General features: G+C 69.2%; 47 protein-coding genes and 1 pseudogene (1 of these 48 cut by a window edge). 25 read left to right on the top strand and 23 right to left on the bottom strand.

The features are described from left to right. On the top strand, positions 1–787 hold the 3' portion of the coding sequence (locus tag FL344_RS11935; RefSeq protein WP_141618601.1) for an amidohydrolase family protein. Its footprint begins 290 nt before the window's first position; only the last 787 of its 1,077 coding nucleotides appear in the window; its start codon lies off the left edge, out of view; the stop codon is at positions 785–787. Then, complete coding sequence (locus FL344_RS11930) at positions 780–1,148, top strand: metal-sulfur cluster assembly factor (RefSeq protein ID WP_090491072.1); 369 nt, start codon at positions 780–782, stop codon at positions 1,146–1,148. The genes FL344_RS11935 and FL344_RS11930 overlap by 8 nt, the downstream gene beginning before the upstream one ends. Positions 1,149–1,199: 51 nt before the next feature. Here FL344_RS11930 and FL344_RS11925 read toward each other — a convergent pair whose 3' ends face one another. From FL344_RS11925 to FL344_RS11905, 4 genes are all read right to left on the bottom strand, one after another. Next, the gene (locus tag FL344_RS11925) at positions 1,200–4,340 is read right to left on the bottom strand and encodes a multidrug efflux RND transporter permease subunit (protein WP_141618600.1); all 3,141 of its coding nucleotides are present in this window, start codon (positions 4,338–4,340) and stop codon (positions 1,200–1,202) included. A 14-nt stretch (positions 4,341–4,354) separates the two neighbouring features. Beyond that, entirely contained in the window at positions 4,355–5,491 is a 1,137-nt protein-coding gene (locus tag FL344_RS11920; protein WP_228564963.1) for an efflux RND transporter periplasmic adaptor subunit, read from the bottom strand. 400 nt (positions 5,492–5,891) lie between these two features. Continuing rightward, entirely contained in the window at positions 5,892–6,536 is a 645-nt protein-coding gene (locus FL344_RS11910) for a glutathione S-transferase family protein (protein ID WP_141618599.1), read from the bottom strand. Positions 6,537–6,623: 87 nt separating this feature from the next. Further along, positions 6,624–7,694 (bottom strand): isopenicillin N synthase family oxygenase, encoded by a 1,071-nt coding sequence (locus FL344_RS11905; protein WP_141618598.1) that lies wholly within the window; start codon positions 7,692–7,694, stop codon positions 6,624–6,626. Positions 7,695–7,756: 62 nt separating this feature from the next. Here FL344_RS11905 and FL344_RS11900 point away from each other — a divergent pair, with 62 nt between their 5' ends. Continuing rightward, the gene (locus tag FL344_RS11900; protein ID WP_141590555.1) at positions 7,757–8,968 is read left to right on the top strand and encodes an MFS transporter; all 1,212 of its coding nucleotides are present in this window, start codon (positions 7,757–7,759) and stop codon (positions 8,966–8,968) included. Positions 8,969–8,998: 30 nt separating this feature from the next. Here the strand turns inward: FL344_RS11900 and FL344_RS11895 are convergent, their stop codons facing one another. The 3 genes from FL344_RS11895 to FL344_RS11885 are packed head-to-tail and all read right to left on the bottom strand — an operon-like array spanning position 8,999 to position 14,338. After that, positions 8,999–10,993, bottom strand: a complete 1,995-nt coding sequence (locus tag FL344_RS11895) for an acetyl-CoA carboxylase biotin carboxylase subunit (protein ID WP_141618597.1) — start codon at positions 10,991–10,993, stop codon at positions 8,999–9,001. Between the two features lie 14 nt (positions 10,994–11,007). Then, entirely contained in the window at positions 11,008–12,624 is a 1,617-nt protein-coding gene (locus tag FL344_RS11890) for an acyl-CoA carboxylase subunit beta (protein ID WP_141618596.1), read from the bottom strand. A gap of 4 nt (positions 12,625–12,628) precedes the next feature. After that, entirely contained in the window at positions 12,629–14,338 is a 1,710-nt protein-coding gene (locus FL344_RS11885; protein ID WP_194863086.1) for an acyclic terpene utilization AtuA family protein, read from the bottom strand. Between the two features lie 65 nt (positions 14,339–14,403). Between FL344_RS11885 and FL344_RS11880 the strand changes: the two genes are divergently transcribed. Together FL344_RS11880 and FL344_RS11875 are read left to right on the top strand one after the other, a co-directional pair. Next, complete coding sequence (locus FL344_RS11880; RefSeq protein WP_141590546.1) at positions 14,404–15,072, top strand: TetR/AcrR family transcriptional regulator; 669 nt, start codon at positions 14,404–14,406, stop codon at positions 15,070–15,072. Positions 15,073–15,115: 43 nt separating this feature from the next. Continuing rightward, positions 15,116–15,994: an SDR family oxidoreductase gene (locus tag FL344_RS11875; RefSeq protein WP_141590544.1), complete on the top strand. Its 879-nt coding sequence runs from the start codon at positions 15,116–15,118 to the stop codon at positions 15,992–15,994. A 51-nt stretch (positions 15,995–16,045) separates the two neighbouring features. Here the strand turns inward: FL344_RS11875 and FL344_RS11870 are convergent, their stop codons facing one another. The 3 genes from FL344_RS11870 to FL344_RS11860 form a co-directional block, all read right to left on the bottom strand. Continuing rightward, entirely contained in the window at positions 16,046–17,200 is a 1,155-nt protein-coding gene (locus FL344_RS11870) for a hypothetical protein (RefSeq protein WP_228564962.1), read from the bottom strand. A 284-nt stretch (positions 17,201–17,484) separates the two neighbouring features. Beyond that, the gene (locus FL344_RS11865; RefSeq protein ID WP_141618594.1) at positions 17,485–17,961 is read right to left on the bottom strand and encodes a macro domain-containing protein; all 477 of its coding nucleotides are present in this window, start codon (positions 17,959–17,961) and stop codon (positions 17,485–17,487) included. A 48-nt stretch (positions 17,962–18,009) separates the two neighbouring features. Continuing rightward, positions 18,010–21,417, bottom strand: a complete 3,408-nt coding sequence (locus FL344_RS11860; protein ID WP_141618593.1) for an amidohydrolase family protein — start codon at positions 21,415–21,417, stop codon at positions 18,010–18,012. 160 nt (positions 21,418–21,577) lie between these two features. Between FL344_RS11860 and FL344_RS11855 the strand changes: the two genes are divergently transcribed. From FL344_RS11855 to FL344_RS11840, 4 genes are all read left to right on the top strand, one after another. Beyond that, a complete protein-coding gene (locus tag FL344_RS11855; RefSeq protein ID WP_141618592.1) occupies positions 21,578–22,579 on the top strand; it encodes a hypothetical protein in 1,002 nt (333 codons plus the stop codon). A 68-nt stretch (positions 22,580–22,647) separates the two neighbouring features. Continuing rightward, the gene (locus FL344_RS11850; protein ID WP_141255415.1) at positions 22,648–23,100 is read left to right on the top strand and encodes a PaaI family thioesterase; all 453 of its coding nucleotides are present in this window, start codon (positions 22,648–22,650) and stop codon (positions 23,098–23,100) included. Next, positions 23,097–23,561, top strand: a complete 465-nt coding sequence (locus FL344_RS11845) for a PaaI family thioesterase (RefSeq protein ID WP_090491085.1) — start codon at positions 23,097–23,099, stop codon at positions 23,559–23,561. The genes FL344_RS11850 and FL344_RS11845 overlap by 4 nt, the downstream gene beginning before the upstream one ends. Positions 23,562–23,718: 157 nt before the next feature. Further along, complete coding sequence (locus FL344_RS11840) at positions 23,719–24,450, top strand: DUF4142 domain-containing protein (RefSeq protein ID WP_228564961.1); 732 nt, start codon at positions 23,719–23,721, stop codon at positions 24,448–24,450. Between the two features lie 2 nt (positions 24,451–24,452). Here the strand turns inward: FL344_RS11840 and FL344_RS11835 are convergent, their stop codons facing one another. After that, complete coding sequence (locus FL344_RS11835) at positions 24,453–25,889, bottom strand: protein kinase (RefSeq protein WP_141618590.1); 1,437 nt, start codon at positions 25,887–25,889, stop codon at positions 24,453–24,455. A gap of 188 nt (positions 25,890–26,077) precedes the next feature. On the opposite strand from FL344_RS11835, the pseudogene FL344_RS39715 reads away from it, so the two are divergent. Continuing rightward, positions 26,078–26,188, top strand: a pseudogene (locus tag FL344_RS39715) (hypothetical protein); the annotation flags it as partial. A 681-nt stretch (positions 26,189–26,869) separates the two neighbouring features. Here FL344_RS39715 and FL344_RS11825 read toward each other — a convergent pair. From FL344_RS11825 to FL344_RS11815, 3 genes are all read right to left on the bottom strand, one after another. Further along, positions 26,870–27,181 (bottom strand): pilus assembly protein N-terminal domain-containing protein, encoded by a 312-nt coding sequence (locus tag FL344_RS11825; RefSeq protein ID WP_194858402.1) that lies wholly within the window; start codon positions 27,179–27,181, stop codon positions 26,870–26,872. Positions 27,182–27,291: 110 nt separating this feature from the next. After that, entirely contained in the window at positions 27,292–28,206 is a 915-nt protein-coding gene (locus FL344_RS11820) for a sigma-70 family RNA polymerase sigma factor (protein WP_228564960.1), read from the bottom strand. Between the two features lie 363 nt (positions 28,207–28,569). Next, entirely contained in the window at positions 28,570–28,902 is a 333-nt protein-coding gene (locus tag FL344_RS11815) for a hypothetical protein (RefSeq protein WP_141590527.1), read from the bottom strand. A gap of 277 nt (positions 28,903–29,179) precedes the next feature. Here FL344_RS11815 and FL344_RS11810 point away from each other — a divergent pair, with 277 nt between their 5' ends. From FL344_RS11810 to FL344_RS11795, 4 genes are all read left to right on the top strand, one after another. Then, on the top strand, positions 29,180–30,532 hold the full coding sequence (locus FL344_RS11810; protein WP_141590525.1) for an RtcB family protein: 1,353 nt from the start codon (positions 29,180–29,182) through the stop codon (positions 30,530–30,532). A 141-nt stretch (positions 30,533–30,673) separates the two neighbouring features. Further along, complete coding sequence (locus tag FL344_RS11805; RefSeq protein WP_141618588.1) at positions 30,674–31,603, top strand: TIGR02266 family protein; 930 nt, start codon at positions 30,674–30,676, stop codon at positions 31,601–31,603. A gap of 184 nt (positions 31,604–31,787) precedes the next feature. Then, entirely contained in the window at positions 31,788–32,291 is a 504-nt protein-coding gene (locus FL344_RS11800) for a cupin domain-containing protein (RefSeq protein WP_020477949.1), read from the top strand. Positions 32,292–32,431: 140 nt separating this feature from the next. Continuing rightward, positions 32,432–33,331, top strand: coding sequence for an MBL fold metallo-hydrolase (locus tag FL344_RS11795; protein WP_141618587.1), 900 nt, complete (start codon positions 32,432–32,434; stop codon positions 33,329–33,331). Between the two features lie 9 nt (positions 33,332–33,340). Here the strand turns inward: FL344_RS11795 and FL344_RS11790 are convergent, their stop codons facing one another. Next, complete coding sequence (locus FL344_RS11790; RefSeq protein ID WP_141618586.1) at positions 33,341–35,617, bottom strand: ATP-binding protein; 2,277 nt, start codon at positions 35,615–35,617, stop codon at positions 33,341–33,343. A gap of 244 nt (positions 35,618–35,861) precedes the next feature. Between FL344_RS11790 and FL344_RS11785 the strand changes: the two genes are divergently transcribed. Beyond that, a complete protein-coding gene (locus FL344_RS11785) occupies positions 35,862–38,051 on the top strand; it encodes a tryptophan synthase alpha chain (protein WP_141618585.1) in 2,190 nt (729 codons plus the stop codon). A gap of 71 nt (positions 38,052–38,122) precedes the next feature. Here FL344_RS11785 and FL344_RS11780 read toward each other — a convergent pair whose 3' ends face one another. Both FL344_RS11780 and FL344_RS11775 read right to left on the bottom strand, forming a co-directional pair. Further along, positions 38,123–38,677: a hypothetical protein gene (locus FL344_RS11780; protein WP_141618584.1), complete on the bottom strand. Its 555-nt coding sequence runs from the start codon at positions 38,675–38,677 to the stop codon at positions 38,123–38,125. A 99-nt stretch (positions 38,678–38,776) separates the two neighbouring features. Continuing rightward, entirely contained in the window at positions 38,777–39,274 is a 498-nt protein-coding gene (locus FL344_RS11775) for an outer membrane protein assembly factor BamE (RefSeq protein WP_228564959.1), read from the bottom strand. Between the two features lie 181 nt (positions 39,275–39,455). Between FL344_RS11775 and ppk1 the strand changes: the two genes are divergently transcribed. Beyond that, complete coding sequence (ppk1, locus tag FL344_RS11770; RefSeq protein WP_141618582.1) at positions 39,456–41,618, top strand: polyphosphate kinase 1; 2,163 nt, start codon at positions 39,456–39,458, stop codon at positions 41,616–41,618. Positions 41,619–41,650: 32 nt separating this feature from the next. Here the strand turns inward: ppk1 and FL344_RS11765 are convergent, their stop codons facing one another. After that, positions 41,651–42,772, bottom strand: a complete 1,122-nt coding sequence (locus FL344_RS11765) for an App1 family protein (protein WP_194858400.1) — start codon at positions 42,770–42,772, stop codon at positions 41,651–41,653. A 153-nt stretch (positions 42,773–42,925) separates the two neighbouring features. Here FL344_RS11765 and FL344_RS11760 point away from each other — a divergent pair, with 153 nt between their 5' ends. After that, positions 42,926–43,366, top strand: a complete 441-nt coding sequence (locus tag FL344_RS11760) for a DUF6209 family protein (RefSeq protein ID WP_141618581.1) — start codon at positions 42,926–42,928, stop codon at positions 43,364–43,366. Between the two features lie 46 nt (positions 43,367–43,412). Here FL344_RS11760 and FL344_RS11755 read toward each other — a convergent pair whose 3' ends face one another. Further along, complete coding sequence (locus FL344_RS11755) at positions 43,413–43,955, bottom strand: hypothetical protein (protein ID WP_228556398.1); 543 nt, start codon at positions 43,953–43,955, stop codon at positions 43,413–43,415. Between the two features lie 86 nt (positions 43,956–44,041). Here FL344_RS11755 and FL344_RS11750 point away from each other — a divergent pair, with 86 nt between their 5' ends. After that, positions 44,042–45,088, top strand: coding sequence for a DUF2169 domain-containing protein (locus tag FL344_RS11750; RefSeq protein ID WP_141618579.1), 1,047 nt, complete (start codon positions 44,042–44,044; stop codon positions 45,086–45,088). Between the two features lie 5 nt (positions 45,089–45,093). Here the strand turns inward: FL344_RS11750 and FL344_RS11745 are convergent, their stop codons facing one another. Continuing rightward, complete coding sequence (locus FL344_RS11745; protein WP_141618578.1) at positions 45,094–45,879, bottom strand: immunity 49 family protein; 786 nt, start codon at positions 45,877–45,879, stop codon at positions 45,094–45,096. A gap of 74 nt (positions 45,880–45,953) precedes the next feature. Here FL344_RS11745 and FL344_RS11740 point away from each other — a divergent pair, with 74 nt between their 5' ends. Genes FL344_RS11740 through FL344_RS11725 form a run of 4 tightly spaced genes read left to right on the top strand, consistent with a single transcriptional unit; the run spans position 45,954 to position 48,438 of the window. After that, positions 45,954–46,826, top strand: a complete 873-nt coding sequence (locus tag FL344_RS11740; RefSeq protein WP_194863084.1) for an AHH domain-containing protein — start codon at positions 45,954–45,956, stop codon at positions 46,824–46,826. A gap of 24 nt (positions 46,827–46,850) precedes the next feature. Further along, positions 46,851–47,435 carry a DUF1629 domain-containing protein gene (locus tag FL344_RS11735; RefSeq protein ID WP_141618576.1) on the top strand — a complete coding sequence of 195 codons (585 nt, stop codon included), beginning with the start codon at positions 46,851–46,853 and terminating at the stop codon, positions 47,433–47,435. A 6-nt stretch (positions 47,436–47,441) separates the two neighbouring features. Then, a complete protein-coding gene (locus FL344_RS11730; protein WP_141590491.1) occupies positions 47,442–47,801 on the top strand; it encodes a hypothetical protein in 360 nt (119 codons plus the stop codon). A 52-nt stretch (positions 47,802–47,853) separates the two neighbouring features. Next, positions 47,854–48,438 carry a DUF1629 domain-containing protein gene (locus FL344_RS11725; RefSeq protein WP_141618575.1) on the top strand — a complete coding sequence of 195 codons (585 nt, stop codon included), beginning with the start codon at positions 47,854–47,856 and terminating at the stop codon, positions 48,436–48,438. Here FL344_RS11725 and FL344_RS11720 read toward each other — a convergent pair. Next, positions 48,395–49,516 (bottom strand): hypothetical protein, encoded by a 1,122-nt coding sequence (locus FL344_RS11720; protein ID WP_194863083.1) that lies wholly within the window; start codon positions 49,514–49,516, stop codon positions 48,395–48,397. The two genes, FL344_RS11725 and FL344_RS11720, sit on opposite strands and share 44 nt — an antisense overlap. A gap of 120 nt (positions 49,517–49,636) precedes the next feature. Between FL344_RS11720 and FL344_RS11715 the strand changes: the two genes are divergently transcribed. Genes FL344_RS11715 through FL344_RS11705 form a run of 3 tightly spaced genes read left to right on the top strand, consistent with a single transcriptional unit; the run spans position 49,637 to position 54,157 of the window. Then, positions 49,637–50,101 carry a DUF4150 domain-containing protein gene (locus FL344_RS11715; RefSeq protein ID WP_090491111.1) on the top strand — a complete coding sequence of 155 codons (465 nt, stop codon included), beginning with the start codon at positions 49,637–49,639 and terminating at the stop codon, positions 50,099–50,101. After that, positions 50,098–51,441 carry a TIGR02270 family protein gene (locus FL344_RS11710; RefSeq protein WP_141618573.1) on the top strand — a complete coding sequence of 448 codons (1,344 nt, stop codon included), beginning with the start codon at positions 50,098–50,100 and terminating at the stop codon, positions 51,439–51,441. Before FL344_RS11715 ends, FL344_RS11710 begins: the two co-directional genes overlap by 4 nt. Positions 51,442–51,481: 40 nt before the next feature. Beyond that, positions 51,482–54,157 carry a hypothetical protein gene (locus FL344_RS11705; protein ID WP_141618572.1) on the top strand — a complete coding sequence of 892 codons (2,676 nt, stop codon included), beginning with the start codon at positions 51,482–51,484 and terminating at the stop codon, positions 54,155–54,157. A 16-nt stretch (positions 54,158–54,173) separates the two neighbouring features. On the opposite strand, the gene FL344_RS11700 is transcribed toward FL344_RS11705, so the two are convergent. Together FL344_RS11700 and FL344_RS11695 are read right to left on the bottom strand one after the other, a co-directional pair. Further along, a complete protein-coding gene (locus FL344_RS11700) occupies positions 54,174–56,039 on the bottom strand; it encodes a glycoside hydrolase family 15 protein (protein WP_141618571.1) in 1,866 nt (621 codons plus the stop codon). A 22-nt stretch (positions 56,040–56,061) separates the two neighbouring features. Next, complete coding sequence (locus FL344_RS11695) at positions 56,062–57,147, bottom strand: glucose 1-dehydrogenase (RefSeq protein WP_141590478.1); 1,086 nt, start codon at positions 57,145–57,147, stop codon at positions 56,062–56,064. Positions 57,148–57,325: the final 178 nt, after the last annotated feature.

Below are 57,325 nucleotides of genomic sequence, written 5' to 3'. Positions count from 1 at the left end.
GACGCTGGAGATTCACCGCAACTATCCCCACCGCTTCCTGGTGTACGCGGGCGTGGACCCGCTGCGCGGCACGGCGGCGCTGGATGATTTGGAGCAGCAGTACGAAACGCTCAAGCCCAGCGGCCTGAAGCTCTACCCAGCGGCGTGGCTGGGCGACAAGTTCCGCCACACGGGCTGGCGCATGGATGACCCGACCATCGCCTTCCCGCTCTTCGAGCGGGCGCAGAAGCTGGGCATCAAGAACATCGCCGTGCACAAGGGCCTGCCCATGGGCGCGGTGCCGCTGGAGCCCTACAAGGTGGATGACATCGGCGGGGCGGCGGACGCCTTCCCCGACCTGAACTTCGAAATCGTCCACGGCGGCATGGCCTTCCTGGACGAGACGGGCATGCAGCTGTCGCTGTTCCCCAACGTGTATGTGAACCTGGAAGTGACGGGCGCGCTCATCGTGAAGCGTGAACGCTGGTTCGCCGAGTCCCTGGCGGCGCTGCTGAAGTGGGCGGGCCCGGAGAAAATCATGTGGGGCTCCGGGACGGTGTTCAGCCACCCGCACCCCGCGCTGCACAAGTTCTGGCATGAGTTCCACCTGCCGGACGACCTGGTGCAGGTGGCGGGCATGCAGGTGACGCCGGACGTGAAGCGGATGATTCTGGGCGGCAACTACGCCCGCTACGCGGGCGTGGACGTGGAGTCGGTGAAGAAGAAGATCGCCAACGACAAGTTCGCCAGGCTGAGGGCGCGCGGCGACATCCAGCCGTACGGCTACCGGGAGAGCCTGTATGAGTGAGCAGGCCCTGCGCGAGCGCATCCAGGACATCCCCGACCCGTGCAGCTGCGCCACGGGCGTGCCGCTGGGCATCGGGGAGATGGGGCTGATTGAGTCGGTGAAGCGCACGGAGGGCCAGGTGACGGTGCGCCTGCACATCACCTCGCCCATGTGCATGATGGCCGCCTACTTCATGCGGGAAATCGAGCAGCGGTTGCTGACGGTGGAAGGCGTCACTGCGGTGAACGTGGAGTTCGACCACGACCTGAAGTGGACGCCGCAGGACATCGAGCCGGAGGCCCGCCAGCGGCTCGCGGCAAAGCGCATCACCATGCTGGGTGGCCGCCTGCTGCCCCAGGACTCGGCGCAGCGCCGCTCCTGAGGGGTGCTGCGGCGCTGGCGGGAAGCCTCCACCCGCCAGCGCCCGGCCGCGCTAGCCGTTCTCCGCGGGCGCGTGATTCACGAGGGGAGCCGGGCTCGGCGACTCGCGCCGTTTGAGCAGGCTGCGCACGGCGACGTAGAACGCGGGCACCAGGAAGATGGCCAGGACGGTGCCTGACACCATGCCGCCGAACACGCCCGTGCCGATGGCCCGCTGCGTCTCCGCGCTCGCGCCGCTGGCCACCACCAGCGGCACCACGCCCAAGGCGAAGGCGAGTGACGTCATCAGGATGGGACGGAAGCGCAGCCGCGCCGCCTCCACCGCGGCCTGGAGTGGTGAGCGTCCCTGCTCCTCGAGCTGCTTGGCGAACTCGACGATGAGAATCGCGTTCTTCGCGGACAGGCCGATGATGGTGATGAGGCCCACCTTGAAGAAGATGTCGTTCATCAGCCCGCGTGACATCACCGCGGCCAGCGCGCCGATGAGTCCCAGCGGCACGACGAGCATGACCGACAGCGGAATCGACCAGCTCTCGTAGAGCGCCGCCAGCACCAGGAAGACGACGAGCATCGACAGCGCCAGGAGGATGGGCGCCTCCGAGCCGGAGAGCCGCTCCTGGTAGGAAAGCCCCGTCCACTCCACCGCGAAGCCGGCTGGGAGCTCGCCCGCGATGCGCTCCATCTCCGCCATGGCGTCACCGCTGCTGAAGCCCGGTGCCGCCGCCCCGGCGATGCGCACGGCGGGGTAGCCGTTGTAGCGGACCAGTTGCATGGGCCCCCGCTCCCAGACGGGCTCGGCCACCGAGGACAGGGGCACCATCTGCCCGCGCGCGTTGCGCACGGGGAGCTTGAGCACGTCCTCCACCTGCATGCGGGACTCCGCGCGCGCCTGCAGGATGATTTGCTGCATGTAGCCCTTGTTGGGGAAGTCGTTGACGTACGTCGACCCCAGCGCGGTGGAGATGACCGAGTTGATTTCCGCGAACGACACACCGAGCGCCGCCGCGCGCTCGCGGTCCACCTGGATTCGCACTGTCGAGCCGTCCGGCAACCCCTCCTGATAGGGGAAGGCGATGACCGGACTGTCCGAGGCGCGCCGGAGGACGTGGTTCATGGCGTCGTTGAGCGCCTGCGGGCCGTGTCCGGCACGGTCCTCCAGCCGCATGGCGAAGCCCGCGCTGTTGCCGAGCCCGTCCACCGCGGGCGGCAGCACGTTGATGACCATGCCCTCCCGCGGAGAGGCGAAGCGCGCGTTGGCGGCGGCGACCTCACCCGCCGCCGTCTCCCCCTGGCGCTCGTCCCAGTCGCGCATCATCACGAACATGAGGCCGGCGTTCGCCCCCGAGCCGAAGAAGCCGAAGCCCTGGATGGTCAGCACGTCCTGGATGCCCTCGCGCTCGCTCAAGAAGGCCTCCAGCTCCCCGAGCACGCTGTTCGTCCGCTCGGCCGTGGCGTCCGACGGGAGCTGCACCGAGACGTTGAGGAACCCCTGGTCCTCCTCCGGGAAGAAGGCGCCCGGCAGCCGCCAGAACGCCAGGGCCACCATGGCGACCACCACGGCGTACGCGAAGAACGCCCGGCCCAGGCGTCCGACAATGGCCCGGGTCCAGTTCGCATAGCGCCCCGTCACCCGCTCCAGGAGCCGGTTGAACCCGCCGAAGAAGCCGCGGCGCTTCCCCGCGTGGCCGGGCTCCACGGGGCGCAGCAGCGTCGCGCAGAGCGCCGGGGTGAGCGTGAGCGCGAGGAACGCGGAGAAGAGAATCGACACGGCCATCGCCAGGCTGAACTGGCGGTAGATGGTGCCGACGGAGCCCGTGGCGAACGCCATGGGGATGAACACGGACGTCAGCACCAGGGTGATGCCGATGACGGCGCCCGTGATTTCCTTCATCGCCTTCTTCGTGGCCTCGAGGGGAGAAAGCCCCTCCTCCGCCATGAGGCGCTCGACGTTCTCGACCACGACGATGGCGTCATCGACGATGATGCCAATCGCCAGCACCATGCCGAACATCGTCAGGACGTTGATGGAGAACCCCGACGCCAGCATCACCGCGAAGGTCCCCAGCAGCGCGATGGGCGCGACGATGGCGGGAATCAGCGTGTAGCGCACGCTCTGCAGGAAGAGATACATCACCGCGAAGACGAGCAGCATCGCCTCGAAGAAAGTCTGAACGACCTTCTGGATGGAGACGCGCACGAACGGCGCCGCGTCGTACGGAATCGTGTACTCGACGCCCGCGGGGAAGGCCCGGGAGAGGTCCGCCATCCGCTCGCGGATGCGCTCGGAGGTATCGAGCGCGTTCGCCCCCGGGGCCAGCTGCACGCCGAACGTGGCGGCGTTCTTCCCATTCTGCCGGGTGGACGAGGCGTAGCTCTGGGGCCCCAGCTCCACCTTGGCGAGCTCCTTGAGCAGCACGTTCGAACCATCCGGATGGGCCCGGATGATGACGCGCTCGAAGTCCGCGACGTCCAGAAGCTGCCCCTGGAGCATCAGCGGGGTGGTGACGCGCTGGCCTGGAACCGCGGGCATGTCCCCCAGCCGTCCGGGAGAGGCCTCCGCGTTCTGTGCGCGAATCGCCGCCGCGACCTCATCCACGGAGATTCCGTGCGAGATGAGCCGCTCCGGGTCCAACCAGACGCGCAGCGCGCGGGCCGGCGTGAAGAGCTGGACGCGCCCCACGCCGGGCACGCGGCGCAGGTCCTCGACCACGTTGCGGCTCAGGAAGTCCCCCAGCTCGGCCTCGTCGTAGCGGCCGTCGCTCGACACGAGCGTGGAGAAGAGCAGGAAGTTGGTGGTGGTCGTCTCCACCTGGAGCCCGAGCTGCCGGACCATCTGCGGCAGCCGCGATTCGACAGTCTTCAAACGGTTCTGGATGTCGACCTGCGCCAGGTCCGGGTCCGTTCCGGGCGCGAACGTCACCACGATTTGCGCGAGGCCCGACGTGTCGCTCGACGACTCGAAGTACAGGATGTTCTTCACGCCGGACAGGCCGCGCTCAATCAACGACACGACGCTGTCGTTCATCGCGGCCGGCGTGGCGCCGGGATAGGTGGCGGTAATCGTCACGCTCGGCGGCGCGATGGACGGGTAGCGCTCGATGGGGAGCCGGGGAATGGAGATGGCTCCGGCGAGCACGATGAAGATGGCAATCACCCAGGCGAAGACCGGGCGTTCAATGAAGAATCTTGGCACGGCTCACTCCAGGTTCAGCGCGAGGCCGGGGCGTGCTGCCACTCGACGGGGGTGACCTGCTGGCCTGGCGCAAGACGGTCCTGCCCCTCGACCACGACACGCGCTCCGGCGGAGAGTCCCTCCTCCACCAGGTAGCGTCCGCTGACGATGCGTTCGGCGCGGACGTTGCGCGCCTCCGCGGTGTTGTCCTCTCGGACGATGAAGACCTGCGCCTGGCCCTGCGCGTCGTGAAGCACGGCCTGTTGGGGAACGAGGAGCGCACCGGCCACCTCTCCGAGCACGACGCGCGCCTTCACGAACATGCCCGGCAGGAGCTTGCGCTGCGCGTTGGGGACCAGGGCGCGCACCGTGAGCTCGCCGGACCCGGGGTCGACCGAGATGTCCGAGAACTGAACGCGGCCTCGCTCCGGATAGGGCGTCCCGGACGAGGAGAGCACGATGACCTCTGCCCCCGCTTCCCCGTCACCGCGCTGGAGTGACTGCAAGCCCGCCGCGCGCTCCACGGGTGACTTGATGTCGACGAAGACGCGGTCAATCTGCTGGATGACGCTCAACGGCGTGGCATCCGCGGGGCCGACGAGCGCGCCTTCATTGACCTGGGAGATGCCGATGTGCCCCGCGATGGGGGCGGTAATCGTGGCGTAGTCCAGGTCGACGCGGGCCCTGTCCAGCGCCGCGCGGGCACGCGCCACCTCCGCGTTCGCGATGGCGAGCGCGGCCCGGGCGTCATCGTGCGCCTGCTGGGTGCTCGCGCCTTTCTCGAAGAGGGACTGGATGCGCCCCGCATGTAGCTCCGCCTGGAGTCGCCCGGCCTCACTGGCCGCATGGGCCGCCGCCGCGCCTTCCACATTCGCGCGGAACACCGCCGCTTCCAGTTGGTAGAGCGGCTGCCCCTTCTGGACCGTGTCTCCTTCGGAGAAGCGCCGGCTGCGCACGAGCCCGCCCACCTGCGGGCGGACTTCCGCGACCCGGAACGCGGAGACACGCGCGGGGAATTCGTCGTGAAGGACAACGGCCTCCTCTTGCACCTTCAGCGTGGACACCTTCTGGACCGGCGGTGCGAAGGCTGCTTCTTCCTGCTTGCCGTCACAGGCGAGCAGCGGGAGCAGCGTCCATGCAAGGAGAAGGCGCTTCGACCGTTGGATAGGCATTGTCGTCTGGCGAGGAAAACGTCGAAGAACACGTAAAAACATACTTTTCACGCAGCACCGCGCCCTGGTCCGCCAGCAGCCAGGGAATGAAACGTCACCTGCGCCCGAGCAGATGACATGACGAATGGGGCATCTCGAGACACAAGCCGGTCACGGACGGCTCCCTCACGGGAGGCCCTGACAAATGAATTCTTGGCCGAGGTATTAGCCGGAGACAGACACACTGATGGTGAGGAGCGCCTACTCCCGGATGAGCTCCTCGAGCCTGCGGGCCTGATTCCCTGGTCCTCAAGCAGGTCCGCGAACCACGGGCCATCGGTCGCGAGCCTGCAGATGATGGATTCGAGGGCCTGAAAAGGCCCTCATTTCAGGCGCCTACACCCGGCGGCCCTCCAGACGCTCAAGCGCGAGGCTGCTGGAACGGCGCCATCTGGGCCGCCAGGGCGCGCTGGAACGCGGGCCGGGCCTCACAACGTTCCTTGTACGCCTTCAGCGTGGGAAAGCCGTCGAGCACGTCCGTGTGCCGGAGGATGCGGAGCACCGTCACCATCATCAGGTCGCCCGCCGTGAAGCAGTCCTCCAGGTACTCGCGCTCACCCAGATGCGCCGCGAGCTCTCCCAGGCGCTCCTTCAGCGACTCCACCACGCCCGGCCTGCGCAGCTTCGCCCACTCCTCCTGGGCGAAGAACAGGTCCACCTCGGCGAGCGGCTGAATCACGATTTCGATGGAGTTGAGCGCCGCGAAGAGCCACGTCACCGCGCGAGCCCTGCCCGCCGCGTCCGCCGGCAGCAGCGCCTCACACTTGTTGGCAATGTGGAGCACGATGGCGCCTGATTCAAAGAGGACGAGGCCGTCCTCCTCCAGCACCGGCACCTGGCCGAAGGGCTGGAGCTTGCGGTAGTCGGGCGAGGCCTGGACTTTGTTGTCGATGAGCTTCACCTGATACGGCAACCCCGCCTCCTCGAGCGCCCACCGCACCCGGAGGTCCCGCACCAGGCCCTGTGCGAACGGCGGAACCCACTTGAACGCACTGACGGTCATCATCGTGATGTCTCCTGGTCGGTGAGCGGTTTGGGCGCGCCGAAGCGCGTCATCCGGCGCAGCGCTCTCAATCATGCGCCCCGGGCTCCGTCAACGCGGTAAGGGTCCTCGGGGTGTCTCCTCCGGCGGTGCCGTGGGCGCGCGCTCCCACACCCGCCGCACCAGCTCCGGAAACACCTTGGACACCTTGCCCAGCAGGTAGTCGCCGTACGTCCCCTGGAAGGCGTGGACGCTGGCGCCGTCCCAGCGGCGGGCGCGGTCCTCATCTACGTCGGCGCCCGCGCCGCGTGGCAGGGAGTGGACCTCGGCGGCGAAGTCCGGGTCGAAGAAGAGGGGAAAGGACATCCTGTCCTTGCCGCTCACGTTCTTCACCCGGTGCGGCGTGGAGCGGTACCACCCGCCTGTCATCCGGTCGAGCATGTCGCCGATGTTGCACACCAGCGTCCCGGGCAGCGGCGGTGCCTCCACCCAGCCGCGCGGCGTCTTCACCTGCAACCCGCCGTGGTCGTCCTGGGCCAGCAGCGTGAGCAGCCCGTAGTCGGTGTGCTCGCCCACGCCCCAGCGCTCCTCCTCGTGCTGGGGCTCGGCGGGGTAATGGAAGATGCGGAAGAGCACCGTCGGGTCGGCCGTGTAGTGCCGCCGGAAGTAGTCCGCGTCCAGGCCCAGGCTCAGCGCCATGCCCTCCATCAGCGCATGCGCGGCGCGCGTGCAGGCCGCCACGTAGTCGAGCACCGCCGCGCGCAACTCCGGCACCTCCGCGGGCCACAGGTTGGCGCCGTGCAACGGCCAGCCGGCCTTGACGCGCGGGTGCTCGCTTCCGAGCTCCGTGCCCAGATACAACCCCTCCTTCCGGTCCGGACGCCCCGAGGTCAGCTCCCCCCCGAGTGGAAACCAGCCGCGCCACGCGACACCGCCCATCGACATGGCGATGGCCTCCTTCGCCGCCCGAGGCAGCGCGAAGAAGCGGTGGCTCTCCCGCTCCAGCCGCGCGAGCACCTCGCCCGACACGCTGTGGCCCGTCACGTAGAAGAAGCCGCTGTCGCGACAGGCCTGCTCGATTTCACGCGCGACGCGCGCACGCTCGGTGACGCGGGATGCATCGAACAGTGACGCCATGTCGATGACGGGCAAGCCGCCCCGTGCGGAATCCGGACCTGTCATTCCCAGGAGCCTACACAGGTCTGGACCCCGGCAGGGCGCGGCGCGAGAGTCCGCCCGCCTCCATGACGATGCATTCCCCTCCCGAAGCTCCCCACACCACGCTATCCACCGGGCTCGTGTGGCTGATGGCCGCCGCCTCGGGCGCCACCGTCGCGAACCTCTATTACAACCAGCCGCTGCTGGGAGACATCGGCGAGGCCCTGGGGGCCTCGGGGAGCGCGCTGGGGCTGGTGCCCATGCTGACGCAGGTGGGCTACGCGGTGGGGATGCTCTTCATCGTCCCGCTGGGCGACAGCCTGGAGCGGCGGCGGGTCATCGTCACCATGAACACGCTGGTGGCGCTGGCGCTCGTTGGCGTGGCCCTCGCGCCGACGCTGCACTGGATGGTGGCCGCGAGCTTCGTCGTGGGCGTCACCACCATCATTCCCCAGCTCCTCGTCCCCTTCGCGGCGCACCTGGCGCCCGCCGCGCAGCGAGGCCGGGTGGTGGGCACCGTCATGAGCGGTGTGCTGATGGGCATCCTCCTGTCCCGGACGGCGGCGGGCTTCATCGGGACGCACCTGGGATGGCGCACCATGTTCTGGATTGCGGCGGGGCTGATGCTCGCGCTGGCCGGCGTGCTGCGCTTCACGCTGCCGTCCCAGCCGCCCATGGCCTCCATGCCGTATCCGCAACTGCTGCGCTCGCTCATCCACCTGGCGCGCACCGAGCCCGTGCTGCGGCTGCATGCGGTGCTGGGCGCACTCAGCTTCGGCGCGTTCAGCGTGTTCTGGTCCACGCTGGCGCTGTACCTCCAGAGCCTGCCGCAGAAGTACGACGCGCAGGTGGCGGGGCTGTTCGGCGTCGTGGGCGTGGCGGGCGCCGCCGTGGCTCCGCTGGTGGGCCGCCATGCCGACAAGCGCGGGGACCGGCGCATCAACGGAGCGGCCATCGTCGTGTTGCTGCTGTCGTTCGTCGTGATGTGGCCCCTGGGACGCTGGCTGTGGGGCATCGCGCTGGGCGTGGTGCTGCTCGATTTGGGCGTCCAGGCGAACCAGATTTCCAATCAGACGCGGGTGTACTCGCTGCGTCCGGAGGCCCGCAGCCGGCTGAACACGCTCTACATGGTGACGTACTTCGCGGGCGGCGCCGCGGGCTCGTGGCTGGGGACCTTCGCCTGGACGCACTGGGGATGGAGCGGGGTGTGCGCCTCCGGCGCCGCGCTGTGTGTCGTGGCCCTGTTGGTGCTCAAGCGAGGGCCGAAGGGCGGCGCGCCTGAAGCGGCGGAGGCCTGACGCTCCGCCGCTCGAGCCAGGCCGAATCGCTCAGGAAGCCTTCTCCGCCGCCAGTGACACCAGGAGCTGCTTCGCCTTCACCTGGCTGCCCACGGACACGTTGAGCTCCGCGACGGTGCCCGTGACGTCCGCCACCACCTGGAACTCCATCTTCATGGCCTCCAGCACCACCAGGACGTCCCCGGGCTTCACCGCCGCGCCCACCTGCGTGTCCACGCGCAGGATGCGCCCGTCCATGGGCGCCGCCAGCCGTCCGCTGCCCACGCCGTCCGACTTCGACGGCGGACGGAACGTGACCTCCGTCACGGCGTGCGCGCCCGAGCCCAGGTCCAGCCACAGCGTGTCCCCGTCCCGCAGGTAGCGGGCGCGGCCCCGCGTCCCGGCGCTGGAGAAGTCGAGCACGCCCGCGGACAGCCCCAACACGGACACGTCGAACGATGCATCCCCCACGTCCACCTCGTACCCTTCCGCGGACACGGGCTGGACGGTGACGGACGCTTCCGCGCCACGGCTCACGAGCTTCATCCGCACGGGGTGGCGGTGGGACGTGTTCCAGTTCAGCAGGGACACATCCAGTCCCGCCGTGTCCGCCAGCTTCAGTCCTTCGTCGTGGAAGAGCAGCGCCGCCGCCAGCGCCCGCGTCTTCGCGCTTGCCTGATACAGCCCTTCCACCTCCGACGCCGCCGCGTGCTTCGCGATGAACGCCGTGTCGTACTCCCCTGAGCGGAACGCCGCGTGCTCCAGCACGTACAACAACAGGTTCTTGTTGGTGGTGACGCCGAACACCGCCAGCTCGCGCAGCGCCTCCACCAACCGCCGGCGCGCCGTCTCCCGGTCCGGGCCGTGCGCAATCACCTTCGCCTGCATGGAGTCATAGAAGGGCGGAATCTCCTGCCCCTCCCGCACGCCGTGGTCGATGCGCACACCCTCACGCACCGGCAGCCTCCACGCCAGCAGCCGCCCGGCCTGGGGCGCGTAGCCCTTCGCCGGGTCCTCCGCGCAGAGGCGGACCTCGATGGCATGCCCCGACGCGGAAATCGCCTCCTGCGTCCGGGGCAGCGTCTCCCCCGCCGCCACGCGGAGCTGCCACTCCACCAAATCCAACCCGGTAATTAGCTCCGTCACCGGGTGCTCTACCTGGAGGCGCGTGTTCATCTCCATGAAGTAGAAGTCACCGCTCGGCGCGAGGAGGAACTCGATGGTCCCCGCTCCCCGGTAGCCAATCGCGCGAGCCGCCGCCACCGCCACCTCGCCCATGCGCGCGCGCAGCGCCGGGCTCACCGCCGGTGACGGACTCTCCTCCACGATTTTCTGGTGTCGGCGCTGCACCGAGCAGTCCCGCTCGCCCAGGTGCACCACGTTGCCGTGCGTGTCCGCGAAGACCTGGACCTCCACGTGCCGCGCGTCGATGACGGCCTTCTCCAGGATGAGCTCCCCGCTCCCGAAGGCATTCGTCGCCTCCGAGCGCGCCGCGCGCAGGGCCGCGCGAAGCTGCGACGCCTCGTGCACCAGCCGCATGCCGCGCCCACCGCCACCCGCCGCCGCCTTGACCATCAGCGGGAAGCCGATGCGCTCGCCCTCCACCGCCAGCGCCTCATCATCCAGGTCGGACGCCTCGTAGCCAGGAATGCAGGGCACGCCCGCCGCAATCATGCGCAGCTTCGCCTGACGCTTGTTGCCCATCAGGGTGATGGCCTCGGCCTCCGGGCCGATGAACACCAGGCCCGCGTCGCGGCAAGCGCGCGCGAAGTCCGCGTTCTCCGACAAGAAACCGTAGCCCGGGTGGATGGCCTCCGCGCCGGACGCCTTCGCCGCTTCCAGAACCTTCCCGATGACGAGGTAGGACTCCTTCGCCGGAGACGGACCAATGGCCACCGCCTCGTCCGCCGCCAGCACGTGCGGCGCGCCGCGGTCCGCCTCGGAGAACACCGCCACGGTGCGGTAGCCCAGCCGCTGACAGGTGCGAATCACCCGGACGGCAATCTCGCCGCGGTTCGCGATGAGGACCTTCTTGAAGCGCTCCATCGTGTCCGCTCCTCTCACAGCCGCGCGACGCCGAACGTGTTGGGATGGACCTGCCGCCGCGTCGCCTCACGGCACACCGACAGCGCGAACCCGAGCACCCGCCGCGTGTCCCGCGGGTCGATGAGCCCGTCGTCGAACATCCGCGCGCTGCAGTTGAATGGGTGCGACTCCTTGTCGAACTGGTCGATGATGGGCTGGCAGAACGCCTTGAGCTGCTCCTCGTCCACCACCTGCCCCTGCCGGGCCAGCTTCTCCCCGAAGACAATGGACATCACCTTCGCCGCCTGCTCGCCGCCCATCACCGCGGTGCGCGAGTTGGGCCACCCGAAGATGAAGCGCGGATGGAACGGACGGCCGCACATGCCGTAGTTGCCCGCGCCGAACGCACCGCCAATCAGCACCGTGAGCTGCGGCACCGTCGCGTTGGCCACGGCCTGAATCATCTTCGCGCCGTGCTTCACGATGCCCCCCTGCTCCGGCTGCGTGCCCACGAGGTAGCCCGTGGTGTTCTGCAGGTAGAGGATGGGTGTGTCCTTCTGGCAGCACAGCTGGATGAACTGCGCCGCCTTCGTCGCGCCCTGGGGCGAAATCGGCCCGTTGTTTCCGATGATGCCCAGCGGGTGGCCGTACAGGTTCGCCCAGCCGCAAACGGTGTGCGCGTCGTACTCGTCCTTGAACCCGGTGAACTCCGAGCCATCCACGATGCGCGCGATGACCTCGCGGCAATCGTAGGGTTTGCGGTAGTCCACGGGCACGGCGCCGCAGAGCTCGTCGGGCGAGTACACGGGCTCGGCATAGGCGGGGCGCTCGGCGGGCGGAAGCTGCGCGTTCCACCCGAGCTTCGCCACGATTTCGCGGGCCATGCGGATGGCGTCCGCGTCGTCCTCCGCCAGGTAGTCCGCGGTGCCCGCCACCGTGGCATGCATCTGGGCGCCGCCCAGTTCCTCATCCGTGGCGACTTCCCCCGTGGCCGCCTTGAGCAGCGGTGGGCCCGCGAGGAACACCTTCGCCTTCTTCTTCACCATCACCACGTAGTCGGACAGGCCCGGCAGGTACGCGCCGCCCGCCGTGCTGGAGCCGTGCACCACCGTCACCTGGGGGATGCCCGCCGCCGACAGCCGCGCCTGGTTGTAGAAGGTCTCCCCACCCGGGATGAAGATTTCCTGCTGGTACATCAGGTTGGCGCCGCCGCTCTCCACCAGCGACACCATGGGCAGCTTGTTCTCCAGCGCCAATGCCTGCGCGCGCAGCGCCTTCTGCACGCCCCATGGCGACGCGGTGCCACCCTTGATGGCGGAGTTGTTCACGAAGACGATGCACCGCACCCCGGACACGTAGCCGATGCCGATGATGCTGTTGCCGCCCGCCAGCGAGCCGTCACTGTCGTCGTGGTAGCCATAGCCACACAGCGTGGACAGCTCCAGGAAGGGCGAGCCCCGGTCGAGCAGCAGCATCAGCCGCTCCCGAGGCAGGAGCTGCCCGCGCTTGTGGAACTTCTCCTTCGCCTGGTTCTCCGTGTTGCGGACCTTCGCCTCGATGGCGCGCAGCTCCGAAACGCGGGCCAGCATGTCCGCGCGGTTCGCCTTGAAGGATTCGGAGCCCGGGTCGATTCGCGAGGTGATGCGTGGCATCGGTCTACTCCTGTCCTTCGCGCAGCAGCGCCTCGGGAATGTCCATGTGCCGCGAGCGCAGCCACTCGCCCAGCGCCTTGCCCTGCGGGTCGAAGCGGGTGGACGAGGAGACGCCCTCCCCCAGTAAGCCATCCACGACGAAGTTCAGCCCCCGCAGGTTGGAGAAGACGTGCCGCTCGATGCGCAGCGGCGCGGCCTCCGGGAGCAGCTCACGCAGCTTCTCTTCCGTGAGCGCATGCGCCAGCCACCGCCAGGCCGCGTCCGTGCGCGCCCAGACGCCAATGTTGGCCGTGCCGCCCTTGTCACCACTGCGCGCGGCGACGATGCGCCCCAGCGGAACCCGGCGCGTGGGGCCGCCCGGCACTTGCAGTGGCAGCGGAGGTGGCGCCACGGGCTCCAGCGAGCGCGTCTCCCCGGGAGGCGTGATGGGGGTGCGCGTTCCATCCTCGAGGACGGCGACATGCTCCACACGCCCCGCTTCGACATAGGCGGGCGTGTAGACGCCATACGGCGCGCCGTCGGAGGGAGGCGCCGTCATCGTGAAGCCGGGATAGCTGCCCAGCGCCAGCTCCACCGCCGCGCCGCTGAAGGCTCGGCCCACCACCTTCGCGTCGGCGTCCTTCACCACCACGCGAAGGAAGGCGGCGGCCTGCTCCTCGGTGGCCGCGTCCTCGCGGTCCGTCCGCGTCAGCATCCACTGGAGTTCCTTTGGCTTGCGCGTCAGCGCCGCCTCCAGTTGCTCGCGCACCAGTCTCGCCTTCTCCTCGATGTCCAACCCCACCAGGATGAACGTCGCCTCGTTCCGGTACCCCCCCAGGTTGTTGAGGCACACCTTCATCGTGGGCGGTGGCGGCTCGCCGCGCACCCCGGAGACGCGGACGCGGTCCTTGCCGTGTGACGCCAGGGCAATGGTGTCGAAGCGCGCCGTGGCGTCCGGGCCCGCGTACCGCGCCCCGGTGATTTCATAGACGAGCTGCGCCAGCACCGTGTCCACCGTCACCGCGCCGCCCGTGCCCGCGTGCTTGGTGATGACGCTGCTGCCGTCCTCGTACAGCTCCGCCAGCGGGAAGCCGGGGCGCCGCGCGTCCAGCTCCGTGAAGAAGGAGAAGTTGCCGCCCGTGGCCTGCGTGCCGCACTCCAGGACGTGGCCTGCGACCATGGCCCCCGCCAACCGGTCCCAGTCATCCACCTTCCAGCCGAAGTGCGCCGCCGCCGGGCCCACCACCAGCGAGGCATCCGTCACCCGTCCCGTGACGACGATGTCCGCCCCCGCGCGCAGGCACGCGGCGATGCCCCACCCGCCCAGGTACGCGTTCGCGGTGAGCGGCGAGCCCAGGCCCAGCGCCTCCGCCTGCGCGGAGAGGTCATCTCCCTCCACGTGCGCCACGCGCACCTTCACGCCCAGCTTCGCGGCGACCTCGCGCAGGGCGGCGGCCAGCCCCGCGGGGTTCAACCCTCCCGCGTTGGTGACGACCTTGACCTTCTTCTCCACCACCAACGCCAGGCACTGCTCCATCTGCTTCAGGAACGTCTTGGCATAGCCGGTGGACGGGTCCTTCATCCGGTCCCGGCCCAATATCAGCATCGTCAGCTCGGCCAGGTAGTCGCCAGTCAGGACGTCGAGCTGGCCGCCTTCGAGCATCTCCCGGACCGCCGAGAAGCGGTCTCCATAGAAGCCCGAGGCATTGCCGACACGCAGGGGGGACGCAGGCATGAGCTCTCCACTCGGCAGCAACGAAAGACGCGTGAGTCTGGGCAGGTGGGCCTAAAAAAGCAAGCGTGCTTGCTTTTTTAACGCCTGACTCGCATCCTGGCCGGGTGAGTGAGGCATCCAGTACGCCCGGCAGGCAGGAGCAGGAGCGCAGCCGCGTCACGCGCCAGCGTCTGATGGAGGCGGCCATTGGCGCGCTCTCCGAGCTGGGGTGGGCGGGCGCGACCATGACTGTGATTGCCGAGCGAGCGGGTGTGTCCCGGGGCGCCTGTCAGCACCACTTCCCCACCCGCGCCGACCTGGTGGCCGCCGCCGTGGAGTATGTGGGGCACCAGCAGGTGGAGGCCGTGCTCCGCAAGGCCGCCCAGTTGCCGGCCGACGCTCGCCGCACGGAGGCCATCCTCCACATGCTGGCCGGCATCTACCTCAGCCCTGTCTTCACCGCCGCGGTGCAGCTCTGGGTGGCCGCCGTGGCGGACGCGGAGCTGCGCGCGCAGTTGGCCCCGCTGGAGGCCCGCGTGGGGCGGGAGTTCCACCGGCTGACGGTACAGCTGCTCGGCGTGGATGACAGCGTCGCGGAGGTGCGCGAGCTGATTCAGGGCACGCTCGACCTCATCCGGGGACTCGCGCTGGCCAATCTGCTGAGAGACGACAGCGCGCGCAGGAAGAAGGTCCTCCACCGCTGGGCGCTCACCCTGGACGAGGCCCTGAGCGCCCGGCGCACCCGCAGAGGCTGAGGACCACGGGTTTCATGAACGACCTCCACATCAGGAGCTGACCATGGGCTACCGCTCTCTCTTCGCACCGGGCTGTTTCAGCAACCGCACCATCGTCGTCACCGGCGGCGGCAGTGGCATTGGCCGCTGCACCGCGCACGAGCTGGCCTCACTGGGCGCCAACGTCATCCTGGTGGGCCGCAAGCCCGACAAGCTGGAGGCCGTCGCCCGGGAAATCCAGGAGGACGGCGGCAAGGTGTCCTTCGAGGTGCTCGACATCCGCGACGAGGAGGGCGTGAAGGCCACCGTGGCGCGCATCATCGCCGCGCATGGCCCCATCCACGGCCTGGTCAACAACGCGGGCGGGCAGTTCCCCTCGCCGCTGTCGGCCATCTCCAAGAAGGGCTTTGACGCGGTGGTGTCCACCAACCTCACCGGCGGCTTCCTGATGGCGCGGGAAGTCTATCTCCAATCCATGAGCAGCCACGGGGGCTCCATCGTCAACATGCTCGCGGACTCGTGGGGCGGCATGCCGGGCATGGGGCACTCCGGCGCGGCGCGCATGGGCATGCTCAACCTGACGCAGACGGCCGCCGTGGAGTGGGCCGCGTCTGGCGTGCGCGTGAATGCCGTGGCGCCCGGCTGGGTGGCCTCCAGCGGCATGGACAGCTACAAGGACGAGGGCGTGCGGGCGATGATTCCCCTCCTCAAGAAGGAGGTACCGCTCCAGCGGCTCGCCACCGAGTCCGAGGTGAGCGCCGCCATCGTCTTCCTGCTCACCGACGCCGCGGCCTTCATCACCGGCGACGTCATCAAGATTGATGGTGGCGCGTCGTGCAACACCAAGATTTTCCCGCTGGAGGAGACCACCGCCTCCAAGCCCTACGAGGGCTTCCACCGCGCGTCGGCGCCGCGCATCCTCGGGGGTGAGTCGAAGGAGTAGGAACGACACCCCGCTTCCGCCAACGTCGCGCGGAAGCGGGGCGCCGCCAGCTCAGAGGCCGTCCGGGTAGCAGAAGCCGTAGGTGCGGTCGTAGCCGCCACCCGCGAGCGGGTAGGACACGTAGCCCAGCTCCTCACCAGGGCCGCAGTCCGAGCGAGCACGGGCGTAGGGGAAGCAGGTGCCGCGGCCCGTGCCGTTCAGGTCGAGACACACGCCGCGCGCGCCCTCGGCGCCGCAGAACTCCGCGTAGCCCAGGGTGCACTCCTCGCCGATGAGGGCCGGGTCGAAGTCGAAGCCACTGGCCACCTGCACGGCCTGCTCCTGGCACAGCCCCTGGACGCCGCACACGGTGCCCGTGGGGCAACCCGGGTCGGCGGCCATGAAGTCACACGTGGCCATGCACGTGCTCGACGAACCCCAGGCCGTCGTACAGGCGTAGCCCTCCGCGCAGTCCGTGGCCGCCAGTTCGTACTCGCTGGTGGGCGCCGTGTACGTGCACGCCTCGCCGTGCGTCTTGGTGCCGAGCGACCGCTCCAGCGTGCCGTCATCCGCGGCGCGGTTGGTGGCCACGCAGGTGTGGCCGGGGAGGTTCGCCGTCAGCGAGCCCTCGCGAGGGTCACACCCGCCGTTGCGGGCGGTGTTCCACGTCGCGAAGCGAATCCACCGGCACTCGCCGCCCGCCACCGGCTCGGTGCCGGTGTAGGGCGCGTACAGCGGCGGCGCGGCCACGGACTGGCGCAGCGTCACGTTGGCCAGCGCGCCAATCGTCTGCTGCGGTGTCACCTTGAGCGCGAGCAGCAGCGTGCCCGACTCCGCCACGAAGGTCTTCGCCGTGGAGGTGCCGGCGTCCTGGACACCCCAGACACACTGTTCACACGTGAAGAGGTTGGCACCTCCAGTCGCCAGGTCATAGACGCCCGGCGCCGTCTTCACGTCCAACCGGATACGGGCGACATCCGCTACCGCCGGGTCGCCCTGGTCGGAGAACGAGCCGACGTAGGTCGGCTGCGGGCCATACTGCACCGGCGTCCGCTCGATGCCGTTCGTCAGCTCGCCCATCGTGATTTCGGTACACCCAGCGGGCGGCGACAGCAGCGCCGCCTGCTCCTCCGCGGCGCGCAGCGTCTCCTGCTCAGCGGCAGGAGGCGGGGGGGCCGCCGGCTTCTCCGACGCACCACAGCCCACCACCGCGGTCAGCAATGCCACACTCCAACGCCACCCACCTGCAAATGCAACTCCAGAACGTCGATTCGCCATGAGGTCCCGTCCAGTTGCCATCCCGGCCATTCGGCTTGCCTCGATTGATTCAAGGCAAAGCGAGAATTAGTCGCAGGGTCTGACATCGAACAACGGGCCGCTCCAGCCCCTGACGATTGCTTTCGCGGCGGTGCCTATTGGCTTTCGCCCCATGGAGGGTTGGCCCAGAACGACGCGGCACTTCTGGCACAAAGGAGACTCGGCGATGAATCCACTGTTCCTGGTCCCTGCATTCACCTGACGGGCGATGGCCGGAAGCGCACGACGCTCACGTCGAGGGCGCCAGCTTCCACATCCAGGACCTGGCGCATCAGTTCCAGCGCGCGCGCTTCATCAAAGCTGCCGGAGCCCGCGCCAATGACGGGGAAGGCGACGGAGCGAAAACCCTGCTCGCGGGCCTTCGCCAGGGCATTGCGGACCGAGCCCTGGATGGAGCGCTCGGAGGCGCGCCAGAGCATGTCGATGCCCGCCACGTGGATGATGGCTTTGAATGGCAACCGCCCGGCGGAGGTCACCACCGCCGAGCCCAGGGGCATGGGGCCTGCCTTCGCCACCTCGCGGAAGGGCCCGACCCCGCCCCTTCGCTTGATGGCGCCGGACACCCCCTGCGGCAGCAGCAGCCACCAGGGGATGATGTTCCGGTTCCAGGCATTGACGATGGCCTCCACCGACTGGTCCAGCAAATCCCCTTCGACGACAGAGACGGGCATGGCGCGGACTCTAGCGCCAGCCCGCCTCGGATGGGGGCGCCTGGGGGCTCAGTCGCACGCGTGCGTGTGCGTGTGCTCCGTGGCCTTGGGGCTCCAGCCTTCGTTCCCGTCCTTCTCGAAGAAGAACTTCGCGCGCGGGCGCTGGCGCGTCCCCACCTCGTTGAGCGTGGCCGCGTCGTACAGGCGCCCGTTCACCATGGTGTAGCGCACCGAGCGGCTGTGCTTGAGGTCCTGCAAGGGATTGCCATCCAGCACGATGAGGTCCGCCAGCTTGCCCGCTTCCAAAGAGCCAATCTCTCCGTCCAGGCCCAGATAGCGCGCCCCGCTCAGCGTCGCCGAGCGCAGCGCCTGGAGCGGCTTCATGCCGCCATGGCCGAACATCCAGAGCTCCCAGTGCGCCGCCAGGCCTTCACGCTGGCCGTGCGCGCCCAACTGCACGCTCACGCCCGCGTCACTCAGCTCGCGCGCCACGGTGGCGGCGGCGAAGTGGTTGAACTCGTCATCCGGCACGTGCATGGACGGCCGGCGGCTGCGCGAATCCACCACCCGGCGCGGGACGAAGGACAGCAGGCGCTCGTCCTCCCACACGTTTGTCTTCTGGTACCAGTAGTTCTCACCCCAGACGCCGCCGTAGGCCACGCCCAGCGTCGGCGTGTAGCCGGTGCCGCTCTTGCCCCACAGTTGCTTCACGTCCGCGTAGATGCGCGCCACCGGAATCGCGTGCTCCACGCCCGTGTGCCCGTCCACCACCATCGTCAGGTTGTGCTGGAGCAGCGAGCCGCCCTCCGGCACCACCAGCATGTCCAGCTCGCGCGCCGCCTGGAGCACCTTCTGCCGCTGGTCTCTGCGCGGCTGGTTGTAGCTCTTCACGCTGAAGGCTCCCATCGCCTTCATCCGCCGCAGGTGCGAGCGCGCGTCGTCCAACGTCTCAATGGGCGCGCGGTAGCCCGCGCCGGATGCGCCGTAGAGGATGGTGCCCGTGGAGAAGATGCGCGGCGCCACCACGCCGCCCGCCCGGGCCAGCTCACTGGCGGCGAAGACCTCTTCCGACGTGTTCGACGGGTCGTGCAGCGTCGTCACGCCGAAGGCCAGGGACGACGCATGCACCCAGCTCTGCTCGGGCATCAGCCCGTCCATGCCCATGGCCCCATGCCAGTGCACGTCGATGAGGCCGGGCATCAACGTCTTGCCCTTCACATCCACCACCTTGGCCCCGGACGGCACCTGCACCTTGCCCACCGGGCCCACGGCGACGATGCGGTTGTTCCGCACCACCACCACGCCCTGCTCGATGACCTCGTCACCCTTCATGGTGATGACGCGGCCTCCCACCAGCGCCAGCGTGCCCTCCGGCGCGTCCGCCTTCACCGGGAAGGAGAGGTCCACGCCCTTCTCCGGCGCCTCCGGCAGCTTCTCCGGCGCGCCGTCGATGAAGGCGAAGCTCTCCTTCAGCGCGCGCGTGAAGAGCTCGGGCCCCAACGCCCAGTGCAGGCGCTGGCTGTCGCCGGACCAGTGCAGGTACTCGCCCGCGTCCCGGCTCACCTTCGCCAGCGGCAGCGCCTTCGCGCCGGGCCCCACCGTGGCCGCCTTCGCACCCAGCGCGAAGGGAACGACGAAGGCGTTGAAGTTCTCCCGGAACGCCACCCACCGCTCGTCCGGGGAGACGCGCAGCTCGGTGGCCTCGGCGCTGGTCAGGTGCGTGCGCTCCTCGCTCCCGCTCAGCCCGATGCTCTTCAGGGAGCGGACGTCCTCCTTCTCCTTGTGCTCCACGTGCAGGAAGTACACGCGGTCCGAGCGCGCGCCGAAGTGCGGCTGCTCACCGTCACGCGCCAGGCGCTTCGGCGTGCCGCCACCCGCGGGCATGGCGAACAGGCCCGTGTTCCGGCTCCACAGCCCGGGCATCAGGTAGCCGTCCCCGGACGCGCGGTACACCAGCGTCTTGCCGTCCGGGCTGAGCGCGGGCTCCACGTAGTAGCCCGGCTGCTTCGTCAGCACCTTGCCCTCGCCGCCGGTGGCGGGCACCACGCGGATGGTGCCCAGCTTCTCGTCGTCCCACGTCGTGTAGACGATGGAACGCCCGTCCCGAGAGAACGACGGATAGAACTCCAGGTGGTCGTCCTGCTTCGTCAGGCGCCGGGGCGTACCCGCCGGCAGCTGCTTCACGTACAGCTTGCCCAGCGCCTGGTACACCACGCGGTCCCCCTTGGGGGACACCTGCACCCAGCGCAGCATCTTCGTGGAGAAGCGCTCGGGGGCCACCGCCTGCGGGCTGCGCACGGCCTCGAAAATCGTGCGCGTCCCCCGCACGCGGAAGGCAATGGGCGTCACCTTCTTCGTGGCCACGTCGATGCGGTGCAGCTTGCCGCCCGCCCAGAAGACAATCGCCTTGTTGTCCGGCGTCCACGCCATGCCCGGATACACGCCGTGGATGGCCCACGTCTCCTGCATGTCCCGGTCGAGCCCGTCGTACAGCGGGCGCTCCGCGCCGGACGCCACGTCGGTGACGTAGAGCACGCTCCTGGCGCGCACCCGGCGGACGAAGGCCAGCTGCTTGCCGTCACGTGACGGCGTGGGGCGGATGGCGCCGCCGGGGCCCGTGATGAAAGGCTCGATTTCCTTCGTCTCCAAATCCAGCCGCTGGATGGCGTAGATCTGCCCGTTGGGGTCCTTGTTGTATTCGAAGCTCTTCCCCGGCGAGACGTCCTGGCTGAAGTAGACGTGGCGCCCGTCGGGTGAGAAGGCGGGCTCGCCCAAATCCTTCTGGTCGTTGGTGCGCTCGGTGAGCTGCACGCCCTCGCCGCCGGCGCGGTGGTACATCCACACCTCGCCCGCGCCCAGCGAACGCCGCGCGGTGAAGTGCTTGCGCGCCACGATGAACTGCCCGTCCGGACTCCACGCGGGGCTGTTGAGCAGGCGGAACTTCTCCTCCGTCACCGCCCGCGCATTCGAGCCGTCCCGGTCCACCACCCAGATGTTGTCTCCGCCGCCCCGGTCACTGGTGAAGACGATGCGCTTGCCGTCCGGGCTGAAGCGCGGCTGCATGTCCCACGCGACGCCGGACGTCAGCGCCTTCGCTTCGCCGCCGCCCATGGGCAGCACGTAGATGTCCCCCAGCAGGTCGAAGACGATTTCGTCTCCGCGCGGGCTGACGTCCACGTTCATCCACGTGCCCTCGGTGACGTCGATGTTCACCTGGCGAGCGGGGAAGCCCGGCGCGTCCACCTTCCAGGTGTCTCCCCCTTCCTTCTCCGCCTTCTGCGCGGCCTCACCGGACGGCGGACGCGGGGCGTCTACCTCGGCGGCGCGGGCCGCGTCGCGCGCGGCGTCCTTCGTGTCGGGTGCCGGCCGTGGCGGGTCCTGCCGGACCGCGGGAGGCTTCGCCGGAGCCTGCTGCGCGGCCATGGGCGCGGCGGGCATCAGCAGGACGGCGAGGAGGGAGGAGGTCAGTCGTTTCACCAGAAGTCCTCTTGAGGAAGAAACCGTGTGTCGGGTGGCGGAGACTATCCGGCCCCCAGGGGCTGTTGGATGCCGGCTGAGAACAGGCGAACAGGCGAGCCTCTTCCGGGCCGTGTAGGCTCACACCCGCCGAGCAGCACTGATTCCGGGGGGAGTCTCCATGCAGACGCGTCAGAAGCTCGCCGTGCTCGTCATCCACGGCATTGAAGTGGATGACCCGGGTCTCTATGACACCGCCGTGCGTCTGCTGCGCCAGCACTTCGCGCAGCACGCGGGGGCCGCGCCGGACACACTCGCCGTCGAAACGGTGAACTGGGCCTCCGTGCTGGAAGGCGCGGAGAAGGACCTGCTCGCCCGCTACGCCCCTGCGGATGCGGACACGTACTGGAAATCCCTTTATGACAGCGTGCGCACGGTGAACCAGGGTCACGAGTCCGCGCTCGTGCCGATGATGCTCCGCTTGATGCGGCCGTCCCTGCGCGGCATGGACCTGCGCTACCCCGGCCTGCGGTGGATGCTGGTGCACTTCGTGGGCGACATCATCGCCTACCAGACGAACCCCGCCGACCCGGACGTCTACACGGGCATCCACCGCAAGGTCGCCGAGGCCCTGGGCCGCCTGCGCCAGCAGGCCGGTGACACCGCTCCGCTCTGCGTCATCGCGCACAGCCTGGGCAGCGTCATCGCCAGCAACTACTTCTACGACTTGCAGGCTCAGCGACTGGCCGGGCGGGACATCATCGAGGAGACGGTGCGCGCGGCCCAGGGCAGCTCGCCCCTGGAGCGCGGCGAGACGCTCAGCCACTTCTACACGCTGGGCAGTCCCATGGCCCTCTGGAGCCTGCGCTATCCCCACGCGGAGCTCGACCAGCCCGTGCAGGTCCCCGCGCCGGAGCTGGCACGCCACCATCCGGGGCTTGGCGGACGGTGGCTCAACTTCCACGACGAGGACGACGTGTTCGCCTGGCCGCTCCAGCCCCTCAGCGCCGCCTATCACGCCGCGGTGGAGGACCGCGCCGTGCGCGTGGCGGGCCCGCTCTTCTCGTGGACCCCCCTGGTCCACCCCTTCTACTGGTCGGATGACGCGGTGATGCGGGACATCGGCACGTCGCTTGCCGGCGCGTGGAAGCAGCTCTCCAGCGCCGCGGCCGTGGCCTCCTAGCGTGACGTTGCGGGCGCCCGTCAAAACACAGTGCGCCATGCGGCCCTGAATCTGGTATCGCGCCCCTCATGTCGGACGACTTCACGCTTCCTGAAGACAAGGCCGAGCGGATGGAGCGCTGCGCGATCTTCTACACCGACGTCGTGCCCCACAATCACGCGCTGGGGCTGAGGCTGGTGGACATCCGCGCCGCTGAGGCCACCGTCGAGCTGCCCTACGCGGAGAACCTCGTCGGAAACCCGGAAACCGGCGTCATCGCCGGCGGCGCGGTGACGACGCTCATCGACGCCACCTGTGGCACCGCCGTTTTCCTCAAGCTGGGCCGCTTCGCCCCACTCGTCACGCTGGACCTGCGCATCGACTACCTGCGCCCCGCGCGGCCTGGCATCGTTCTCACCTGCGTGGCCGAGTGCTACCGGCTCACCCGCCAGGTGGCCTTCGTCCGCGCGTTCGTCCACCAGGGCGACCCGGGCCACCCCGTGGCTTCCGCCCAGGGCACCTTCATGCGGACAGAGGAATGACGACCATGTCCGAGTCCACGAAGCCTCCCCTCGCCGAGCTGGTTCGCCAGGTACGCAAGACGCGCGAGTACAAGCGCCTCACCGACGCCATCCCCTACACGCGTTTCATGGGCATCGGCGTGGAGAACCTCGCCGGCGAGATGCTCTGCCGCATGGCCTTCAACCCGAGGAACATCGGCAACAGCCTGATTCCCGCCCTGCACGGCGGCACGCTCGGCGCGCTGCTGGAATCCGCCGCCGTCTTCGAGCTGCTGCTGCAGACGAACACCGAGCGCGTGCCGAAGGTCATCTCGCTCACGGTGGACTTCCTCCGCTCCGGCAAGCCGCAGGACACCTTCGCCAAGGCGTTCGTCACCCGCCAGGGCCGGCGCGTGGCCAACGTCCGGGTGGATGCGTGGCAGGACGACCGCACGCGGCCCATCGCCAGCGCGCACGCGTTGTTCCTGCTGTCGGAGCCGTAAGCCTTCCGGGAGTGGCGCCGCTGACGGCGGGATGCCCTCGAAACCCCGGAGGCACTGAGGCAGGAGCCCTCGCCCCGCTGCCCGCCCCACTTGCTCGGCGCCATCCTCCGCCTCCACCTTCGGTTTGATGTCTCGCTCGGGACATGGGAGGCAGACGATGAAGCGATGGATGGGTGGGGTGGTGGCGGGCACGCTCGCACTGGGCGGCGGCGCTCTGGCGCAGCAGAACGGCACGGACGACACGGAGAGCATGGTCCGCATGGGCCGTCCGGAGGCCATCGACCAGGGGCAGGCCCCGGAGCCGTTCGAGGAAGGCACGGGGGGCGCTGGTTCCCAGGGCACTCCGCCTGATGCGCGCGGCGTGGCGCTGCTGCGGCAAGGCCTGCTGCCCATCCCCACCGACGAGAAGGCGTTCCTCGACGAGCTCCACCAGGCCAACCAGCACGAGGTGAAGCTGGGCCAGCTCGCTCAACGGCAGGGCAGCGCCCAAGGCGTGAAGGACTACGGCGCGCGACTGGTGAAGGACCACGGGCAAGCAGACCAACGCCTCATGGCCTACGCCCGGAAGCAGAACCTGACGCTGGCCGAGCCCCAGGCGGACACCGAGTTCGCCAAGACGATGGAGCGCGCGGAAGAAGCGTCGATGGCGAAGCTCCAGTCCCTCCAGGGCCCCGCGTTCGACCGCGCCTTCCTGGCCGCCATGGTGGGCGACCATGACGCGGACATCGCCAAGGTGATGGCGGGGCAGCAGCAGTTCTCCGGCAACGCCGGGCTGCAAGCGCTGCTCGGGGACATGCTGCCCACGCTGCGCGAACACCGGCAGCAGGCGTACCGGCTGCTGGGACAGGAAACGCCCCGCCAGGCACGCAGGGCTCCCGGCGGACGCTGACGTCAGCGCGCGGTGACGTCCAGGACTCGGGACTTCATCTCTCCGGCGTGGCTCCACGTAATCAGGTCCGTGCTGCCCGCCTCCTTCCCCCTCAGACGCACCACGCCCTGACGCGGCACGGTGACTTCGACGAGGCTCGGTTCGCCCACCGCGATGCGCTGGAGTCCAGGAACGACCAGTTCGTGCACGTCGCCGACGCGCAGGACAACCGGCGATGCGGCCATGCGCCCGGGCCTCTCGGCTCGCGGCGTGGCGGCGTCGGTCTGGAACAGAAAAGACGGCTTCCACAGGAGCACGCCCAGAACTACCAGGGAACCCGCTCCCGCCAGGGCCAGGATGCCCCGGCGGCCCCATGCCGGCGAAGGCAGGGAGAGCACCGCCATCAGCGCCTCCATGCTGGGGAAGCGGTCCTCGGGCGCGTTCGCGAGCCCCCGCGCCAGCGCGGTGCGGAGATGCCTCGGCACGCTCGATGTTCGCGGTGCGGCGGAGGCAGCACGGTGGCCGGGACGCTCACCGTGGAGCGCTTCGTGGAGCGCGACGCAAAAGCTGTACTGGTCGCCGCGGGCGTCCACGGCCCTTCCCGCGCGCTGCTCGGGAGACATGTACGCCGGCGTTCCCGCGGCCTGCCCCCACTCCGTGAGCATGGAGGCCTTCGATGCACCCTCGCTCACACCGGCCGGCGCCTCGGGAGACACGCCCGTGCCGTGCCTCGCGAGCCCGAAGTCCGTGACGCGTACCCGGCCGTCGCGCCCCACCAGCACGTTGGACGGCTTGAAGTCGCGGTGCACCATCCCCGCGCGATGGGCGGCGGCCAGCCCCGCTCCCGCTGCCAGGAAGACATCCAACACGTCCCGCCATGGACGCTCGCGTTCCCGAAGCCAGTCCGCAAGCGTCGTGCCGTCCACCCACTCCATGGCCAGGAAGTCGTGCCCCTCCGCCGTCCCCAGCTCGAAGAGCGGCAGCACGTTGGGATGTGAGAGCCGCGCCATGGCCTGGGCCTCGCGAAGCAGCCGCTCACGCCCCTGGTCCTGTGCGCCCGCGAGCAGCGGCCTCAACAGCTTGAGCGCCACCCGCCGCCCCAGCCGCAGGTCATCCGCCGCGTACACCACGCCCATCCCTCCCATGCCCAACACGCCCTGCAGCAGATAGGCCCCCAGCCGCGTCCCTGGCGGCAGGACCGGCTCCTCCCGCGCGTCCGGCAACGTCGCCGCGCCCGTGTCCCACCGCGTGGGCACCTCCACCTCACGCTCAACTGCGACTGCGCCCGGCAGGGAGGAGCTGGCCGCCACCGCCGCCACCAACGCCCGGCAGTCCGCGCAACCGTCGAGGTGTGCTTCCACCACCACCACCTTCCCCACGGGAGCCGAGCCACTGACGAAGGCCGCGAGCAGGTTCTCATCCGGACATGCGGACATCGGAGGACGGTGCAACGGGTTCATGGCGCGCCTCGAATCATCGCAGCCCGGGTCCGCGCCGAACAGCCCACCCGAGTTTCCCACCCTCGAAGGCAGCTCCGCTGGCGCGCCGACCCGACCTCCCACCTCATGTCAGTCCCTCCCTGTAGACAGGTCATCGTGGAGGGAACGTTCCTTCCACGCGACGGCCGCGAAGGCAGGGGGACGGGCGAATGTACACGTTGGCGGAGATGCGCGCTTTCAGGCTGCGTGACGCGGCGGAGTTGCTGGCACAGCGGGGGTTCGACAACGTCCGGGCCGCGGAACTGGCCCGGGCCACGCGGCTCTCGGTGGGCTCGCTGTATCGTTACTATGGCAGCAAGCAGGGCATCGCGAGGGCGATACGGACCCTCACCGAGCGCGAGCTGTCCTACACGGGTTTCGTCGCCTACCAGATGGCGGATGGCGACCCGCTGCGGCAGGGCTTTCGCGACGTCTTCATCGCCTTCTGGCGCGAGTTCGCGACCTGGGCGCTGTTGCAGCCCCACCTCGTGGGCTTCACCTTCCTTCACAACCATCCGGACACGGACCCACCGGGCGAGCATGACGGACGGACGCGCGCGCAGGTGCTGGAGGTCCTCGAGCATGGCGAGCGCGAGCAGGTGTTTCCCAAAGGCCGCACCTGGCTCCATGAGTGCATGGTGTGGGGCATGCTGTCGGAGCTCGTGCGCCGGGCGGGCCGGGGCGAGGTGGTGGGTGAAGAAGACGTCGAGACTGCCGCGGAGGTCCTCTGGAAGGCGCTCTCTTCAGATGAGCCCTCCAAGCCTCGAGGTGGTGGCCATCCACCTCCGGGAGGTGACCACGCGCATCCAGCGCTCACGGCGGAGACGTCAACTCGGACAAGTGGTGCGGTCCAGACGGCGCGAAGCCCTGGTCCAGCGGCGCCCACGCCCCTCATCCCTGCGCGGAGGAGCGCGGCTCCCACTCATGTCACATGGCGGCGCCATGGCCACCGATGCCCTGCATCAATCGGTGACGACGATGCGGTAGCTGCTCCGCTTGTTCTCGGGCCCCGCCCACACGAGGAGCGCTGTCTCACCGGCCTGCTTACCGATGATGCGCAGCACCCCTTTGCCGAGTGCCTTGATGTCCGCAGTCTCCGGTTCGTCAATCGCGATGCGGACCATTCCCGGAATTTGAAGGTCGCGATGGCTGCCCTTCTTCACGACCACCGTTTCCTCGGTGGTGGCCGAGGCCCCAGAAGACGGGACCGGCTTCGACTCCTCCGCCAGCGCAGGTGCTCCCACCAACGCCAGCGCAACCAGGGCAAGGCCCATTCTGTGATGCATGGTGTGTGTCCTCCAAGAGGGGGGTGTTCCACCTTCACCCGGATGACACCGGCCATGTCGGAGCGTTGCACGCGGCCGCGAAAAAAGTCCGCGGACCCTCAGGAAGCCCCAGACGTGCTCAGCAGGGACGGCAGGCTCAGGTCCAGCTCTCCCTGTACCACCCGCATCAGGCTGTGCAGTTCGCCGGAGGTGAGCCGAAGCCGCTCCGCCAGCCGCTGACGTGTGCCCTCCAGCGCCGCTTCCCGGGCGCGGGCCACCCAGCGCGACACGGTGGACTTGTGCGTCTGGTACATGGTGCCGATGCGCTCCAGGCTCAGCCCCTCCACCACGTGCAAGCGCAGCACGGTGCGCTCCCGCGTGGGCAGGGCATTCAGTGCCTCGGAGAGCGCCGTCTGGAAATGCTCGCGGTGGTTCTTGCGCAGGTAGTCCAACTCGACGTCCGCCATGCCCGCATGGGTTGGCAGCGGGAGCGCCTCCGCCTCTTCTTCGGCGTGGGCCCTCCGGCGCTCCGAGCGCTGGAGGTTGAGGGCGGTACGCACCGCTGCCGCCCGCAACCAGGCCGCGAGCGGACCACTGCCCTGGTATTCCGCCATGCGTCCGGGCCGGTCACCTTCTGGGACGAGCAGCCGCTCGCGCAGGTGTTGAACCACCTCAGAGGGGTCCACACCCGTGTCCCGCATCCGAGCCAAGGACGCCGCCGCCTTGGGAAGAACGTGGCGCTCCAGCGCGGCATGCGCCGCAGCGTTCCCCCGCACACAGGCGCACGCCAGAAAGAGGTCCGCGGCATGCACGGTGGCCAGCACCCGTGAGGGGTCCTCGTCCCGTGGCAGGCACGAAGCAAGGTGGCGTAGGAAGTCTTCCTCCGCCAGCGTCACGCCCGGCCAGGCCTGCCGCGCCGCGGCGCAGAGCGCGACCAGCGTGTCCTCCAGTCCGGGCAGGGTCTCGTAGCCCTCACGTGCCCCGGAGCCGAGTTGCTGGAGGAAGACGAGCGAGCGGCTCTGCTGCGTTCGCATGCGCACCTCGGCACCGCGCGTGCCTGGAGCGGCACGGCTCACCCGCCTTGTTACCCCGTTCCCTCCCCCCGTTTCCACCCGGCCATGACGTGACGACAACTCGGCGAGCAACTGCGCCAGGAAATCGCCAAGGGCCTTGACCTTGGGCGGCGTGGGGCGCGCGGGCGGCCATACCCGCCACAAGGCTCCCCGCTGCACCCTGTGCTCGCACACGCAGGACCGGACGCGGCGCTCGCGCGGACGCTGAGCCCCGCCCGCCTGGGCATCCGCCCGGACAGGGCCACGTGGCCCACGTCACCGCGCCTGAATTGCTGGCGCGCGAGGTCTCCGCGTTCCTCCGCGAATCGCCCGCGCGCCTGGAGCCTACATGGACACGGACTTGCTCGGGTCGAGCTGCTTCTTTTCGGGCTCGCGCGTCCGGGCCTGCGTGTCCGCCTTCTTCGAGGTGTCCCGGCTCTTGCGCGGGGCCTCGACCTCCGCCTTCACCGGCGCCTCGCAGTGGTCACCCTTCCGATTCGGGTGGCAGTGCCGGATGCCATAGACATGGTGACACCCACAGGGGTCCACCCGCTTCTTCGCGCACGCGGAGGGATTGAACACCGGGGCTGCCACCTCCACCGGCGTCTGTGCCTGCTCCTTCTCCACGGGTCCCGCCTGCAACGCCACCGCCAGGAAAATCCCACCAAGGAAACCCATCGCCCACCCCCTACCTGGATGCTGCGGAATGGATGGGAATGGAATCCGGACGTGACAAGTCCCGGGGCGATCGGAACCTCGCCGTCCGCTCTCGGGCTGACTTTCGCCCGGCCGGGCACGTCCCGGCCGCGGCCTCGTGCGGCTCCGAATTCGCTCGCCTTCCCGCCTGTGCCCCCAGCATCCTCTGCTCCTGTTTTCGGGTTTCGGCTCCTGGCGTCAGCTTCCCTGGACGCTCCCGTCGCTGCCGCGTGTTCATCCCGTCTGGGGGATAAGAGTCATGAGTTGGAAGCAGCGGCTGGAGAAGGTCTCAGAGGGCCATTACGTCCTGGCGAAGACCAAGAGCATGAAGGTCGATGCGGACCTGTTCCTGTCCGACAAGTTGCTGTGGGGGGAGGGCCCCGAGCAACCTGGACTGGAGGACTCTGTCTTTGACCAGGTGGTGAATGCGGCATCCTTCCCCGGGGTCACCCGCGTGGCTGTCACACCCGACTGTCACCTGGGCTACGGCGTCCCCATTGGCACGGTGGTGGAGACGGACGGTATCCTCCTGCCCACCGCCGCCGGCTACGACATCGGCTGCGGCATGGTGCAGTTGCAGACGACGCTCACCGCCGAGGACGTCGCCGACGCCACGAAGCGCCGCCGCTGGATTGAAGAGGTGACGAAGCGCATCGCCGTGGGCGTGGGCGCCAGCCGCGTGCAGAAGCAGCGCAGGGTGACGGACCGCACCTTCTCGGACGTGGTGCGCCACGGCGCCAAGGCCCTGGGCCGGGGTTCGTCCGTCACCGAGCGCGACTACATCCCCGTCGAGGACGACCGGGTGGACATCCCCGAGCGCGCCTTCGGCAAGCGTGAGCAACTGGGCAGCCTGGGCGGCGGCAACCACTTCACCGAGATGCAGGTGGACCAGGACGGCCGCGTGTGGGTGATGCTGCACACCGGCAGCCGCGGCTTCGGGTGGAACATCGCCAAGCACTTCTTCGTGGAGGGCGCCGCGCAACTGGGCCTCAAGAGCCGCAGCGAGGACCATGTCTGGCTGGACGCGGAGAGCCCGCTGGGCCGCGACTACTGGAACCTCCACAACATGGCGGCCAACTTCGCGGTGGCCAACCGGCTCATCATCGGTGAGGCGGTGTGCGCGGCGCTGGAGGACGTCTTCGGCGGCACGGCCAGCGTGTATTACGAAATCTCCCACAACCTCATCCAGAAGGAGGCGGGGAAGTTCGTCGCCCGAAAGGGCGCCACGCGCGCGTTCCCCGGAGGACACCCCGCGCTGAAGGGCACGCCCTGGGAGAAGACGGGCCACCCCATCCTCATCCCGGGCTCCATGGAGACGGGCAGCGCCATCCTCTTTGCCGAGCCGGGCGCACAGAAGTCCATCTATTCGGTGAACCACGGCTCCGGCCGCCGCATGTCGCGTGGCGAGGCGAGGCGCGTGCTGAAGCAGGACGTCACCGACCAGCGCATGGCCGAGGCGGGCATCCTCCTCAACACCCGCCAGACGCCGCTGGACGAGTCCGGCCCCTGCTACAAGAACCTGGACGACGTCCTGGAGACGGTGGAGATGGCAGGGCTGGCCCGGGTGGCCTACCGGCTCAAGCCGGTGGCCTGCATCAAGGGCGCGGACTGAGGCGGCCCGGGCAGCGCATGGCCGCCTGCCTGCCGCCAATCCCTGGGAGGCGGGCGGCCCCGGGTCATTTCCGGCTCGGCGCATGGGGCTCGTGGGGCCGTCCGGGGGACGCTACAGTGGGCGCCCTGGAGTCCTTCGCCCATGAGCTCGCCGTCCCCTTCTGCCCGCATGCCTCCAGCTGCTTCCCGTGAAGCGGAGCTGGCTCGCGCCGAGAGCGAGCTGTCCACGCTGGAGGGCCGGCTCCATGAACAACTCGCCCAGGCCACGGCGGAGGCGTCCGCGCTGGCCACCCGGCTGGAGCAGACGCGGCAGGCGCTGACGCGGGCCCACCAGGTCCCCGGTGCCGACCCCATGTTGGGGGAACAGTCCTCCCGGTTGCAGTTGGCCGTGGCGCCCGCGCTGGACGTGGAGGCGCCGCGCGTCCGGGCACTGGAGGCCCGTCAAGCGGCGCTCCAGGCTCGGCGGCAAGCAGGTTCGGAGATGCAGTCACTGCTGCGAGCCCACCAGGAGCAGGCGGCGCAGGTGGCCCGCGCGGTGACCGAGGCGGAAGCGGTGCTCAAGCGTCAGGCCGAGGCGGCCAGGGCCCGCCAGGAAGCCGCGTCGCGGGCACAACACGAAGCCGCCAAGGCCCGCCAGGCCGAGCTGGCGCGGGCGGCCGCCGCGGCGAGGGCCCAGGGGCACGCACCTCTCCCAGCAGCCGCGGCCCGGCCCGCCACCCCGCCGGAGAACGACGCGCGGCGCAACGGACGGGTGCGGATGCACACGTCCATCGACATGCGCAGCGACTCCAACTTCTTCACGGGTTTCTCACTGGACCTCAGCGAGGGCGGCGTGTTCATCGCCACCGTGGACGCGGTGCCGCGCGGCACGCAGGTGGAGCTGGACTTCACGCTGCCGGGCGGCCGGCCCATGAAGGTGACGGGCGTGGTGCGCTGGGTGCGCGAGGCCAATTCCCGCACGCCGGAGCTGATGCCAGGCGTGGGTGTGCAATTCACCGGGCTGCCGGAGGAAGTGGCCAGCGCCATCTCCTCGTTCGTCACCACGCGCGACCCGATGTTCTTCCCGGACTGAGCTCGAGACAGACGCCTTCGTGACACGCGGGCGCGATGTTTCACGTCATCCGTCGGGTAGTCGACCTCGCGGCCACTCCCGCGCGCTGACAGGCGGGATTATCCTCCGCAGAAGACAGACACTCCGACGACGAACTCATGGCGCAAGCCAATGCAGCGGCGCCGCGGAAGGAGATGACACCCGCATGAGCGCGCCTCATCGCAGCCCCACGGTCCTCGCCGGACGTCGTCCGCGCTGGGACTCCCGCCGCCACGCCGACACTGCCCGTGCCTTGGAAGGCACGGGCACCCCGCCCGCGCGCGACGCCCTGGAGACGCCGGCCCCCGAGGTGGACAAGGTCAACCTCGCGCAGAAGCTGGCCCTCTTCTCCGAGCACTGGTCCCCGAAGGTGGTGGGCGAGCTGAACGGCCAACACGTCCGGCTGGCCCGGCTCCACGGCCCCTTCGTCTGGCACCAGCACGACGCCGAGGACGAGCTGTTCCTCGTGCTCCACGGCCAGCTGCGCATGGAGTTGCGCGAGCGCACGGTGGACGTGGGCCCAGGCGAGTTCATCATCATTCCTCGCGGCGTGGAGCACCGGCCCGTGGCGGAGGAGGAGGTCCACGTCCTGCTCTTCGAGCCCGCCACCACGCTCAACACCGGCAACGTCCGCGAGGAGCGGACGGCCGAGCACCTGCAGCAGCTCTGAAGCGGACATCCAGGCACCCCCGCCGGGCGGGCGAGCCTCCTGCCATCCCGCTTGCGCGGATTCCTCCGTGGCGTCGCGCGGCGCACCTTTAGCTCCGGACCCGGGCCGCCCGAGCGGCTCCCTGCCGAGGAGCGGAAGCGATGCGCATCCACCACCTGAACTGCACCACCATGTGCCCACCGGGCGGCCGGCTGGTGGACGGGCGAAAGGGCTTCACGGGGCCCGCGGCGCTGACGTGTCACTGCCTCCTGGTGGAAGGCCAGCAGGGACTCATCCTGGTGGACACCGGCTTCGGCCTGGAGGACGTGAAGCACCGGCGCCCCCGGCTGTCGCCCCTGTTCCTCGACCTGCTGACGCGGCCCCAGCTCAACGAGGGCTCCACGGCCATCCGGCAGATTGAGCGCATGGGCTTCCAGGCCAGGGACGTGCGCGACATCGTCCTCACCCACCTGGACTTCGACCATGCCGGCGGCCTGGACGACTTCCCGCACGCCCGGGTCCACCTGCTGTCGGACGAGTACCAGGGCGCCGTGGCCCAGGCGACGCCGTTGGACCGGCGCCGCTACCGGCCGTTGCAGTGGATGCACGAGACGCAGTGGGTGACGTACCCCTCCGGTGGAGACGGTGAGCGCTGGTTCGGCTTCGAGTGCGTGCGGGATTTGGCAGGACTGCCGCCGGAAATCCTGCTGGTGCCGCTGCCGGGCCACACCCTGGGCCACGCGGGCGTGGCCATCCAGAATGGCAGCGGCTGGCTGCTGCACGCCGGAGACGCGTACTTCTACCACGGCGAGATGGCCCCGGACCGGTACCGGTGCACGCCAGGGCTGCGCGCCTACCAGAAGCTGATGCAGAAGGACGGCTACCTGCGCTGGCACAACATGCGCCGGCTGCGCGAGCTGGTGCAGCGCCACGGACGGGACGTCACGGTGTTCTGCGCGCATGACTCGCTGGAGTTCGAGCTGCTGGAGGAGCAGGAGAAGGCGCCAGAGCGGTCGCCCCTGCGGACCTTCGTGGACACCCGGCCGCCGCTGCACGCGTGACGGGCGGGCTCACGAGTGCAGGGGAATATCGGGTGGCTCGCGCAGCTCCGAGCCCAGCAGCATCAGCGGCAACTCCACGATGAAGGTGGCGCCCTCGCTGGGGGCGCTCTCCACGCGGATGGTGCCGCCGTGCGCCTCCACCAGCTGCCGGACGATGTAGAGCCCCAGCCCGAAGCCCGCATGCTGGCCGCCGGAGGGCTCTCTTTCAAAGCGCTCGAAGATGCGCCGCTGCGCCTCCGGGGCAATGCCCACGCCGTAGTCTCTCACGCACAGCCGCGCCCGCGCCACGCCCGCGTGCTCCACCCGGACCTCCACCGGCCGTCCCCTGCCGAACTTCAGCGCGTTGGACAAGAGGTTCGTCACCACCCGGTCCAACCGCAGCCGGTCCCACCGGCCCACCAGCCCCAATTCCGCGCCGAACTCCAGCTTGCAGCCCGCCTCCGCAGCCTGTTCGGCGAAGCGCTCCACCACCTCGTGCACCAGGTCCGACAGGTCCACCGGCGCCACGTCCAGCATCAGCTTCCCCGATGACAGCCGCGACAGGTCCAGCAGATTGTGCAGCAGTTGCCCCAGCCGCTGCGTCTGCTTCAGCGCCGCCGCCAGCCCGTCGCGCGCCTTCTGCTCCTCCGCGAGCGCCATCCGCTGAAGCCTTCGCAGCAGCAACTGCAGCGTGTTCAACGGATTGCCCAAGTCGTGCGCGGCCACGCCGATGAGCTCCACCGCGTCCTGCGCCTCGCTCCAGAGCCGGGCGTTGTCCAGCGCGAGCGCGGCGCGTCCCGCCACCTCCTCCACGAAGACCTGGTCCGTCACCGTCAGCCGGCGCTCCGGCGCGGACGTCAGCAGCACGAACACCCCGCGCGTCTGCCGCCCCACCCGCAGCGGCACGCCGAGGTAGGAGCGCACGCCCACCTTCTCCATCAACGAGAGGTGCTCGGGGCCCACCAGCCCCCGGGCCAGGGTCTCCGGAGACACGTCGCTCTTGAGCTCGGAGCGCCCCGTGCGCATCACCTGCCAGATGCCCCACGGAGACTCTGGTGGCGGCGGAAAGCGCCGCGCCGCGTCCCACAGCCACGCCTCCTTCTCCGGCATCGCGTGCGCCACCGCGCGAGGCCAGAGGTCGCCACTGGCCGTCAGCAGGTAGAGCAGGCAGGCGTCCGCCACCTCCGGCACCATGATGCGCGTCAGCTCGGCCACCGTCTGGTCGGGGTCCTGGAACTGGTGGAAGAGGCCCCCCGCCTCCGCCAGCAGTTGCTGCGTGCGCTCGGCCCGGCGCCGCTCGGTGATGTCGCGCGTCACCTTGGCGAAGCCGCGCGGCTGCCCGCGCGCGTCCTGGAGCACGGTGACGTTGACGTCCGCCAGATAGCGCGAGCCGTCCTTCCGCACTCGCCACCCCTCCGTATGCAGCCGCCCATCCCTCCGGGCCCGCACCAGGTCCTTGTCCGGAATCCCCGCCGCCACCGCATCCGGCGGGTAGAAGACGCTGGAGGGCTGACCCAGGATTTCCGCCTCGCGGTAGCCCATGATGCGCTCCGCGCCCGGGTTCCAGCTCTCCACCCGGCCCCGCGCATCCAGCAGGAACAAGGCGTAGTCGCGCACCCCCTCCACGAGGAGCTGGAAGCGCTCGGCGCTGGCCTCGGCCTCCTGTTGGATGGGCCGCAGCTTGCGCGTCAGCGTCCACGCCAGCATCGTGGCGCCCGCGAGGCCCAGGCTCCCCGCGAGCAGCGACAGCCCGAGCGCGCTGCGGTCCGTGGCCAGGCTCTCATGGATGCCCTCGGACAGCCGGGCCTCCGTCTGATGGTGGAGCATCCGGAGGCTGTCCATGGCACGGCGGCGCGTGTCCGCCACGTGGCCGTCGAAAATCTGCTCCAGCCGCTGACGGGGCACGCCGTCCTCGCGCTCCATGATGAGCGCCTGCATGGCCTCCTCGTGCTCCAGCTCCGCGTGGGAGACGGCCTCCAGTTGCGTGGCCAGGGGCTCCTGGGTGAGCCGGCGCTTCAGGGCTTCGTAGGTGGCGATGAAGCGCTCGCGTGCGACGGACATGTCCTGGGCGAAGAAGGTATCTCCCGATAATGCGAAGCCCCGGCCACTGACGACCTTGTCGTTGAAGGTCCGCTCCAGTTGTTTGATGTCCAGCACGTCCCGGGACAGCTCCAGGATGCGCGCCTTGTGATTGGCCCGCACGGAGAGCAGCGCCACCACGGACGTTCCCGCCAGCACGAGCGCCACCACCAACGAGATGATGAAGCCGGCGCCCGCGCGCTGCGCGAACGTCCACGGACGTGCCACCTCCCCTCCTCCCCAGACGGTCCACCGCCCATGCCCTCGGGCAGGGTGAAGCGCTCCGCATCCTGAATCCAGGGGGCTCGCCGGGTGACGCGAACGTTGGAAACCAGGCGCCCGGGCAGACGGCGCCCGGGCCCGCGCGTCGCGGTGTGTGCACCGTCCAACCCCGCCTTACACCCTGGCTGGGCACGCGCGCAGCCCGGACCCACGTTGGGCGCGGGTGGTGGCCTGGGCGGGACGGGAGCGCATGCGCGGAGCGGGGCGGCGGGGAGCGTGGTTCTGGACGTGTGGGCTGGTGCTGTGGGTGGCGTGCAGCCAGACACAACCGTACGAAGACGCGGACAGCCGCCGGCCGGTGTCCTCCTGCGAGCCCATGACGTGCGCCTCCCAGGGCATGGACTGCGGCATCGCCATTGACGGCTGCGGCGGCACGCTCGACTGCGGCGCCTGTGGCCCCGGTGAGGTGTGCGGAGGCGGTGGCCGGCACAACGTGTGCGGACCGGCGCCCTGCGAGCCCACCACCTGTGAGGCCCTGGGGAAGGCTTGCGGACCAGTCTCGGATGGCTGCGAAGACGTGCTCGACTGCGGCACCTGCACGGCGCCCGAGTCCTGCGGCGGAGGGGGCGCACCCAACGTATGCGGCGAGCCCACCTGCACGCCGGACACCTGTGAGTCGCTGGCGCGCGACTGCGGCGCCGTACCGGACGGCTGTGGCGGCATGCTCGACTGTGGCGTCTGCACGGACGGACTGACGTGCGGGGGCGGCGGCGCGCCCAACGTGTGTGGCCACGGCATCTGCAAGCGGGCCACCTGCGACGTGCTGGGGAAGGACTGCGGGCCGGTGTCCGACGGCTGCGGCGGCATGCTCGACTGCGGGGCCTGCGCGGGCGGACTGACGTGTGGCGGCGGCGGCGTGCCCAATGTCTGCGGCAACTCGCCGTGTACGCCGGGGACGTGTGAGACGCTGGGGAAGAACTGCGGGCCAGTGGCGGACGGGTGCGGCGGCATGCTCGACTGCGGCGTCTGCGCGGGCGGCCAGACGTGCGGCGGCGCCGAGCCCAACGTGTGCGGCGGCGGCGTGTGCACCCCGCTCACCTGCGAGTCCCAGGGAAAGAACTGCGGCACCGTGCCCGATGGCTGCGGCGGACTCCTGCACTGTGGCCTCTGCCCGGCGGGCGAGACATGCGGCGGGGGCGGCGTGGACCACGTCTGTGGCCGTCCCCTCTGCACACCGGCCACCTGCGAGTCGCTGGGCAAGGACTGCGGCACCGTGCCGGACGGGTGCGGCGGCGCGCTCCAGTGCGGGGCATGCACGAATGGCGAGACGTGTGGAGGTGGCGGCACACCCAACGTGTGCGCGGCGCCTTCCTGCCGCCCCTACACCTGCGGCCTGCTGGGCAAGGACTGCGGCACCGTGCCGGACGGGTGCGGCCGGTTCCTGGAGTGTGGCACCTGCACGGCGCCCGAGTCCTGTGGAGCGACGGGCGTTCCCAACGTCTGCGCGGCGAGCGCGTCCGTGTGCGTGGACCGGAACCTGGGCAGCGTGTTTCCGGTGATGGTGAAGGGCTCCACCGCGCACGCGGGGGATGACCATCAGTCCTCGTGCGGTGGGAGCGGCGCGCCGGACCGGGGCTTCCTGTGGACGGCGCCCAAGAGCGCGCTCTTCACCTTCGACACGGCGAAGTCGGCCACCCGCTCGCTCGTCTCCGTGCGCAGCGGCGGCTGCGGGGGCGCGGAGCTGGCGTGCGCGAAGGACGGCATCAGCTACGGCGGCGGCGCGCGTGTTTCGGTGCCGCTGGTGCAGGGACAGACGGTGCTGGTGGTCGTTGACTCGGCGAGCCTGGACCGGTTCAGCGCGGGGTACTTCGAGCTGCACATCGATGAGCTGCGGGCCAGCGAGGCGGGCTCCTGCTTCGACGGCATGGACAATGATGGGGACCGCTGGGTGGACTGCGCGGACACGGACTGCCACGACGCGCCGGGCTGCGGCGGCCGTGGCTGCGCGCAGCATGACTTGGGCAGCGCGCTGCCGGTGACGTTCCACGGCGAGACGGCGGGTTCCGGTGACGGCTTCCAGGGCACCTGCGGCGCGCTGCTCCAGCAGGACCGCGCACACCTGTGGACGGCGCCGCGGGCGGGCACCTACGTCTTCGACACGGCACCGAGCGAGTGGGGCAACGCGCTCTACGTGCTCACGGGTTGCCGGGGCACGGAGCTGGGTTGCGCCTCCAACCCGAACGGGAGTCCCCAAGACTCGCCCGCCGTGAAGGTGACACTGGCGCAGGGACAGACGGTGCTGGTGGTGGTGGACGGCATGGCGAATCCCGACCAGGACACGCCCATCCGGTACACGCTCCACATCAGCGAGGACGCCGCTACGGAGACGGGCCGGTGCGCGGATGGTGCGGACAACGATGCGGATTCCCACTGCCGGTAACGATAGGCCACCCTCGTGGCGGAGTGCCTCGATGGAGCACGCCCGCGCTCATGCGTTGGATTCCCAGCGTGTCAGCGATGCGCCTGCCGGAGCGCCTTCACCACGACGTCGCGGATGCCAACGGCGCGCGCGTAGGTGTCTCCCTCTTCCTCATCCGTGGAATACAAGTCGTAGGCGGGCGCCGTGAACGCCACCGTGCCGCGCTTCGTCCCCCTGACACCACCACAGGCCCACTCGACCGTGGTCACGTAACGGGTCGGCGCATCACCTGAGGCCGACTCGGACTCACGACGAAGCATCACACTCGTCAAATCCTGGAGGATGCGCTCACCTTCGGCCCGGGACAGCTTCCTCGGACTGAGCTTGACCGGGTCTTCCCAGTCGTCCCCTCGGCCAGAGACCTCCGCGCCGCTTTGCGTCACCTTCAGGTAGAAGGTGCTTTGGGTGAACACCCAACAACCCGTGAGGACATAGTCGACCTTCACCGTCACGGGCAGGTCCTCACTGAGGCAGCGCAAGGCCTCCTCGCTGGGCGCCTCGTACCCGATGACGTCGTCAGACGCCGCTGCGGACGAAAGCCCCGCTACCGCCAGGAGAACCGCGAGCCCCCGAGAGAACCGCCGCATGGTGCGACCTCCGTTGCATGGAACGGAGGGAGCCTGGCACCCGTGACTCGCGTGCAGCCACGCATGGTTCCATCATCGTTTCGGCATGAAAGGCCCTGCTCAGCCTTCCTGCGCGGGCGCGGGCGCCGCGTCCGCGGGCTCCCCGCCCGGCGCCGCGAACGTCCCCGTGGCGGGGTCCACGTTCCAGGCGGAGTACTGGTGCGTCTTCACGTCCCGCAGCTTCCCGTCCTCGTAGCAGACCGAATAGATGAGGAACTGCGGGTTGACGAAGTTGGGCTGCCCGTAGCGGTAGCACTCCGCCCCGCTGGTGTCCCGCTCCAGGGTGATGGGCCGTCCCAGCACGGCGCGCACCTGCTCCGTCGTCATCCCACCCCGCATGGACTTGAAGCCTTGGGGCGTGACGATGCGGAACGTCTTCTCCTCGCCCTTGGCGAGGGTCCAGAAGCCCACGCCCAGCACCACCGGTATCAGGGCCATCAGCAGGGCGCCCGCCCACCGTCCCCGAGGCACCTTCCTGTCCTTCTGGAAGGCCGTGAAGAGGCCGCTGGCCGCGTCCGCCTTGGGGGTCGTCTCCGTCGCGCTCACGTCGCCTGACATGCAGTCCTCATATCGCGGATGCAACAAAGTCCACGCCTCCCGCCCTTTCTCCCTGCCCGCCCACCTGGGAGGGCTTACATCGCCTGACGGCTCCCTCTCCCAAGTAACACGCGAGTTTACAATGAACAGGGGGGCGGCCTGCTACATCCCTCCAAGGGAGTCAACGAGGAGTCAAGTCACCATGCCGAAACGCGGCGGCGGCGGTCGCGGCGTCACCCAGAAACCCTCCAACCGGGACGTGCTCCCGGCCGGCGCGGAGTCGAAGGACACGGAGCTCTTCTTCAACCGAGAGCTCTCCTGGATGGCCTTCAATGACCGCGTCCTCCAGCTCGCCGAGTCTCCGGAGATTCCGCTGCTGGAGCGGCTGAAGTTCATCGCCATCTACGCGCGCAACCTGGACGAGTTCTTCATGATTCGCGTCGCCCGTCTGCACGAGCAGATTCGCGGCGGCGTGGCGCGCCTGGTTCCCGACGGAGCCTCTCCCAGCGACACCCTGGACAAGCTGCACGACGGCATCCTCAAGCAGACGCGCCGGCACGGCGACGCCTTCGAGAAGGTGCTCCGCCCCGCCCTGGCCGAAAAGGGCCTGCGCATCCTCTCCGCCAGGAATCTGGACGCCGAGCAGCGCGCCCAGGTGGACCAGCGCTTCAAGGAGCAGATTTTCCCCGTCCTCACCCCGCTGGCCATCGGCCTGGGGCGGCACTTTCCCTACATTTCCAACCTGTCGCTCAGCCTGGCGGTGCTGCTGAGAGACCCGGACGCGGACGAGGAGAGCGTGGCCCGGGTGAAGGTGCCCAAGGAGCTGCTGCCGCGCTTCCTGCCCCTCAAGGGCAACGTCTTCGTCCCCTTGGAGGAAATCATCGCCCAGCACCTGGGGGACTTGTTCCCCGGCATGGAGGTGCTGAGCTGGGGCACCTTCCGCGTCACCCGCGACGCGGACTTCACCGTGTCCGAGGACGCGGAGGACCTGCTCAAGGCGGTGGAGACGGAGCTGCGCGAGCGCCGCTTCGGCGACGTCATCCGCATGGAAGTCCAGGCCGGCATGAGCCCCAAGCTGCTCGAGCCGCTGGTGGAGGCCATGGGCCTGGAGGCACGCCAGGTCTACGAAGAGCACGGCCTGGTGGGCCTCAATGACTTGCAGTCCATCGCCTTCGCCCCGGGCTTCCCGGAGCTGAAGGACCCGCCGTGGGTCCCCGTCACCCAGGCCCGCCTGCGCACGGACGCGGACGCACCGGATGGCGGCACGGTGATGTCGTCCATGCGCCGGGGGGACCTGCTGGTCCACCACCCCTACGAGTCCTTCGCCACCTCCGTGGAGCGCTTCGTCACCGAGGCCGTGGCCGACCCGGACGTGCTGGCCATCAAGCAGACGGTGTACCGCACGTCGGACAGCTCGCCCCTGGTGCCCGCGCTGATTACCGCCACCGAGCGCGGCAAGCAGGCGGTGTGCATGGTGGAGCTGAAGGCCCGCTTCGACGAGCGCACCAACATCCGCTGGGCCAACGCGCTGGAAGAGGCGGGCGTGCACGTCGTCTACGGGATTCCGTCCCTGAAGACGCACGCGAAGGCCATCCTCATCGTCCGGCGCGAGGGCGACAAGGTGCGGCACTACGTGCACATCGGCACGGGCAACTACAACCCGAAGACGGCGCGCCTCTACACGGACATGGGCCTGTTCACCACGGACCCGGACATTGGCGCGGACGTGGCGGACGTCTTCAACTACCTCACCGGATTTGGCCGGCCGAAGAGCTTCCGCAAGCTGCTGGTGGCTCCGCTCACCATGCGCCAGGGCCTGCTGGAGGAAATCAAGCGCACCGTCGCCGCGCACACGGCCGAGCGCCCCGCGCGCATCCAGATGAAGATGAACGCGCTGGTGGACCCCGGCATCATCCACGCCCTCTACGGGGCGTCCCGCGCGGGCGTGAAGGTGGAGCTGAACGTGCGCGGCATCTGCTGCCTGCGCCCGGGCGTTCCCGGCGTGTCGGAGAACATCCGCGTGGTGTCCGTGCTGGGCCGCTTCCTGGAACACTCGCGCATCTACATCTTCGAGCGCGGCCCGGAGCTGCGTTGCTTCATCGGCTCGGCGGACTTGATGCCGCGCAACCTGGACCACCGCGTGGAAATCCTCGCGCCGGTGGAGGACGCCAGCCTGGCCGCCCAGGTGAAAGACTCGCTGGAGCGCTGCATGGCAGACACCACGTCCGCCTGGGAGCTGACGGCGGATGGCGGCTGGCGCCGCCGGCAGCCGCGCGCCGGTGACGAGAAGCGCTGGGCCCAGGGCGAGATGATGGAGCGCGCCCAGCGCATGGCCCAGTTCCAGGGCGGCCGTCCGCTGTCCTGACAGCACCTGCACCTCGGTGGGCGCCGGAAGCCTCAGCGCGCGGCGTCCTCGCGGCGGTGGGCCTCCACCTCGCGCACCTCGCGCCACTGAATCCACCCCTCGCGCGCGGCGTGACGGGCGGCCTCGGTGGTGTCATCCACCGCGAGCATCTGGCTGCCCGCGGCGCGGATGTCCTCGGCGATGAGCGCCAGCTCCTCGGCCCGGCGCTGATGCCCGGGCACGTTGCGGATGTAGACGCAGAGGATGCGCCCGGGAAACTCACGGACGATGGTGCGGTAGTGCTCCGCGTCCTCCTGGCCACTGTCGCCAATGAGGATGAAGGGCAGGTGCGACAGCGTGCCGAGCACCGCGCGAATCTTCTCCAGCTTGTGCCCATGGCCCCCGCCGGGCGCGAAACCCTGGCTGGACAGGCCCCAGTCGCGCAGCAGCAACGGACCGGTGGGGATTTTGTGCAGGGAGAGGAACTCGTCCAGGTGCTCGTAGAGGTTCCACGGGCTGCTGGACACGTAGAAGATGGGGTTGTCCGCGCTCGTGCCCCGGCCGTGCTGGAGCGCGGCATAGAAGGCGTCCACGCCCGGAAAGGGCAGCCGCACGCGGTGCTCGGTCAGGAAGAGCGCCCAGGCCCGCTTCAGCAGGTCGGTGACGCCGGTGACGATGACGGTGTCGTCGATGTCGCTGATGACGCCGAACTCCGCGCCGGGCCCGGCCATCCGCACCGGCGCGGCCACGCGGGACACGCCCTCCGCATCCGGCGACAGCAGCTCCAGCTCCACCATGTGCCAGCCCGAGCGCACCCCGTCCGGCGGAGGCACCCACAGCTCCAGGAAGCCCTCCTCGTCGGTGGTGCCCTCCCAGCGCTTGTCGCCCCAGCGCACCGCGACGTGCGCGCCTGGCACCTCGCGCGTCATGTAGCGCTTGTAGGAGGCCACCGCGCTGCCCACCAGCGTGTAGCGCTCCTGCGGCGGACGCACGTGCCGGTCCTCCAGCACGCGGGCCTTGATGACGGCGCGCTCGGGCGTGCCATAGCCCCGGTAGGGGAGGATGCGCAGCGGCGGCGCGATTCCCAGCTTCTGGCGAAGCTTGCGGCTCAGCGCGTCATAGTGCGCGTCCACGCGGACGGCGAGTCGATAGAAGCGAGGAAGAAAGTCGGCCATGGCGCGGAGCGTAAAGGTGAGGAGCCTGACTCTAGAGGAGTCCACGATTGAGCGGCACAAACCCGTGAGGGTCCACTGGCGGACCGTCACAGCCCTTGCCTGCCACGCTGTGCGTATCCGCAACGCAGCTTCCTCTCAACCTGGAGCTTTGCCTTGCCGCGTCAATCCCCCCACTGGTGTCTCGCCGCCGCCGTCGCCGTGCTGCTCGCCGGAACGGCCGCTTCCTCGCAGTCCCCTTCCAGCATCACCTTCCAGTCGCCGGCGCAGGGCTGGAACGTGTTCGCGTCCTCCAACCCGCTGCCCTTCGGCTCCACCGCGGCCATCCACTACAGCGCGAACCGGCTGATGCAATGTCGGGGCACCATCAACGGCACCACGCCGGGGTGGACGATCACGGGCTACTACCAGTTCAACAACGGGCCGGTGCAGCGCTTCTGGGTGACGGGCTTCTCCTCCACGCCCAACCCGCCCGCGCCGTCCATCCCACTCAACACGCGGGGCACGCTGGCCATCTGGTTCGAGAACACCAGCCGCTGGGGCTGCCAGGCCTGGGATTCGAACTTCGGCAACAACCACCTCTTCACCGTGCAGTGACGGCGGGCCCGTGCGCGCGGGTTGCACCCCCACGCCCACGGGGCATTCAGTGGGCCTGCGTGACGAGTTCCACCCGGCCCAGGGGGCTGTGGCCCTTCGCCAGCAGCCGCCGCGCCGCCAGCACCGACACGCAGTCGTCCGTGCTGTGGATGTCTCCGTAGAAGGTGAGCAGCGTGGCCGGGTCCACCACGCGAATCCCCCCGGCGTCCACGGACGGCACGCGCCGGACGAAGACGTCGAGCAGGACCTTGCCGCCCTCATCGTGCCGGGCGTAGCGGTAGAAGTGCGTGGAGGTGGCGTCGAAGCGCGTCCAGATGCGGTGGTAGCCGCGAGCGGTGAGCACGGCGATGAGCTCCGGGAAGCGCGCGGGCTCCACGAAGAGGTCCACGTCCTTGTGGTCGTGGAAGCGCTTCAGCTCCTCGTGGGGCGGGGCCATGAAGTGCCAGGCCCAGCCGCCGGACACCGTCACCCAGGGCGCCAGGGCGCGCACCTCCGCCTCGCAGGCGCGCAGGCGCTCCAGGTTCCAGCGCTCGTGCGCTCGCTTCGGATTGCGTGGGTCTCCCATGGCCGTGTCCTTGTGTGAGGGCACGGCGTGGACGGAAGGTGGAGTGCGGGCTGACAGCCGGGCTCCGGCCGCCCGTGTCCCAAACAGGTGAGGACTGGTAGACATGTTTCATGGGGCACCCCTCCACCGAGAACCTCACGCCCTTCACCTTTGAGCCGCTGTTCCTCACCGACGAGGCGCTGCGGCCCCTGTTCGTGCCCGTGTTGAAGGCCACGTTCGACCTGCGGCCTCGGGGCGCGCCGGCGCTGTCCGCGGAGCAGGCGCCGCTGCTGACCGGGGGTGAGCGCTGGGAAGGCGGCGGAGATGCGGCCAGCCTCCGCCTGGAGCCCGAGGGCGCCTTCTTCAAGGCCGCCACGGACGTGGTGCTGGTGGGACATGCCCATGCGCCCGCGGCGGGGACTCGCGAGCTCCTCGCGGAGTTGCATGTCGGGCCGGTGCACAAGCAGGTCCGTGTGCTGGGGGACCGCACGTGGTTCAAGAGCATGGGCGGCATCGGAGTGACGCAGCCCCTCCCCTTCGAGCGCATCCCCTTACGCTATGAGCGCGCTTTCGGCGGGAAGGACGGCAGCGCCTTCGAGCCGCGCAACCCGCTGGGCACGGGCTTTCGCGAGAAGGGCAGCCGCTTCGAGGAGAACCTGCGGCTGCCGAACCTGGAGTCCCCCGCCGAGCCGCTGAGGTCCTGGGGCCAGCGTCCTCCGCCCACGGGCTTCGGGTTCATCGAACCGCACTGGCAGCCTCGGGCCGGCTACGCGGGCACCTACGATGACGCGTGGAAGAAGTCGCGCAGCCCGTTGCTGCCGAAGGACTTCGACCGGCGCTTCCTCAACGGCGCGCCGCGGGACCAGCTCGTCCCGGGCTACCTGCGAGGGGGCGAGGCCGTGCTGCTGAAGCACGTGGCGCCGGGTGCGCCGCTGACGTTCAGGTTGCCCGCGCTGCCGTCTCCGGAGGTCCTCGCGCCCAGGGCCCGGGGGCTGGATGACCTGGAAGGCGCGCTGCGGTTGGACACCGTGGTCCTGGACACGGACGCGATGAAGCTGTTCCTCGTGTGGCGCGGCACCTTCGCGTTGCAGCGCGAGCCCACGGAGCTGCGCTCCATCCAGGTGACGTGCGAGGGCGCGGAGACGCTGGAGCCAGGGCAACCCGTCGGAACGGACTGACGGGGTTACCGGGTCGGCGCCGTGTCGACGGCCCAGTCGCCCGAGTACGTCGTCGTCATCGGGACGCGGGCCAGGGGCGGGCAGTAGCGGAAGCTGGTGTCCTCGGGTGCGATGCTGGCGCGCTCGGCGAGGCGCAGGAGGGCCAGCCCTTCGAGCCAGACGAACCGGTGCGGCGCGAAGGACGTCACGGGTGTGGCCAGCGAGCGGGCGCGCTTCTCCGTGACGATGCCGTGGTCCAGGCAGGCGGCGGCGAAGGCCTCGGCGAAGGCGGCGGCGTCCCTGGACACCAGGGCTCGGGCCATGGTCACCCGGCTGAGGTAGGGCTCCTGGCCCACCTTCTCCAGCGGGACGAGGATGGACTCCAGTGGAGCAGACGGCGTGCGGGTGAGGTGCTGGAGGGCGGCGGCCCAGAGGAACTCATCCTCGTATTCGGCGCCCTGCTGCCACTGGGTGGCGGAGCTCGCGGCCACGGCCTCCGCGAGGGAGAAGTGGCCGGCGGCGAGCGCGCCGAGCAGAGGCGTGTTGCGCCGCGCGGGCGGTGGCGGAAGGCCCCGGTCCGCGAGGAGGCGCTGCACCCGGCGGCCGTTCTCCGCCATCCGGCAGAGATTGAGGAAGAACCCCTGAGGATTCCCATCCACCAGCAGCGTGGCCACGGCGATGAGGTGCAAGTCGAGCGTGATGGCGTCCAACCGCGCGAGAATGCTGGAGCGGTCCGCGCCCGGGTCGAACTGGCTCAGCCTTTCTCCCAGGGAGTCAGCGGCATCTGCACGGAGGGAGATGAGACGAGCCATGATGGGAGGTGCGGGTGAGCGTAGCCTGGAACGGGGCGTTCGGGCACCATACAACGTGAGAGGTGGGTACGCGCATGAGCAACCTGAGTGCGAGCGAGATGAACACAGATCTGGCGCAGCGGCTCCTGTCCATCTTCGAGCGGAGCAGGGACCGGAAGTACACGGCGGCCAAGGCGGCGAAGAAGAAGAAGCCGAAGCCCGCGGCCAGCGCCGCGGACGACGCCGACCACGTGGATGACAGCGCCCCGCCCCGGGGGGTGCTCGGCAAGGACAGCGACTACGCGCAGAATGGCTCTGACTACATCGCGTCCCTGGACGGGCGTGATGTGTACCGCGTCTTCGACCACTCCTACCTGGATGAAATCCGGGACCTGGTGAAGCAGACCGCTGAGTTCCCGGGGGGACCGCCGGAGAACTTCAACCCGAGGGCCAAGGACAAGGACAAGAAGCCCGCGCTCCAGAAGTACCCGTACGCATGGGAGGCGCACCACATCCTCCCGGGCTCGGCGTTCTATTACGAGTTGGAGGACGGCCCGGTCTTCACATACCGGCAGCTCCGCCTCATCCTCCAGTCCGACTACAACCTGAACCACGGCCACAACATCATCATGCTGCCGGACCAGGCCTGGGCCGTGCCCGTCCACGCGCTGCTGCAGCACCCGGGCGACCATCCCAACTACACGCAGCAGGTGATGCGGGACATGAAAACCATCGCCCAAAAGCTTCAGAAGGCGATCGACTCTCAAAAAGAACACAAGGCGTTGATCGAGGATGTTTTTGACCAGTTGCACAAGCTGGAGAACAAGTACTGGAAGCTCCTCGTTGCACTGAGCCGAGCAGTTGTGGCCTCAGTCACCGCAGGAAAGGAGTACAAGCACGCCCTTGTGCGCTATGCCCCGAAGGACAAGAAGGCCAAGAGCCGTTATGAGTGGGGCTCTCTCTATTAATTGAACCAGTCATTCGAGATTTTCGTGAAATATTTTGTCTTCAAGGTCATGGCCGAAGAGGCGGGCTACATCGAGAAGCTTCCAAATGGCAGCCCTACTGATTGGAAGTTCCACGAAGGCATCAGCCTTGCCAAAGACTTTCCAGTAGGCGGGGAAGTTTCGTTTTCAAAAAACTATCCCGACAATCGGAATCTCTATGATTTTCAACCCAATATCATGAGCAACCTGCTCGTCTCGGGACGCGCACGCAAGCTCATCGAGTCGCTCGGTGTCACCAATGCCGAATGGCTTCCGGTCGCCATCAAGGACCATCAGGGCAAGGTCGTGGGTCCGGACTACGCTTTCCTCAATCTCCTGGGTGCCGAAGACGCCATCGACATGGAACGCTCGGAGTACGAGATGGACTCCCTTGAGAAAGACCAGATCGGGAATATTGATGAGTTGGCCCTGAACACCACCGCCATCAGTCCCGACGCAAAGATGTTCCGCTGCACGAAGGAACGCCGTCTCATTCTCATCCGTGAGGACGTCCACGCTGCTTTCGAGCAAGCGGGCCTGACCGGTTTCAAGGTCTACGAAGCTGAAGGCTGGGACGGACTGGAGCTCTGACCCATCATGTTCGAAGCCAATTGCATAGAAGAGCAGCCCGCCGACATCGTCGCTCGAGTTCTGACGGAACAGTCTCCGTGCTTCGTCACCGCACGCGAGGGCGTCCGGGGGGTACTGGTGCCCTTGGATGAGGTCTACACGGAGGTGCTGGAGGCGCATCCGCGCGTCATCAATGCCCGGATGAAGGACCTGGTCCGCCCAGGCAAGGACATGGCCATGTACTGCGTCCAGGTCAGCCTGTCTGATGAAAAGGACGCCATCCGCTTCACGGACGAAGAGGGAGAGCCAGTGCTCGCCTTGGTCGGCGCCATGCGTTTCCTACGCTGGCTTGAAGAGGAGGACGGCGAGGTGGACGAAGAATCATGAGGTACAGCCACCAGGGGATGGCCCGGCATCTCATGCAGGATTGGAGTCGTCCGTGAACTACTTCGTCTTCAAGGTCCAAGGCATCGATGCAGGCTTCATCGATGAATATCCCCGGGGAAGCCCGGCAGACTGGAAGTTCGACGAAGGCATCAGCCTCATCAAACAGTTTCCTGTGGGTGGTGAGGTCTCCTTCTCCAGGAACTATCCAGACGACCGGACTGTCTACGATTTTCAACCGAACCTGATGAGCGACCTGCTTGTCTCAGGCCGCGCGCGCAAGCTCATCGAATCCCTGGAAGTCACCAACGCGGAATGGCTTCCTGTCGTGGTCAAGGACCATCAAGGCGCTATCGTCGGTCCGGATTACGCCTTCCTCAATCTCCAGGGGGCCGAAGACGCCATCGACATGGAGCAGTCGGTCTACAGGATGAACGCCATCGCCAAGGACCAGATTGGCCGCGTGAAGAAGCTCGCCCTGAAGTACGACGCCATCTCCCCGCAGGCGAAGCTGTTCCGCTGCACCATGGAGCGCCGACTCATCCTCATCCGAGAAGACGTGCACGCTGCCTTCGTCCAGGCGGGCCTCACCGGCTTCAAGGTCTACGCAGCCGAGGGTTGGAACGGCCTGGAGCTGTGAGGTGAATCACGGCGCGCTCCCCTGCTTCCGCGGAGGAGAGCACCAGCACCGACGACGTGGGCGCGTAACCTCGCGCCAGCCCCCGGAAGACCAACGCCGTGGCCACCGCTCCCGAGGCCACCCCCGTGTGTCCGAAGCTCTTGGCCGGCATCCACACCGCGCCTTGCTCGAAGCGAGCATCTGTCTCCCTCAGCCGGACCTGGAGCATCCCCCACTCGAAGGCCCGCGCGTATTGCCCGTCGTGGTCCGACACCATCAACGGCGCGGACGCGTCCTGTCCCAAGGGCCCCAAGGCCGCGAGGACCTGCCGCGCCAGTTCCTGCCCGTCCGGTGGCTGCTCCCCATCCAGCGGCGCCGCGTCGCGTCCCTGCGCCACCCGCACCACGGCCATGGAGGACTCCGCGGTTTCCTCGCGCGCGAGCAGCAAGGCCACCGCGGCCTCTCCCGCCATCAACCCCGTGGGCCGGCCCGGTGTCTTCAGGCGCTGCTGCTGGTGCAGCAACGTCAACGTCTCCGGGGAGATGAAGCTGTCCACCGCGCAGACGAGCGCACGCTCCACCTTGGACGCCCGCAGGTCCTCGCCCGCCGCGGCCAGCGCCTGCGCGAAGGCCACGTTCCCCGTGGGGAACGCGCGCACCAGCCCCTTCCACGCAGGCCATCCCAGCGCCTGCCACGTCCCCTTCACCAGCCGGTCCACCAGCCGCGCGACGCGCTCGCGTGCGTCGTCCGGATCTTCCTCGTAGGGGTCCTTCCCCGTCGTGAAGCCCCGTGCCTCCGGGTCGGGCAGCACCAGGTAGAGCCCCACGCCGGGCCCCAGCGCCGCGACGTCCACCCACGTCCCCAGGTCCACCAGCGCTTCCGCCAACAATGCCACCAGCCGCCCCACGCCCGAGAACCCCAGCGTGGCTTCTCCCGCCGCGTGCACGGTGACGGGGCTCGGCGCCTCGTCGCCCTTCAGGAAGACCTCGAAGTCCGGCGCCGCCGAGGGCCAGGACATCCCCGCGCGGAACGCCGCCGAGGCAGGCACCAGCCCACCCAGCGACGACGCCATTCCCATCGCCTGGACCCATCCCAACATGCGCGACACAGCCTCCTACACCGGAGGGACAGCCTTCCACGGCACGATACAACGAGCCACCACCCTGGCTCGTGACACGAGGCCAGGAGCGATACACTCCCGGGACGAGGAGCCATCCGCATGAGCGCGACCGTTGGCGTCAACAAGCTGTCCGTCGTCCACAAGGACACCGGAGGGACCACCATCGCCTTCCCGGACGTCTGCAAGACGCCCAGCCCCGCCGGTCCCGTGCCCATTCCCTACCCCAACGTCGCCATGTCCTCGGACACGGCGAAGGGCACGACAAAAGTCTCAGTGGATGGCAAGCCGGTGTGCGTCGAGGACTCGAACTTCAGCACCAGCACCGGCGACGAGGCGGGCACCGCGGGCGGTGGCGTCGTCTCCGGCAAAACGAAGGGCAAGGCCGAGTTCGTCAACTACTCCTTCGACGTGAAGTTCGAGGGCAAGAGCGTGGCGCGGACCTTCGACCTCATGCTCCACAACGACAAGAACACCCCGCCCGCACCGCTGCTCCAGGGGCCGGTCATCGCGCTCGGCAAGAGCGACACGAAGGCCAGGTGCCTCGTCTGTGAAAAGGAGCTGTGAGGCCCTTGTCGCCACGCCGTCCAACGGTCCGCTGGGAGCTGCTGGAGCGCCACCTCGAGGAAGCCGAGTTCCTGTGGACGCAGTGGGAGCACGGCCTCTGGAGCCCGGAGCTCACCCTGTCCTCGCTGGCTGAGGGCGATGAAGGGCGCCTGCGGGCCCACCTGGATGCACTCGTGCTGGGAGGCAGCGCCGCCGCCACCCGCTTGCTGCTCCCCGCGCTGACCTCCGAGGACCCCGCGCGCGTGGCCAGCGCGGCGTGGGCCCTGCTCTCCGCCGAGGACGCCGACTGGCGCGAGCCTGTGTTCCAACAGTTGGAGCAGGGGTCCGAAGGGACGCATCCGGGCCTCCTCCGCGCGCTGGAGCTGCTCGACCGGCCGGACCTTCACGCCCTGCTCCTGAAGAAGCTGCCGACGTTGCAGCCAACGCTCCAGGCGGGAGCGCTCCGGGTCGCGCGAGTCCGTCACCTCGACACGAGCGCCGCGCTCGAGAAGCTCGACTGGGAGGCCGACCCGGCGCTGCATGCCGAGGCGCTTCGTGCCCTTCCCTTCGCTCCCAGGACGCAGGCAGGGGATGCCCGGCTGTCACGCGCCCTGAGCCATGCCCATCCCACCGTGAGCAACGCCGCTCTGGAGACCGGGTTGCTGCTGGGCTCGCGTGAGGCCTGGGAGCACGCCCGGGGTTCCTCGTCGCGCGGCGCGCTCCTCGCGCTCGCCGTGGCGGGTGAGTCGAAGGACCTCGCGGGCCTCCTCGCGCGCCTGAAAGACGGCTCCGCACCGGCGGAGGTCATCTGGGCGGTGGGCTTCAGTGGCAGGCTCCTGGCGGCCGAGGCGTTGCTGCCGCTGCTGCGCGATGAGACCCAGGGCTCGCTGGCCGCGGCCTCCTTCGCCGCCATCACCGGACTCCCCATGGTGCCTCCTTTCCTCGTGGAGGCACCCGCCGACGAGGCTGAGGACGCGGAGGAGGACGCCGAACCCGAGACAGAGGACCTCCAGGCGTGGCTCCCCAGCCCCCGGGTGCTTCCCGGCGAGGTGGACGCCCAGGCCGTGGAGACCTGGTGGACGCGGCAGCGCGGCGGCTTCACGGAAGGCGCGCGTTTCCTGAGGGGCATACCCCTCACCGTGGAGGTGCTGGTCAGGGCCCTGGAGACCGAGCCCATGAGGCGGCGCCCCTCGCTCGCCTGGGAGGCGGCCCTGCGCAGCGGGGGCACGCTCCAGATGGAGTCCCGGCAGTGGACGCGGGTGCAGCGCGAGCAGGTGCTTCCCCTGCGGGGGCAGCGCCCGGAATGGCTCGTCCGGGCAGGGAGCTGGCCGCAGGGCCGCCGAGGCGACACTCCCGCCTGATGGGGTAGAGGCATGCCACCTCGGTGGATAGGGTGCATCCATGGCAACCTGGAGCCCCACTGCCTTCGCCCGCGGACTCGCGTCGCTGCGCGCCTTCGCCAACGCCGAGCCGGAGCTGTCCGCGAGCGCTCGTGCCGACTTTCCAACGACGTGGGCCGACGAGCGGTTTCCCTGGATGAGCGCCACCCTGATGGCGTGGACCCTCCATGGACGGGAAGACGCCGAGGGCCGCACCGCGGCGGACCGTCAGCTCCTCAGGGACGGGCAACGCCTGTCGCGCGCCGAGCGCGGCTTGCTGTCAGCCCTGGCCGCGTCCTGGTGCTCGGTGTTCGAGGTGGAGGAGGTGCGGCTCGGCCAAGGACTGCGCTTGAGGGACCTCGTGCTCGACGAGGTGCTGGAGGTGAAGGAGCGCAGCCTCACCACGCAGGTAGCCCGCTACGACTTGATTGCGAGCTGGGTGATACCCACCGAGGACCACCTGGAGCTGGTGGGAGGCATCGTCGCGATTCCCCGCCCCCTGCGTGAGCACGTCGTCGTCGCCGCGCGTCACGCGTTCGCCACCCATCAGCCTCCAGCCGACGACGTGCCCGGCCGCCGCAGGCAGGCACGGCGGCTGGCGCCCTTTCTTTTCACGCGCGTGCTGGAGCTGCTCACCACTGAGCGGCCACTCCTCAACTTCGAGGACGAGCCGCTACGCCTCTGCACCGCGCGCTTCCGCATCCGCCACCCGGCGAAGGTCGAAGAGCACCTGCGCCGGCACGACGGCTTCACCCGCGAGGGCGAGGGTCACTACAACTGGGAAGGTCCTCGGGCGGCGGTGTGGGGCTCCCTCACGGTGGAGGGCAAGGTGCTGGTCCTCACCACCCACTCCGCGCAGCGTCTGGAGAAGGGCAAGGCCCTGCTGGAGGAGTTGCTGGGCGCGGAGGCCGAGCACGAAGAGGACACGGTGGGGCCGGTGCAGTCCGTCCGAGGAGAGCCCGCGCGCGCCCTGCCAGACGACGCGCCCCCTCAGTTGGCGGACGCATTCGCGTTGATGCTCGCACAACGGGCCCGGGAGGAGCTGTCCCGGGGAATCCCCGCCTGGGGTGGAAGGAGCGCCAGCGACCTGATGCGCTCCACCGAGGGCCGCGCCCAGGTGCTCGAATGGCTGAAGGACTGGGAGTCGCAGGTGTCTCACCTCTCCGACGCCGCGGACCTGCTCTGGGATGACCTCTACGCGGAGCTGGGTCTGTCGCGTGACGAACGCATCCCGCTGACCCAGGTGTACAGCTCGAAGGAGGTCCCACGCCTCGAGCCCGTCCGCGCGGAGCTCACCACCACCGAGCTTCCCGAGGACCTCTCTCTTGAACCTCTTCCTCGCCGCCGGGCCTTCCAGGATGCCGCCCGGCGGAAGCCTCGACGGAAGCCCCCAGCACCCGAGTTGGAGCCAGGGGCCCTCTATGCCTTCAAGCTGGGTCCCTTCGACGTCGGAGTGGACGGACGCACCTCCGTCTACGTCGCGGTGACGTCCGAAGGTGAGGCGCTGCCACCCGTGTTCGGGCGTCGCGACGCGGAGGGCCTGGAAGGCCTGGCGAGGGACAACGCCGGACTCAAGCGTTACTGCGAAAGCCGGCTGGCGCGTGCTGGAGCCGGCCACGGCTTCGCGTCGCGGCCCATGCCGGACTCCGTCACCCGGTTCCGGGCGGCGCTGGCCCTCCAGATGCACTGGGCCTCGGTGGAGCCGGGATTGATGGTGATGCCAGAGGTGACGGAGGCGCTCCTTGACGCCACGGCGGCGCTCGTCCGCGCGGAGCCTTGGGAGAGCTGGACGAACGAAGAGGTCTTCACCGTGCATCTGGAGGGCACCGTGCGGGGCACCCGGGAGCTGTCCGTCATGGGGAGTGGGAGCAGCGAGTTCGGCTTCGCCCTCTTCGACCGGGCCGGCTCCGTGGAGCGGATGAGCATGTCCGGTCTGCCGGGCGGCAACGTCGACGTGCTCATCCCGGACTCGCTGGGCGTGACGCTCGAGGACGCGCCGGACTGGGTGGTGAAGACGGTCAAGGACGTCACCGGCCTGCCCTTCGTCCCCGACGTGATGCGCGTCCAGCGCAACACACCGCGCCTGGGCAACGCCGAGGAGCTGGTGCTGGCGGCGGCGGTGGCCCAGGCGCTCGCCCTGGCACGTCCCGAGGAGCGCGAGGTGAACGTGGAGCTGAAGGTTGGAGACCTCCACGTTCGGGTGCAGCTGGAAATCCCCCTGCCGCTGCTGACGGGAAGCTACGTGGGAAAGCTCGACCTGCTGTCGCTGGCCACCCGGCGGCCCAAGGCGACCCACGCGCCCACGCGCTCGCTCCCCACGAAGAAGGTCTCCGAAACGCTGCTCGAGTTCGCCAAACCCATCCTGGAGGACGTGGAGGACTCGGAGGATCCGCAGGCCGAGCTCTTCACCTGCCTGGCGCTGGCCCTGAGCGCGTGGAACGCCGTGGTGCAGGACACCTGGGAGCCGGAGAAGGGCTGGGTGGAGCGGGCGCGCGCCACGCTGAAACGGATGCCCCGAGACGTCCGAGAGATGATGCTCCACGATTTCGAGCTGCTGGTGGAGCGCAAGCGGCGCCACTTCGCGGACGACCCCCGGCTGCTCGACGCCCTGGACATCGCCCGGCGGCCGGATGACCTCAGCGTCCGCCTGGCCGGCGTGGTGACGCCAGGCGCCTGGTCCGAATTCGTGGGCGTGTAGGGCGAATGACGAGGCCTCAGTCGCGCCGGCCCAGCGTGCGGTCCAGGTTGTAGGCGGAGCTGATGAGCGCCAGGTGCGTCAGCGCCTGCGGGAAGTTGCCCAGGGCCTCGCCGGACATGCCCGTCTGCTCCGCGTACAGGCCCACGTGGTTGGCGTAGCCCAGCATCCGCTCGAAGATGAGCCGCGCTTCCTCCAGCAAGTCGGGCCGGGCCACGCTGGCGCGCGTCATCGCCTCCACCAGCCAGAAGCTGCAGAGATTGAAGGTGCCCTCGCTGCCGGCAATCCCATCCAGCGTGGCCTCCACGTCGTAGCGGAACACCAGCCCGTCCGACGCCAGGCCGCCTTGGGATGGCGGCTTGCGCATGACGTCCAGCGTCTGGAGCATGCGCGGGTCCACCGGGGACAGGAAGAACACCAGCGGCATCAGCAGATTCGCCGCGTCCAGCGCGTGGCCGCCGTAGTACTGGACGAAGGCGCCCCGCTCCGGGTTCCAGCCCTTGTCCATGATGTCCTCGAAGATGGCGTCCCGCACCTTGTGCCAGCGGGCCCGATCCGCCGGGAAGCTGCGCTTGTCCGCCAGCCGGACGGCCCGGTCCACCGCCACCCAGCACATCAGCTTCGAGTACACGAACTGCCGCTGCCCGCCCCTCACCTCCCAGATGCCCTCATCTGGCAGCTCCCAGTTGTCACACACCCAGTCCACCAGCCGCCGCAGGTGCCGCCAGAAGTCATAGGAGATGGGGGCCGCGTACTTGTTGGACAGGTACACCGAGTCCATCAGCTCGCCGTAGATGTCGAGCTGCAACTGGTCCGCCGCCGCGTTGCCAATGCGCACCGGGCGCGCGCCGCCATAGCCCGACAGGTGCAGGAGTTCCTGCTCCTCGGGCACGCGCTTGCCGTCGATGCCGAACATCAGGGGCAGCGGCCCGTCGTCGTACTCCGCGCAGCGCGCCTCCACCCAGCGCATGAAGGCCGCCGCCTCCTGTTTGAAGCCGATGCGGAGGAACGCGTACACGGTGAAGGCCGCGTCGCGCAGCCAGCAGAAGCGATAGTCCCAGTTGCGCGTTCCGCCCGGTGACTCCGGCAGACTGCAAGTGGGCGCCGCGACGATGGCGCCCGTGGGCGCGAAGGTCATCAGCTTGAGCGCCAGCGCCGAGCGCTGCACCGTCTCCCGCCACCGGCCCGTGTACTGGCAGCCCGACAGCCAGTGGCGCCAGTACTCCACCGTCTCCCGGAAGAGCTCCTCGGAGGACTCATGGTTGTGCACCACCGCCTCGCAGGACGTGCGCGCGCCCGGGTGCAGGGAGAAGACGGCGGACTGGTTCTCATGCAGGGTGAAGGACGCGGTGACGCCCCGCTCCGTCTTCTTCAGCTTCACCGACGAGGACAGCGTGAGCCGGAGCGTGTCAGAGGAGAAGGTGGCCCCGCTGTGGATGAGCTTCGTCTCGTGCGTATCCCGCGCGTAGTTGAAGGCCGGGAAGCACTCCATGCGGAAGACCATCTGTCCACGCACCACCCGCACGCGCCGGAGGATTTCCCGCTCCTCCTTCATCCCCTTCCTGCCCGACATGGGCATGAAGTCGACCAGCTCGCCCACGCCGTCCGGCGTGTAGAAGCGCGTCACCAGGACGTTGGTCTCCGGCCAGTAGAACTGCCGCTTCATCACCCCGTCGGGCTCCGGCGCGATGCCCCAGTGGCCTCCCTTCTCACGGTCCAACAGCGCGGCGAAGACACTGGGACTGTCGAAGTGCGGAAAACAAAACCAGTCGATGGTGCCCTCGTTGCCCACCAGCGCCACCGTCCGCAGGTCGCCGATGATGCCGTGGTCCTCGATGGCCACCGGCTTTCCCGTCACCGAAGCGCCGCCGCTTCCCGTTGCCATGCGTCACTCCTTGTCGAAGGGGTCAGATGAAACGGATGACGTCCTTGATGCCGCCAGACTTCTTGCCAGTGACGACGTCGCAGAAGTCCTCGGGCGAATGACTGGCGCAGATGAGCCGCTCCAGGCCCCCGGGCCAGCGGGCCTGGAAGTGCTGCAAGTCCTCCAGCGCCATGTCGAAGTCGACATCCGCCGCGTTCACCGTGCCCACCAGCACCTGGTTGCCCAGCACCACGTCCTTGAGCACCGGTGCCACGTCGAAGGGCTCCTCCTTCGACGGCACCCCCGTGAGGATGCAGACGCCGTTGGGGCCCAGCGCCTTCAGCGTCTCCAGCGCCGCCTTCGCCACGCCCGCGGCCTCGTAGATGACGTCCGCGGCGCCGACCCTGCGGACCAGCTCCTCTGGCCGCACCTCCTTCGAGGAGATGTAGGGCACCCCCATCGCTTCCGATGCCTCGGCCTTCACGTTGGGCTTGGGACTGCGCGAATACACCGTGGTGGCATAACCCCGGCGTGCCAGCGCCATGGCGCCCAGCAACCCCACCGGCCCCGCGCCCAGCACCACCGCGCGGCCCGGACCCGCCCTCCAGGGCAGCCGGTCCTGGAAGCGCTCCAACTGGCGGAGGGCCTTCTCCGCGATGGTGAGCGGCTCGGTGAGCACCGCCACCTCGCGCAGCTCCGTGGGCACCCGGTGCAGGTAGGCCACGTCCTCCACGAAGGACTCGGCGCCGAAGCCGTGGGCGCCCTTGATTCCCCGCTCGGTGTAGTCGCCGGTGATGCAGAAGTCCGGATGGCCCCCGCGGCACGGCGGGCAGGTGGCATGCGGGCACGGCCGGCGCACGCGGGGCACCACCCAGTCCCCGCGGCTCAGGCCCCGGACGGCCTCGCCCACCTCCACCACCTCGCCCAGACACTCGTGGCCCAGGATGAGGTGGTCCGAGCCCGGCGGCGGGGAGCCGTAGACGAACTCGATGATTTCCTTGTCCGTGCCACACACCCCGATTTCCCGCGTCCGCACCTTCACCTGCGTGGGGGACTGGATGCGGGGCTCGGGGGCGTCGGTGATGACACGCACCTCGCGCTTCTGGGGGAAGACGGCCACGGCCTTCATACGGGCTCCTTGCGATGCACGTCCCGGCACGCGGCCAGACGCGGACCAGGACACGGTGATGCCTGCCTGGTACGGCTGCCCGCTCAGACACGGACCCGTGGCGGCACGGGCCCGCTGGTGAACAGCGCCCGCTCCCACGTTGCCCAGGGGTCAACGCTGTGCATGCACGAAACCGCTG

This window comes from Myxococcus sp. AB036A (assembly GCF_006547355.1).
Taxonomy (GTDB): domain Bacteria; phylum Myxococcota; class Myxococcia; order Myxococcales; family Myxococcaceae; genus Myxococcus; species Myxococcus virescens.
Note: the sequence above shows the minus strand (reverse complement) of the source record. Positions and strands in the feature narration are given on the sequence as shown.

Bases quoted from the DNA above. Each gene is read 5' to 3' on its own strand.
- FL344_RS11905 (WP_141618598.1), bottom strand. From the start codon at position 7,694: ATGACAGGTCCGGATTCCGCACGGGGCGGCTTGCCCGTCATCGACATG.
- FL344_RS11705 (WP_141618572.1), top strand. From the start codon at position 51,482: ATGGCAACCTGGAGCCCCACTGCCTTCGCCCGCGGACTCGCGTCGCTG.
- FL344_RS11885 (WP_194863086.1), bottom strand. From the start codon at position 14,338: ATGCCTGCGTCCCCCCTGCGTGTCGGCAATGCCTCGGGCTTCTATGGA.
- FL344_RS11805 (WP_141618588.1), top strand. From the start codon at position 30,674: ATGAGCTCGCCGTCCCCTTCTGCCCGCATGCCTCCAGCTGCTTCCCGT.
- FL344_RS11785 (WP_141618585.1), top strand. From the start codon at position 35,862: ATGCGCGGAGCGGGGCGGCGGGGAGCGTGGTTCTGGACGTGTGGGCTG.
- FL344_RS11865 (WP_141618594.1), bottom strand. From the start codon at position 17,961: ATGCCCGTCTCTGTCGTCGAAGGGGATTTGCTGGACCAGTCGGTGGAG.
- FL344_RS11855 (WP_141618592.1), top strand. From the start codon at position 21,578: ATGCAGACGCGTCAGAAGCTCGCCGTGCTCGTCATCCACGGCATTGAA.
- FL344_RS11800 (WP_020477949.1), top strand. From the start codon at position 31,788: ATGAGCGCGCCTCATCGCAGCCCCACGGTCCTCGCCGGACGTCGTCCG.
- FL344_RS11795 (WP_141618587.1), top strand. From the start codon at position 32,432: ATGCGCATCCACCACCTGAACTGCACCACCATGTGCCCACCGGGCGGC.
- FL344_RS11810 (WP_141590525.1), top strand. From the start codon at position 29,180: ATGAGTTGGAAGCAGCGGCTGGAGAAGGTCTCAGAGGGCCATTACGTC.
- FL344_RS11895 (WP_141618597.1), bottom strand. From the start codon at position 10,993: ATGGAGCGCTTCAAGAAGGTCCTCATCGCGAACCGCGGCGAGATTGCC.
- FL344_RS11745 (WP_141618578.1), bottom strand. From the start codon at position 45,879: ATGGCTCGTCTCATCTCCCTCCGTGCAGATGCCGCTGACTCCCTGGGA.
- FL344_RS11890 (WP_141618596.1), bottom strand. From the start codon at position 12,624: ATGCCACGCATCACCTCGCGAATCGACCCGGGCTCCGAATCCTTCAAG.
- FL344_RS11775 (WP_228564959.1), bottom strand. From the start codon at position 39,274: ATGTCAGGCGACGTGAGCGCGACGGAGACGACCCCCAAGGCGGACGCG.
- FL344_RS11715 (WP_090491111.1), top strand. From the start codon at position 49,637: ATGAGCGCGACCGTTGGCGTCAACAAGCTGTCCGTCGTCCACAAGGAC.
- FL344_RS11695 (WP_141590478.1), bottom strand. From the start codon at position 57,147: ATGAAGGCCGTGGCCGTCTTCCCCCAGAAGCGCGAGGTGCGTGTCATC.
- FL344_RS11840 (WP_228564961.1), top strand. From the start codon at position 23,719: ATGAAGCGATGGATGGGTGGGGTGGTGGCGGGCACGCTCGCACTGGGC.
- FL344_RS11845 (WP_090491085.1), top strand. From the start codon at position 23,097: ATGACGACCATGTCCGAGTCCACGAAGCCTCCCCTCGCCGAGCTGGTT.
- FL344_RS11910 (WP_141618599.1), bottom strand. From the start codon at position 6,536: ATGATGACCGTCAGTGCGTTCAAGTGGGTTCCGCCGTTCGCACAGGGC.
- ppk1 (WP_141618582.1), top strand. From the start codon at position 39,456: ATGCCGAAACGCGGCGGCGGCGGTCGCGGCGTCACCCAGAAACCCTCC.
- FL344_RS11740 (WP_194863084.1), top strand. From the start codon at position 45,954: ATGAGCAACCTGAGTGCGAGCGAGATGAACACAGATCTGGCGCAGCGG.
- FL344_RS11900 (WP_141590555.1), top strand. From the start codon at position 7,757: ATGACGATGCATTCCCCTCCCGAAGCTCCCCACACCACGCTATCCACC.
- FL344_RS11825 (WP_194858402.1), bottom strand. From the start codon at position 27,181: ATGGGCCTTGCCCTGGTTGCGCTGGCGTTGGTGGGAGCACCTGCGCTG.
- FL344_RS11765 (WP_194858400.1), bottom strand. From the start codon at position 42,772: ATGGCCGACTTTCTTCCTCGCTTCTATCGACTCGCCGTCCGCGTGGAC.
- FL344_RS11815 (WP_141590527.1), bottom strand. From the start codon at position 28,902: ATGGGTTTCCTTGGTGGGATTTTCCTGGCGGTGGCGTTGCAGGCGGGA.
- FL344_RS11920 (WP_228564963.1), bottom strand. From the start codon at position 5,491: ATGCCTATCCAACGGTCGAAGCGCCTTCTCCTTGCATGGACGCTGCTC.
- FL344_RS11875 (WP_141590544.1), top strand. From the start codon at position 15,116: ATGGGCTACCGCTCTCTCTTCGCACCGGGCTGTTTCAGCAACCGCACC.
- FL344_RS11750 (WP_141618579.1), top strand. From the start codon at position 44,042: ATGGGGCACCCCTCCACCGAGAACCTCACGCCCTTCACCTTTGAGCCG.
- FL344_RS11700 (WP_141618571.1), bottom strand. From the start codon at position 56,039: ATGGCAACGGGAAGCGGCGGCGCTTCGGTGACGGGAAAGCCGGTGGCC.
- FL344_RS11850 (WP_141255415.1), top strand. From the start codon at position 22,648: ATGTCGGACGACTTCACGCTTCCTGAAGACAAGGCCGAGCGGATGGAG.
- FL344_RS11720 (WP_194863083.1), bottom strand. From the start codon at position 49,516: ATGTTGGGATGGGTCCAGGCGATGGGAATGGCGTCGTCGCTGGGTGGG.
- FL344_RS11730 (WP_141590491.1), top strand. From the start codon at position 47,442: ATGTTCGAAGCCAATTGCATAGAAGAGCAGCCCGCCGACATCGTCGCT.
- FL344_RS11835 (WP_141618590.1), bottom strand. From the start codon at position 25,889: ATGAACCCGTTGCACCGTCCTCCGATGTCCGCATGTCCGGATGAGAAC.
- FL344_RS11930 (WP_090491072.1), top strand. From the start codon at position 780: ATGAGTGAGCAGGCCCTGCGCGAGCGCATCCAGGACATCCCCGACCCG.
- FL344_RS11820 (WP_228564960.1), bottom strand. From the start codon at position 28,206: ATGCGAACGCAGCAGAGCCGCTCGCTCGTCTTCCTCCAGCAACTCGGC.
- FL344_RS11780 (WP_141618584.1), bottom strand. From the start codon at position 38,677: ATGCGGCGGTTCTCTCGGGGGCTCGCGGTTCTCCTGGCGGTAGCGGGG.